Annotated in this window: 40 protein-coding genes (1 of these 40 only partly in view); 21 read left to right on the top strand and 19 right to left on the bottom strand. The window is 51.1% G+C overall.

Annotated features, from left to right (window positions below; all coding sequences use genetic code 11):
- Nucleotides 1–279: 279 nt before the first annotated feature.
- Entirely contained in the window at nt 280–1623 is a 1344-nt protein-coding gene (locus GU926_RS07880; RefSeq protein ID WP_198001474.1) for an MFS transporter, read from the bottom strand.
- A gap of 265 nt (nt 1624–1888) precedes the next feature.
- Between GU926_RS07880 and GU926_RS07885 the strand changes: the two genes are divergently transcribed.
- Nucleotides 1889–2785 (top strand): cyanophycinase, encoded by an 897-nt coding sequence (locus tag GU926_RS07885; protein WP_160690678.1) that lies wholly within the window; start codon nt 1889–1891, stop codon nt 2783–2785.
- Nucleotides 2786–2857: 72 nt separating this feature from the next.
- Here GU926_RS07885 and GU926_RS07890 read toward each other — a convergent pair whose 3' ends face one another.
- On the bottom strand, nt 2858–3163 hold the full coding sequence (locus GU926_RS07890; protein ID WP_160690680.1) for a DUF3817 domain-containing protein: 306 nt from the start codon (nt 3161–3163) through the stop codon (nt 2858–2860).
- A 291-nt stretch (nt 3164–3454) separates the two neighbouring features.
- On the opposite strand from GU926_RS07890, the gene dnaE reads away from it, so the two are divergent.
- From dnaE to trxA, 4 genes are all read left to right on the top strand, one after another.
- The gene (gene dnaE, locus GU926_RS07895) at nt 3455–7090 is read left to right on the top strand and encodes a DNA polymerase III subunit alpha (protein ID WP_160690682.1); all 3636 of its coding nucleotides are present in this window, start codon (nt 3455–3457) and stop codon (nt 7088–7090) included.
- A 421-nt stretch (nt 7091–7511) separates the two neighbouring features.
- Nucleotides 7512–7904 carry a hypothetical protein gene (locus GU926_RS07900; RefSeq protein WP_160690684.1) on the top strand — a complete coding sequence of 131 codons (393 nt, stop codon included), beginning with the start codon at nt 7512–7514 and terminating at the stop codon, nt 7902–7904.
- A 261-nt stretch (nt 7905–8165) separates the two neighbouring features.
- On the top strand, nt 8166–8711 hold the full coding sequence (locus GU926_RS07905) for an REP-associated tyrosine transposase (protein WP_160690686.1): 546 nt from the start codon (nt 8166–8168) through the stop codon (nt 8709–8711).
- 429 nt (nt 8712–9140) lie between these two features.
- Complete coding sequence (gene trxA / locus GU926_RS07910) at nt 9141–9467, top strand: thioredoxin (RefSeq protein WP_062542637.1); 327 nt, start codon at nt 9141–9143, stop codon at nt 9465–9467.
- Nucleotides 9468–9635: 168 nt separating this feature from the next.
- Here trxA and GU926_RS07915 read toward each other — a convergent pair whose 3' ends face one another.
- Nucleotides 9636–11561 carry a hypothetical protein gene (locus GU926_RS07915; protein ID WP_232058468.1) on the bottom strand — a complete coding sequence of 642 codons (1926 nt, stop codon included), beginning with the start codon at nt 11559–11561 and terminating at the stop codon, nt 9636–9638.
- 154 nt (nt 11562–11715) lie between these two features.
- Between GU926_RS07915 and GU926_RS07920 the strand changes: the two genes are divergently transcribed.
- Complete coding sequence (locus GU926_RS07920; protein WP_160690688.1) at nt 11716–13347, top strand: ArnT family glycosyltransferase; 1632 nt, start codon at nt 11716–11718, stop codon at nt 13345–13347.
- A 449-nt stretch (nt 13348–13796) separates the two neighbouring features.
- On the opposite strand, the gene GU926_RS07925 is transcribed toward GU926_RS07920, so the two are convergent.
- Nucleotides 13797–14366 carry a hypothetical protein gene (locus tag GU926_RS07925; protein WP_160690690.1) on the bottom strand — a complete coding sequence of 190 codons (570 nt, stop codon included), beginning with the start codon at nt 14364–14366 and terminating at the stop codon, nt 13797–13799.
- Nucleotides 14367–14446: 80 nt separating this feature from the next.
- On the opposite strand from GU926_RS07925, the gene GU926_RS07930 reads away from it, so the two are divergent.
- Entirely contained in the window at nt 14447–14977 is a 531-nt protein-coding gene (locus tag GU926_RS07930; protein ID WP_160690692.1) for a DUF4385 domain-containing protein, read from the top strand.
- 367 nt (nt 14978–15344) lie between these two features.
- Here GU926_RS07930 and GU926_RS07935 read toward each other — a convergent pair whose 3' ends face one another.
- On the bottom strand, nt 15345–17573 hold the full coding sequence (locus tag GU926_RS07935; protein ID WP_160690694.1) for a protein-disulfide reductase DsbD family protein: 2229 nt from the start codon (nt 17571–17573) through the stop codon (nt 15345–15347).
- 223 nt (nt 17574–17796) lie between these two features.
- Between GU926_RS07935 and GU926_RS07940 the strand changes: the two genes are divergently transcribed.
- The 3 genes from GU926_RS07940 to GU926_RS07950 all read left to right on the top strand — a co-directional run bounded on the left by GU926_RS07940 (nt 17797) and on the right by GU926_RS07950 (nt 21102).
- A complete protein-coding gene (locus GU926_RS07940; RefSeq protein ID WP_160690696.1) occupies nt 17797–19107 on the top strand; it encodes a hemolysin family protein in 1311 nt (436 codons plus the stop codon).
- A 652-nt stretch (nt 19108–19759) separates the two neighbouring features.
- Nucleotides 19760–20323, top strand: a complete 564-nt coding sequence (locus GU926_RS07945) for an NUDIX hydrolase (protein ID WP_160690698.1) — start codon at nt 19760–19762, stop codon at nt 20321–20323.
- Nucleotides 20324–20514: 191 nt separating this feature from the next.
- On the top strand, nt 20515–21102 hold the full coding sequence (locus GU926_RS07950) for a Pycsar system effector family protein (RefSeq protein WP_160690700.1): 588 nt from the start codon (nt 20515–20517) through the stop codon (nt 21100–21102).
- Between the two features lie 315 nt (nt 21103–21417).
- Here the strand turns inward: GU926_RS07950 and GU926_RS07955 are convergent, their stop codons facing one another.
- The 7 genes from GU926_RS07955 to GU926_RS07985 form a co-directional block, all read right to left on the bottom strand.
- Entirely contained in the window at nt 21418–21945 is a 528-nt protein-coding gene (locus GU926_RS07955; RefSeq protein ID WP_160690702.1) for a gamma carbonic anhydrase family protein, read from the bottom strand.
- Nucleotides 21946–22007: 62 nt separating this feature from the next.
- Complete coding sequence (locus GU926_RS07960) at nt 22008–24296, bottom strand: hypothetical protein (RefSeq protein WP_160690704.1); 2289 nt, start codon at nt 24294–24296, stop codon at nt 22008–22010.
- A gap of 53 nt (nt 24297–24349) precedes the next feature.
- Nucleotides 24350–25450 carry a DUF4249 domain-containing protein gene (locus GU926_RS07965; RefSeq protein ID WP_160690706.1) on the bottom strand — a complete coding sequence of 367 codons (1101 nt, stop codon included), beginning with the start codon at nt 25448–25450 and terminating at the stop codon, nt 24350–24352.
- Nucleotides 25434–28139 (bottom strand): TonB-dependent receptor, encoded by a 2706-nt coding sequence (locus GU926_RS07970; RefSeq protein ID WP_160690708.1) that lies wholly within the window; start codon nt 28137–28139, stop codon nt 25434–25436. Before GU926_RS07970 ends, GU926_RS07965 begins: the two co-directional genes overlap by 17 nt.
- Before the next feature lie 441 nt (nt 28140–28580).
- Nucleotides 28581–29561: a radical SAM protein gene (locus GU926_RS07975; protein ID WP_160690710.1), complete on the bottom strand. Its 981-nt coding sequence runs from the start codon at nt 29559–29561 to the stop codon at nt 28581–28583.
- A gap of 822 nt (nt 29562–30383) precedes the next feature.
- The gene (locus GU926_RS07980) at nt 30384–32831 is read right to left on the bottom strand and encodes a TonB-dependent receptor (RefSeq protein ID WP_160690712.1); all 2448 of its coding nucleotides are present in this window, start codon (nt 32829–32831) and stop codon (nt 30384–30386) included.
- A 187-nt stretch (nt 32832–33018) separates the two neighbouring features.
- Nucleotides 33019–33726, bottom strand: coding sequence for an endonuclease III domain-containing protein (locus GU926_RS07985; RefSeq protein WP_160690714.1), 708 nt, complete (start codon nt 33724–33726; stop codon nt 33019–33021).
- 85 nt (nt 33727–33811) lie between these two features.
- Here GU926_RS07985 and GU926_RS07990 point away from each other — a divergent pair, with 85 nt between their 5' ends.
- Nucleotides 33812–34537 (top strand): MBL fold metallo-hydrolase, encoded by a 726-nt coding sequence (locus GU926_RS07990; protein WP_160690716.1) that lies wholly within the window; start codon nt 33812–33814, stop codon nt 34535–34537.
- A gap of 159 nt (nt 34538–34696) precedes the next feature.
- Complete coding sequence (locus tag GU926_RS07995) at nt 34697–35335, top strand: DUF2238 domain-containing protein (RefSeq protein ID WP_160690718.1); 639 nt, start codon at nt 34697–34699, stop codon at nt 35333–35335.
- Between the two features lie 74 nt (nt 35336–35409).
- On the opposite strand, the gene GU926_RS08000 is transcribed toward GU926_RS07995, so the two are convergent.
- From GU926_RS08000 to GU926_RS08015, 4 genes are all read right to left on the bottom strand, one after another.
- A complete protein-coding gene (locus tag GU926_RS08000) occupies nt 35410–36069 on the bottom strand; it encodes a hypothetical protein (RefSeq protein ID WP_160690720.1) in 660 nt (219 codons plus the stop codon).
- Between the two features lie 128 nt (nt 36070–36197).
- Nucleotides 36198–36917 carry an OmpA family protein gene (locus GU926_RS08005; protein WP_232058469.1) on the bottom strand — a complete coding sequence of 240 codons (720 nt, stop codon included), beginning with the start codon at nt 36915–36917 and terminating at the stop codon, nt 36198–36200.
- A gap of 209 nt (nt 36918–37126) precedes the next feature.
- Nucleotides 37127–38020: an acetyl-CoA carboxylase, carboxyltransferase subunit beta gene (accD, locus tag GU926_RS08010; RefSeq protein ID WP_160690722.1), complete on the bottom strand. Its 894-nt coding sequence runs from the start codon at nt 38018–38020 to the stop codon at nt 37127–37129.
- 152 nt (nt 38021–38172) lie between these two features.
- Nucleotides 38173–39231 (bottom strand): class I fructose-bisphosphate aldolase, encoded by a 1059-nt coding sequence (locus tag GU926_RS08015; RefSeq protein WP_160690724.1) that lies wholly within the window; start codon nt 39229–39231, stop codon nt 38173–38175.
- A gap of 304 nt (nt 39232–39535) precedes the next feature.
- Here GU926_RS08015 and GU926_RS08020 point away from each other — a divergent pair, with 304 nt between their 5' ends.
- The 3 genes from GU926_RS08020 to GU926_RS08030 all read left to right on the top strand — a co-directional run bounded on the left by GU926_RS08020 (nt 39536) and on the right by GU926_RS08030 (nt 42085).
- Nucleotides 39536–40246, top strand: coding sequence for an OmpA/MotB family protein (locus GU926_RS08020; protein ID WP_160690726.1), 711 nt, complete (start codon nt 39536–39538; stop codon nt 40244–40246).
- Nucleotides 40247–40443: 197 nt separating this feature from the next.
- Entirely contained in the window at nt 40444–41439 is a 996-nt protein-coding gene (locus GU926_RS08025; protein ID WP_160690728.1) for an OmpA family protein, read from the top strand.
- Between the two features lie 181 nt (nt 41440–41620).
- Entirely contained in the window at nt 41621–42085 is a 465-nt protein-coding gene (locus GU926_RS08030) for a MaoC family dehydratase (protein WP_160690730.1), read from the top strand.
- Here GU926_RS08030 and GU926_RS08035 read toward each other — a convergent pair.
- Nucleotides 42078–42239: a hypothetical protein gene (locus tag GU926_RS08035; protein WP_160690732.1), complete on the bottom strand. Its 162-nt coding sequence runs from the start codon at nt 42237–42239 to the stop codon at nt 42078–42080. The genes GU926_RS08030 and GU926_RS08035 overlap by 8 nt on opposite strands.
- 51 nt (nt 42240–42290) lie before the next feature.
- Here GU926_RS08035 and namA point away from each other — a divergent pair, with 51 nt between their 5' ends.
- Complete coding sequence (namA, locus tag GU926_RS08040; RefSeq protein WP_160690734.1) at nt 42291–43361, top strand: NADPH dehydrogenase NamA; 1071 nt, start codon at nt 42291–42293, stop codon at nt 43359–43361.
- Between the two features lie 378 nt (nt 43362–43739).
- Here namA and GU926_RS08045 read toward each other — a convergent pair whose 3' ends face one another.
- Nucleotides 43740–46604, bottom strand: a complete 2865-nt coding sequence (locus tag GU926_RS08045) for a ligand-binding sensor domain-containing protein (protein WP_160690736.1) — start codon at nt 46602–46604, stop codon at nt 43740–43742.
- Nucleotides 46605–46888: 284 nt separating this feature from the next.
- Here GU926_RS08045 and GU926_RS08050 point away from each other — a divergent pair, with 284 nt between their 5' ends.
- The 5 genes from GU926_RS08050 (at nt 46889) to bglX (ending at nt 57516) form a co-directional block, all read left to right on the top strand.
- A complete protein-coding gene (locus tag GU926_RS08050) occupies nt 46889–49969 on the top strand; it encodes a SusC/RagA family TonB-linked outer membrane protein (protein WP_160690738.1) in 3081 nt (1026 codons plus the stop codon).
- 10 nt (nt 49970–49979) lie between these two features.
- A complete protein-coding gene (locus GU926_RS08055) occupies nt 49980–51551 on the top strand; it encodes a RagB/SusD family nutrient uptake outer membrane protein (protein ID WP_160690740.1) in 1572 nt (523 codons plus the stop codon).
- 24 nt (nt 51552–51575) lie between these two features.
- Nucleotides 51576–52994, top strand: a complete 1419-nt coding sequence (locus GU926_RS08060) for a PKD domain-containing protein (RefSeq protein ID WP_160690742.1) — start codon at nt 51576–51578, stop codon at nt 52992–52994.
- 67 nt (nt 52995–53061) lie between these two features.
- Nucleotides 53062–55167, top strand: a complete 2106-nt coding sequence (locus tag GU926_RS08065) for a family 16 glycosylhydrolase (RefSeq protein WP_160690744.1) — start codon at nt 53062–53064, stop codon at nt 55165–55167.
- A gap of 81 nt (nt 55168–55248) precedes the next feature.
- On the top strand, nt 55249–57516 hold the full coding sequence (bglX, locus tag GU926_RS08070; RefSeq protein ID WP_160690746.1) for a beta-glucosidase BglX: 2268 nt from the start codon (nt 55249–55251) through the stop codon (nt 57514–57516).
- A gap of 99 nt (nt 57517–57615) precedes the next feature.
- On the opposite strand, the gene GU926_RS08075 is transcribed toward bglX, so the two are convergent.
- Nucleotides 57616–57671, bottom strand: partial view of a nuclear transport factor 2 family protein gene (locus tag GU926_RS08075; RefSeq protein WP_160690748.1) — the 3' end only. It continues 376 nt past the right edge of the window; the window shows 56 of its 432 coding nt (coding positions 377–432); its start codon lies beyond the right edge, outside the window; it ends in the stop codon at nt 57616–57618.

The raw sequence follows: 57671 nt of genomic DNA on the forward strand, positions 1-57671 counted from the left end.
GCGGGCACCGCGAAACCAGTGCGGGTTACCGAGGTGTGCCTGCCAACAAATCACCGTAGGGAGGAGATGCGTGTCGGTCTGTCAGGAGACAGACCAAGGACTGAAATGAAATTTATGTAGAGACAACGGCATCGCCTTGTCTCCTGCGCATTGTCTTCTTTGGCAATAATATCTGCAGGTGCAAACATCCCCCATCGTCCCCCTTCAAAGGGGAATCTGCATGTAGCAAACGCTATTACCGTTTTTAGCCTATTTCCCAGAAAACAAGCCAAAAACGACTTACACCTTATCCTGCTGCGGAGGGGTAGCCAGCTGGGACGCAGACCGTAACCCGATGGCAATTTCGGGCAAAATGCCTAGCCGTTGATAAATGGGATGTACCAACAAGCGCAGTTTAGGCAGCATCAGGGCGAAGGGCAGAATGGTTAGCAGGCAGATGATCCCGCAGGCCATGAGCGTGTAATGGACTCCGTACTTTTCGGCGGCCCAGCCGGCCAACAAACTGCCAATGGGCGCCATGCCCATGAACGCCATGGAGTAAAAACTCATGACCCGGCCGCGCTTGTCATCGTCTACAATGGTTTGTAACAACGTGTTGCTGGACGCCATCTGTAGAATCATGCCCAGGCCCGTGAAGAAAATACAGACCAGGGAAAGCAGAAGCGTTTGTGAGAAGGAAAAGAAAATGAGGCCCACGCCAAACAAGACAGACGCACCCACAATGACTTTGCCCAGGCCCAGCACCGTCTTTCGGGAGGCCAGGTACAAGGCGGCACACAACGCCCCCACCCCAGACGCGCCCATGAGCAGGCCCAGGGTGCTGGCATCGCCGTGCAAGACATCCCGCGCAAAAACGGGCATCAAGACACTAAACGGCATCCCAAACAAGCTCAAAGAGGCTATCAACAGCAGGATGGTCCTGATGGGTGCAAACCCGAAGGCGTATGAAAAGCCTTCGCCCAAAGACTTGAACACGTTTTCCTTGTCCAGAGACCTGGTCATGGGCGGCAGCCGCAGCAGAAACAAGGAACTTAGCACAGCCAGGTAACTGAGTGCGTTGATGAGAAAGCAGATACCCTCGCCCACGGTGGCAATGAGCGCCCCCGCCACCGACGGTCCCACCAGCCGCGCCATGTTAAACATGGAAGAGTTGAGCGCAATGGCGTTGCTCACGTCTTCGCGGCGGTCTACCAGGTGCACCACTAAAGATTGGCGCGCGCTCATGTCAAAGGCGTTCACAATGCCGGCAAACGCGCCCAGCACCAGAATGTGCGTGATGGTGATGGCATCTGTAAGCACCAGATAGGCCAGAAGGCTGGCTTGCAGTAACAACAGGAACTGGGTGACCAACAACACGCGGTGCCGGTTAAACTTGTCAGAAATGACGCCCGCAAACGGACCCAGCAAGAAAGAAGGAATCTGGTTGGCAAAACTGACCATGCCCAGCAGAAAAACAGAATCTGTGAGGCGGTACACCAGCCAGCTCATGGCCACCTGCTGCATCCAGGTACCAATAAGAGAAACGCCCTGCCCGGCAAAAAACAAGCGGTAATTGCGGTATTGCAAGGCCCTGAACATTTCCTTGATCTTAGAATGCGGGACGTTGGAGATACTTTCTGCCATAATGTAAAAGCGGGATAAGCCAGAAAGGTGTACGTACCGCCAGCCGTTTTTAGTTGAGTTGGGCGGTAGAATTTGCCAGGAATGCATTAGATAGAGCCAAGCGTTCTGGTCCTACCCCAACCCAATGGTAAGTGGCTCGTATTCAAGTCAACTAGCTTCTGTATAACTGCATAAGTCATTCCCCGTTCTGCCAAAGGCGTATGTACGTTCTTCAGAAAATAGCCTAACCTGACGTGTTTCAACCCTTAACCCTAACGTGGCAGACATGACTACTTCGCCCAAAAATTCAAAAGCAAACTTCATCCCAGCCAAAGGCCAGACGCCCAAAGGAAAAATCCTGGCCATTGGCGGCAAGGAGAACAAAGGTGCCGACCAGGCCGAGGGCAAGGACAAGAACATCAACTTCATTAGTGAGCAGATTCTTAAGCGCTTCGTGCAAGAGCTCAGAGGCGATGACCCTACGGTGGTGATCATTCCCACGGCGTCCAATGAGCCTGCAGCATCGGCGCAGGATTATATAAAACTGTTCAAAGAACTGGGGGTGAACAAGGTGCTGGTCATGGACATTAGAACCCGTGAAGATGCCTTTAAACCTGAGTTTCTGAAGATGGTAGAGAAAGGCGATGGCTTCATGTTCACCGGCGGTGACCAACTCCGGCTCACGGCCATTTACGGCGGCACCCAGATTCTCAACAAGCTAAAGGAGCGCTACGTGTTGGAGAACATCATCATTGCCGGCACCAGCGCGGGCGCAGCGGCCATGTCTACGCCTATGATTTATGAAGGAGAATCGGATGGCGGGTACATAAAAGGCGATGTGCGCATGACCACCGGGCTGGAGTTCATCAAGAACGTAGCCATTGACACGCACTTTTTAACCCGCGGACGCATTGTGCGCATGACCCAGGCTATTGCCACCAACCCAGAGTGCATCGGCATTGGCTTAGAGGAAGACACCGCTATTTTAGTGGTGGACGGAGGTCACATTGAGGTAGTGGGCAGTGGCCTTATCACCATCGTGGACGGCATGGACATGACCGAAACCAACATCTTTGAAATAGAAAACGGCCAACCTTTCACAGCCAAGGGCCTGCGGGTGCATTTGCTGGGAGACAAGGACGAGTACGAGATACCCACCTACCAAAGAGTACAGATTGTATAAACAGAAAAGCCGTTTTTGGCCTGATTTCTGGAAATCAGGCCAAAAACGGCTATCGTATAAAATAGCATCTTCCTAGCGAACTTCCTCGTGGGCAATCTTCTTGTCCAGCCAGAACGTGCCAAACGGAATAAGAGACGCGATAAATGCCAAGGCTACCTTCCAGAAAGACCATTTGTATTGAATCCATACCTGGAGCAGCAAGGCCATGAACAGCACAAATAGAACACCGTGCGCCCAGCCCATGTACTTCACCGGCTCAGGAATACCCATCATGTACTTCATGGGCATGGCAATAATTAACAGTAACAGGAAAGAGATCCCTTCTATGATAGCAATAGACCTAAAGCGGTCAAGAGTAGTGGAAAACGATAAAGCCATAACAAAGTAAGATTGAATCACAAAGGTACATCACGCGCCGGTAATCACCCCTTCCTCCAACGATTTCCCCTCTCAAATCTTATTCTCTCCCGCTTATTTCCTACTAATTTTCAGCCTAGTCGTTTTTGGCCTCTTTTCCAGAAAACAAGCCAAAAACGACCTTCCGTTACGGCAACTTTTACCCCAGCATCCGGTGTTTTCTTTGTAACTTCGTAGTCCGCTCCGGCGGGTTTTAGAGGTGGCTGTGCAGTCATTTCTAATTCATAATTTCTAATTTCTAATTACCCTGTCGTGCCAGATTTTTCCCACCTCCATACCCATACCCAATACTCGTTGCTAGACGGGGCCGCCAGCATTAGCGGGCTCATGAAAAAGGCCCAGGCCGATGGCATGAAAGCCGTCGCCATGACCGACCACGGCAACATGTTTGGGGCGTTCAACTTCGTGGCTGAGGCCAACAAGTACAACGTGAAACCCATTGTAGGCTGTGAATTTTATCTGGTGCAGGACCGTCACCAAAAGACGTTTACCAAGGAGACGAAAGACGTGCGTCACCACCAGCTGCTGCTGGCCAAAGACCAGGAAGGCTACCAGAACTTAGCCAAGCTCTGCTCCTACTCTTACATTGACGGCCTCTACAGCAAATGGCCCCGCATTGACAAGGAACTACTAGTCAAATACCACAAAGGCCTCATCGCCACGTCCTGCTGTATTGGTGCCGAACTGCCCCAGGCTATTCTCTGGAAAGGCGAAGAAGAAGCCGAGAAACTCCTGAAATGGTGGCTGGATTTGTTTGGCGATGACTACTACATTGAGATTCAGCGCCATGGCCTCATGAACATTGACAATACCGGCTTGTCTCAGGAGGACGTAAACCAGGTGTTGCTCAGATTCGCCATCAAATACAACGTCAAGGTTATCTGCACCAATGACAGCCATTACGTAGAGCAAACCGACTGGAACGCACACGACATTCTCTTGTGCGTGAACACCGGCGAGCAGGAAAGCGTGCCCGTAGGCGATTTCCAGACGCAGTATTTCAGGATGATGTCGGGTAGCGGTGAGGTGATTTATGACACATTAACCAACATCAGGAACACTTACGGCCACGACGAGAACGTGCGCCGCATGCTCTACCGCATTGAGGAGGAACAGCAGAAACCGCGTCCGCAGGATCGCTTCGGGTTCCCGAATGACCAGTTCTTCTTTAAGTCTCAGGCTGAGATGAACCAGCTGTTCGCGGACGTGCCGTTTGCCGTGGACAATACCAACGAGATTGTAGACAAGATTACGCCACCCAAACTCCAGCGCGATATCTTGTTGCCTAACTTCCCGCTTCCTCCGGAGCACCCTACGGCAGATTTGTTCTTGCGCCACTTGACCTTTGAGGGCGCCAAGAAGCGCTATCATGAAATTACGCCAGAGGTAGAAGAACGCCTGAACTACGAGCTGGGCATCATTGAGACCATGGGCTTTGCGGGTTACTTCCTCATCACCCAGGACTTCATCAACAAAGGCCGAAGCATGGGCGTGGCCGTGGGTCCGGGCCGCGGTTCGGCGGCGGGTTCTGCCGTGGCGTATTGCGTGGGGATCACTAACATTGACCCTATCAAGTACGCCCTGCTGTTTGAGCGTTTCCTAAACCCGGAACGGGTATCCATGCCCGATATTGATATTGACTTTGATGACGTGAACCGCCAGCGCGTGATTGACTACGTGGTAGACAAGTACGGCAAAACGCAGGTGGCCCAAATCATTACCTTCGGTACCATGGCCGCCAAATCGTCTATCAAAGACGTGGCCCGCGCTATGGACTTGCCTTTGTCTGAGGCCAACGAACTGGCCAAGATGGTCCCTGAGGTACCCGGCACTACGCTGGCCAAAGCCTTTATTGAATCACCTGAGCTTGCCTCCATTAGAGACGGCAATGACCTTCGGGCGAAGGTTTTGAAACTAGCCGAGAAGCTGGAAGGCTCAGTACGCAACACGGGTATTCACGCGGCGGGGGTGATTATCGCGCCAGATGACATTACCAATTACATTCCCGTTTCTACCTCCAAGGACTCTGACCTCTTGGTGACGCAGTTTGACGGCAAGGTGATTGAGAGCGCGGGCATGCTAAAGATGGACTTTTTGGGCCTCAAAACCCTGTCCATCTTGAAGGACGCCATGGCGCTCATCAAACGCAACCACGGGGTAGAGATTGACATTGACAACATTCCGCTGGACGATGAGAAAACCTACGTCCTTTACCAGCGCGGTGACACCATTGGTACGTTCCAGTTTGAGTCTGAGGGCATGCGCATGTACCTCAAGGACCTCAAGCCTACCAACATTGAAGATTTGATTGCCATGAACGCCTTGTACCGTCCGGGCCCGATGCAGTTCATCCCGAACTTCATTAACCGGAAGCAGGGCCGTGAGGAGGTGGAATACCCGCACATCTTGCTGGAACCGCTCTTGAAGAACACCTACGGCATCATGGTGTACCAGGAGCAGATTATGCAGACGGCGCAGGTTTTGGCGGGTTACTCACTGGGCGGTGCAGATTTGCTCCGTCGCGCGATGGGTAAGAAGGACATGAAGAAAATGGCCCAGGAGCGCGAGAAATTCGTGGCCGGGGCTAAAGAGATTCATGGCATTCCTGCCAAGCAGGCCTCTGAGGTGTTTGACGTGATGGAGAAATTTGCGCAGTACGGTTTTAACCGCTCGCACTCCGCCGCTTACTCCGTGGTGGCTTACCAGACCGGTTACCTCAAGGCGCATTACCCCGCTGAGTACATGGCCGCGGTGCTCACCCACAACATGAACGACATCAAGAAGGTGACGTTTTTTATTGAGGAGGCGCGCAAACAACAGATCCAAGTACTGGGCCCCGATGTCAATGAATCTATCCACCAGTTCAACGTGAACCAGCAGGGGCAAATCCGTTTCGGGATGGGCGCTGTGAAAGGCACCGGCGAAGCCGCCGTGGAAGCCATCATTGAAGAACGCGAGAAAACCGGCCCGTACACCGATGTCTTTGACTTTGCGAAGCGCGTGAACCTGCGCGCTGTGAACAAAAAGACCTTTGAAAGCTTGGCCCAGGCCGGTGCGTTTGATTCGTTTGAGCGCTACCACCGCGCCCAGTACATAGAAACCCCTCCCGGCGAAACTATCAATTTGCTGGAAAAAGCCGTCCGTTTCGGAAACCAGTATCAAGCCGAGAAAAGCGCCGCCCAGCAGTCCTTGTTCGGGGGTGGTGGGGCCGTAGACATGCCGTTACCTAAAGTGCCAGACGTACAGCCTTGGTCTTTGACCGAGATGTTGCGCCGTGAGAAAGAAGTGATTGGTTTCTACCTGTCGGGTCACCCGCTGGACCAGTTCAAGCTAGAGATTGACTCATACTGCACCTGTAGCCTGGACCGCATTGAAGAGTTCAAAGGCCGTGACGTGAACGTGGCCGGCATCATTAGCAACGTGGTCATGCGGACCGGCAAAAACGGCAACCCATTTCTGCTCTTCTCTCTGGAGGACTATGACAACACCATGGGGCTGGCCTTGTTCGGCGAAGACTTCGTAAAGTTCTCACCCTATGTAAAAGAAGGCATGTACCTGTTCATCAGGGCCAAAGTAACCCTGCGCTACAAATCTGAGGACCAGTGGGAATTGAAACCGCTCTCTATGCAACTACTCAGCGACGTGGCCGAGAAAATGAGCAAAGGCGTGCGCATGGACATTGACATCCGCAACATCAACGCCATGCTAATTGACCGCCTGGAAGAAGCCGCCGTCAACAGCCCTGGGCAGAAGAAACTTGAACTTGTGTTGACAGAACCGGGAGAACGCTTAGCCGTGGAATTGTTCAGCCGCAAGTACCGCATTGACCCGAAGGTCTTCTTGCAGAACGTGAAGGACTTGGGGGTAGCGACGTGTCAATTGATATAAGGAATTATCTAAATAATTCTACAAATGAATTCAAACTTGAGTTACTCCACCCTATTATCTTTAAAAATATTCGTGCCTTCATTTTACATAATAACCTAATAAAATATGAGGTGCTGCACTCCATTAATGAATACTTTTTCAATTTAATAGTGTAATATCGCTCCTTGTATAATTCTGGTATTACTACATCATATGATATTCTAGGAGTAGAGATTGAGGAGAATTTGAAAATTCTTAATAATAAAGTAGAAATGGTTAAGGCGTACAGGTAGAACAACTTCCAAAATGAATTTAATCAAGTTCAAGTCGTCTGATAAAAATAGGCTGGAATAATATTGAAAATTACCAGTTCGGTCTGTCAGAGTATAGAAAGAGGTGGAGGGAATAGCTAATATAAATGTGCCAAACAAATATAAATAATATGGGTTTATTTTCTAATCTAATGGATTCTTTCTTTAACAAGCAAAACCTTAAAGCAAAAGAAGGTTTTAAACAAGACCTAATAAAAAATATTCAAGCATTGATTGCTTATAAAGGTGAAAGTAATTTAAGTGTTCAAGACTTTGAAAAAGAGGTAATTTATTATGCTTGCGATATTCTATTACATCAAAAATCACAAGCAGGCAGATTCCCTTCAGATGAAGTTATGACGAGCATAATCAAGAACGTCACAGATGCTATGAAAGACCTGCTTCCAGAATATACAGAAAAGCATGCATTGTTTGCTCAAGAAGGAGTAAGAATTAATCTAACTCAAGCACCGAATATGCAAGAAATAATTAGAGTGTATTATAATACAATATTTCAAAGATAGTAGGCGATTTCCAAGTAAGTGTAAAGTTAGCCCAGCGCTTTGAGCACTATTCGAAAGCCAATCATCCGCCTCCGCTCTTCCGGATTTATCAATCCGGAAGTTATCTGTCGGGGATTTATCAATCCCCGTGCTCAAGCTTTCCCTATTAGCCTGCAACGGGGATTTGGAAATCCCCGACATAGTGGTTCGGGATTGGTAAATCCCGAACAGCGTCTAGATGGCAACTAGAAACTGAGTTTTTTATTTGCCGTAGCTCTTTATATGGGCATCAAAAACAAAATCCATGAAGGCCATCTACATTATTTGACATTAACAGTAGTGGATTGGATTGATGTTTTCACTAGGCCTATTTATAGACACATCATTCTAGATTCACTCAAGTTCTGCCAAGAAAGGAAAGGGCTGGAATTATATGCTTGGGTTTTAATGAGCAATCACCTACACATGATCGCAGCAGCTAAAGATGGATTTCACCTTTCTGACATTCTCAGGGACTTCAAAAAATTTACAAGCAGAAGCATCGTGACAGCAATCCAAATGGAAAATGAAAGCAGAAGAGAATGGATGCTGCACCGTTTCCAGTTTCCGGCCAATGTGCATTCCAAAGTAATCAACCACAAATTTTGGCAAGATGGGAACGAGGCGAAGGAAATCCATTCCAACGAGTTCCTTCAACAGAAGCTTGACTACATTCATCAAAATCCAGTACGGGCCGAGATTGTGCAGGAACCAGAGCACTATTTATACAGTTCCGCAATTGATTATGCGGGCGGCAAAGGACTCTTACCAATTATCCTGATTGATTAACTCCAACTTGTCCTTCCCAAAAATTTCCCTACCTTTGTCTCAACCTTCGGGTTCTTGGCTTTTCCGGTTTAAAGTTGGCTTCCACCTCTTTCTACTAGAAAAGCCTTGCCTTTTTTAAGGAAGCCTCGTTCTGAGGTGAGCCCTTTCACGTTTCTCTGCCGCTGAAGGCAATTCTCAGAGAAGCCTTGCCGCCGATTCTGCCACCATTTTCTGGAATTAGCCAATCTGTCAGGGAGGCGCGTTCCTAACCTTTTCCCCGGATATCAGTAGATATAGGCACGTTTTAGGCTTCATTTTCAGAAATGAGCCCCAAAACGGTTTCCTGCAGGATATTGACACACCTGACAGAAAAGCATAGCTTTACCAACTAAATAGAATTGGTTCTATATTTGACCAACAACTTCCATTAGCACATAAAAACGAAAAATCATGGCACATAAAGCAATTGAGATCACCGATGCGAACTTTGAGGAGATCATCAACTCAGATAAACCTGTATTAGTAGACTTCTGGGCCGAGTGGTGCGGACCTTGCCGCATGGTGGGCCCCGTGGTAGAAGAACTGGCCGGCGACTATGAAGGCCGCGTGGTGGTAGGCAAAGTAGACGTGGACGCCAACCCGCAGACCTCTGCCAAATTCGGGATCAGGAGCATTCCTACGCTGTTGGTTTTCAAGAACGGACAAGTAGTAGACAAGCAAGTGGGCGCCGTTCCGAAGAACGTTTTGGCTCAGAAACTAGACGGCCAATTAGCCTAAGTAGCCCCAGCCCAACCCCTCCCCCGTGGAGAGGGACTATTACTAAAAATACAAAAGCCGCCCCTTCATTAGGAGCGGCTTTTTCGTTTTTAGGCCAATTCCCATAAAAGAGTCCGAAAACGCATCACTTACTAAGCCTCTCTCCACGGGGGAGGGGTTGGGCTGGGGCTATTCGCAGCCACACAAACTCTTCTCGGCGGAGCAAATATCGGCGTAGCCTTGTTCTAACAACTTCAAACGTCCAGCCAAGCGTTGGTTGTGCTCTTTGAGCAAATCAGATTTGGGGTCAGCGGGCGGCGTTTTTTGAATACCCTCCAACTCGTAAATCTCCCGTTTCAACTCTTCCTTCTTTTCTCTCAGCCGTTGAATGTGCGCGGGTAAAGTGTCAGTGGGGAATTGTGTTTTAAAGGCGTTGTCCATGCAGGCATCCTGCTTGAGCCAGACAATTACATTGCGTTCAATCTGCTGGCCTAAGTCCAGGCGCCGAGCGCGTTCCTTCTCTAGTTGCTGTTCCTCTAAACGCTGGTTAAACACGCGCACGGACTGTTTCACCTCTTCGCGGCAGGTGCGACATTTGGTGGTAGAGGATTTATCCAGCAGGGCGTTGCGTTGGGCAATGGTCTCCTCGCTGGGGACGGCTTCGCGGAGACGGCTCACTTCTTTGGCGAACAAATCATTGTACTGGGCACTTTCCAAACGGTTTACCTGACGCGTGAAAGCTTCTCCTTCTAAGGTAGTGGCTAAGAACTCTGGGCCGGGAAGCTCAACAGAATACAGCTTGTTCAGGTAGAATTCGCGCTGGGCCACGGTAAAAGGTTTACTCTGTTCCTGGTCCAGTTCCAGCAGTGTATTGACTAGTTCTTTGCCGTTTTTCAGGTTATGATCGGTTTCCAGATAGCCGTCTGCGCTGGCCAGAATGGATTGGTACTCGCCCTTGAAAATGCGTTGGTAGGTGCTGTTGCGGGCAAATTCGTTATCGCGCTGGCGGGCCAAGGTTTTGAGGCGCTTGTAGTCTTGTATCACCGCGAACAGCGTTTTGGCGTTGGCCTCGGGGCTGTTGTTCTTGTAGTTGAGGCGGTAGCTGTTCAGGTTCTGCTTTAAATCGGCGAAGTTGCGCAGATACTCCACAAAGAACTTTTCCTGCTTGTAGGCATCATCGTTGACCAGGCCGGCGCTGTACGCCTGCTCAATGCGTACGCGGCGGCGCTCAATGGTCTCTGAAGAGATTTCGCTCCCGGTCAAGGCGTCCATCTTGTAGAGTGATTTGTAATTGGCCACCACTAGCACCGGGTATTCCTTGAAATTGAGGGCCGCTTCCAACTTCTGCTTCTCAAACCCCTGCGGACTGTTGCTCAGCAGTTCGGTCAGGCGGGCGGTGCGCAAAGCAGGTACTTTGGCAAACGAAGGCACAAACACATATACCCTTACGGAATGCAGGCGCGTGTCAAAGTTTTGGCCTTCATACAGCCTGATGGTAGAGCTAAACTTATACTCCTGGCGCTTGGCCACATTCCGGATCAAATTCCCGAACTCGCCCACCAAAGACAGCATAGCGGTCTGCGGCGTGGCCAGTTTACCGATGTTGGTGAGCTGGTTGGCGATGATGTTGAAGAAGACTTCGCGGCTGTCTGAGGTGAACAGCTTGGCCTCTATGACGGCGTCAATATTACGCTCATCTGCCGCCAAGGGCAATTTGTCTATGATCCTGATGGCATCCAGATGATCAGAGATGCGGGTGGTGTATTCTTTCTTGGAGTTATCAATCGCGAAGTTGAACAGCGGGTACACAATGGGTTGCTGCCCGAACAATTTAGCATTCTTCAACTGCGCCGAAATAAAGAGAGACTCCAGGTTGATGTAGTCGCGGCGTCTGGCTTTGGTAGTGCCCTGCTCCAGCTCATTGATGACCTGGGTGAACTGCCCCGCATTGAGCAGGTACATGTCTGTAGTGAGGTACTGCCACTCATCTGAGAACTCAAACTTGTCCACGTAGTTGTAGCCCAGCCGGGTTTCAATCATGTCCTGCGCCTGCGCCGTGGTGGCAAAGCAAAGCAATATCAGTAGGCAGATTTTTGAAAGTAATGGTGCTCTCATGTGTTAACTTCGGTGCGTCTTCTCCCTCTAACGCAGAGGGCTCCCCTTCTTGTATCTTTTGCAAAGGTCGGGCTTTCAATGGCTTTTGCCAAGTGAAGGCGTTATAGAACCCGGTTTATATTTGCGAACTTTACCGGGCAACCCACTCCCTTGTATGACGCTGTTTCTGCAACCGCTCTGGCAACTCTTCTCCAGGCCCGTCTTCTGGCTGGTGCTGGTCGTGAGTTTTACGCTGGCCTATTTCTTTCTGGAGCATGAAGGATTCTACTTCGGCGATGACCATGACTACAGCCTGTTTGCCATGCAACTGCTGCAGGGAAAATTTCAGTTTGACAATTACTCCTTCTCGCATAGGTTCATGGTGTTTGTGCCCACGGCGTTCTTCTACTGGCTCTGGGGCCACAACGTCTACACCACCACCCTTTGGCCGCTTCTCTGCACCCTAGGCACACTGTACCTGCTGTACGCCACCTTCAAGAAAGACCATCCGGTGGCCACGTGCTGGGCTTTGGTCTTGCTGGGGATGTACTATTTTCAATTGAACACGGTCAACTACCTGTACCCAGACAACATCCTGCTCTTCTTCACCACGGCTTGTCTGTTGATTTTATACAAGCTAAGAAACCCCCAGTCATTTTCTGCCAGGCAAGAAATTTACTGGGGCGTCTTGTTTGCGCTATTGAACTTACTGGCGTTTCTGACCAAGGAAACCATTGTCTACACGGTCCCTTTTTACCTGGCGCTGTTCTTTTTGCAGGTAAGAAGAAAGCAGAACATCAGGTTCTGGATAGCGGCAGCGGTGACGGGAGCGGTGTTATTAACTATTTATTTTGTTTCCTATAAAGTCTTCACCGGAGATGCCCTGCTACGTCTGCAAGACATTGCCGCTACCAACACTGACCAGACCCGAAACGATTACCTCAACAGCCGATCGGCTACCTTGTTTCCGAGGCTTACTTACGGACCGCTTCTATTTTTTATAGGTTCTGCGCTGGCCATTCCGGTGGGGTTTGCCTTGCTTTCGTTTCTAAGATTCTCCAAGCCGGTCTCCTGGCGCGAACCCCACGGGTTCTGGTTGTTGGCCATGGCCTGCATGCTGCTGCCCATCTGGTTTGGCACGGCCACGGTAGACTTTTACAAACCCATGCCCCTTCTGCCACGCATGTTCCATCCCTTGCTTCCGGCGTTCTGCCTTACGGCTGGTCTGGCATTAGAGAAAGCTTGGAACCATAGAACCGCCTACCTCCTCTTGGCTGTGCTATTTGGCCTTAGCACCTGGATGGCCGGCGGCGATTTGTGGGTGATGTACGCGCCTCTGGCAGTAGTCTTCTTGGCGCTGTTCCTCTACAACAAACCTGTTCCCTTCTGGCTGGGCTTGGGAGCGGTGGCCGCCGTGACCAGCATTAGACCAGTATATTTTATCCTGAAGCCCACAGTCTCCTATTATTTTGAGCAGAAGAAAATCATAGACCAGCACCTACTTCATACTTCCGGGAAGCATGTGGTGCTCATGGACTCCACTATGCTCTGGGGTTATGAGTACTTTTATGGCTTTGACGTACCCAAGAATTACACATTCAAACGCTATGAGAGGTTCACTGCCCAAGACCTGCGCGCCGACACGGTTTTCCTGCTCATTAACAACGGGGTACTGGAGCATCCAGAATTGATGATGACCCTCCGGGAAGAGGACATTCTCCACCAATTCCCGACGGCCAGATTGCTAGATCAGGAAAAGAAGGTGAAGCTGTTTTACCTTCCCAAAGATTCAACTGCTACCAAATAAGAAAGCCCGAAATTCGATTTTGCCCTCTTTTTTGGGAATCAGGGTAAAAACAGAGGATAGTGATTGGGTGAACAGCCTTTTTGATTGATGCATTAATTCATACTGCCCAACCACTTTTACTTCTGTTCCCAACAAAATAGTTTAGCGCTAAACTTCTGCCGGTTTAGTTTGCCCACAAGGTCCTTTCAGGATGATAAATTAGTAAGGCATAAAGCACGCAAAGGCAGCCAAACTAGAAGAACAGACAGTCGTTTTTAGCCTATTTTCCAGAAAATAGGCTAAAAACGGGAGAGGCGCTGGCTTATGCCAGCGCCTCTCCCGTTTTCAAGAATCAGTGCCGCTCTAAAAGCAGATCTGAAGCCTCTCAGCCAAAGCTATAGTTCCCTTCTGCCAATCCAACATCCCCAAATTTCCAAATCCCAAATCTTCCCATCAAGAAAATTAGCACCTTAATTCCCGGCTTGTTCCTTCTTAATGCGCTGGTAGTCTTTCAGGTCTGCGCTGTTCTCCAGGGCCAGATACTCGGCTTGGAGGGCTTTGATTTTGGTGGCGTGCCGTAGCACAATATCGTCGTGGAGTTGTTTTTCGCGGTCGTTGAGTTGTTTGTAGATAGCATTGGCGTAATCCCAGTCTTCTAAGGTCCAGACTTTGCGCCGGGCGCGCACCTGCTCCATAAAATGGACGTACGCGTCTTTCAGGTTCTCTGGGGTGGCCTGAGAAAGGAGGTAATAGTCGCCCAGCAGTTCTTTTTCCATCTGGGCTTTCTTGCCGGCGGTAGTGCCGCGGGCTTCGCGCAGTTTACGTTCTTCGCGCTGTCTGGCCAGGGCTTCTCTTGATTTTTTCAGTTCTTCCTTGGTTTTAGAAGCGGCGGCGCTGGCTTTTTCGTCTAGCTGGTCAATCTCACGGGCGGCTATCTCTTTGCGCTCCCGCGGGGTGGTGTCACAGGCAGAAAACAAGAAGCTCCCCGACAGGAATGCCAGGCAGAAGAAGGTATTTGAAAACAGAGAAGCGCGTTTCATAGTAGTAGTTAAAAGTAAACACCTCGCATACGCAGACCAGTCAATTTAGGTGCTTAGGTCCTGCGTTTACCTTGGCAAACATGGCTAAAAACGGCTTCAAATACGAACTAGATTTCAAGAAAGTAGATTTCAGGCAGCAGCCGGAGTTGTACCGCGTGGGCGTGGGCGAACAGGGCGTGTTGCTGGTGGAGCCGTACAAGAGCGAAATCCTGCCCCATTGGCGTTTCAAGAACCCCGAGGTAGCTTTAGAATCGGCTAAGAAAATCTACCAGCTTTTTGAGGAATACCTTTCCCAGCAAGACTTTGTAGGCGCCGACATGGCCCGCAAGTTTCTGCAAATGGGCTTCACCCGTGCCCGCCGCTACGCCAACCATAAAGGTGGCCGCAAGTACCAAGCCATCGGCCAAGACCATTCTGAAGGCCTGCCCTATCCCTACTCTTCGGGCAGCGCTCACAAAGGCAATGAGATTCTACCCCAGGAAACAGACGCCCTCACCAATGAGAAAGCGCAAGCCGCCGCCATTTTCAAAGAATACTGGTTCCAGGCCAAAGACCACCCAGAATATTTGAGACAGAAACAGGAGTTCAGGGATGCCTATTATGAGAAGTAGCGTTTTTGGCCTGTTTTCTATAAAACAGTGCAAAAACGCATAGATGTTAATTCAACGCAGATTCTCCCCTTGAGGGGAGCGTAGAGGGGTGTTTACACGCATAGATTAAATTAAACTCAACTACTAAATGGAAGACTTCACTATTCTAAAATGATGAAAGTAAAAATCTTGGTTTGAATAAATGAGATTTACAATTTGACTGAAGACAATGTAATAAAGCAATTCTGATACTGTAGACACCCCTCTGCGCTCCCCTCAAGGGGAGAATCTGGGTTGAGTAACCGTTTTTAGCCCGTTTTGATAAAAACTGCCCAAAAATGAAAAAGCCCCGGCATATTGCCGAGGCTCTTTTAATCAAAGTAAATGCTTACTGCACCTGCTGTTTGGCTTTGTAGGCGGCTACGCCGGCGTCTAAGAATTGGATGAATTTCTGGACGTCTTTCTCATACGCTACCGGTTTTACCAGCATGTTTTCGTTTTCATCCATGAGCACATAATACGGCTGGGCGTTCACGTTGAATTTAGTGACCTGGTAATCGGCGTATTTTTTACCGAGGGTGGTTTTTTCCTTCTGGTCGTAAGTGCTGGTGTACCATTCGTTTTTAGGGAGTTCGGTTTTGTCGTCTACGTAAAGGGCGGCAATGACGAAGTTCTCACGAAGGCGTTTTAAGACCTCGGGGTGCGACCAGACGTTGGCTTCCATCTCACGGCAGTTCACGCAGCCGTGGCCGGTGAAGTCAATAAAGATGGGTTTGCCCTGCTCTTTGGCGCAGCGCTTGGCCTGTTCTAAATCAAAGTAGCCTTGCAGGTTGTGGGGCAGTTCCAGAAACTCGGCGTATTTGGGCGTCTCGCATAAGGTAGAGGCCGTCGTGCCGCCAGAAGAAGTTTCTCTGTTAGAATACAAGTCAAAGTCAATGGTAGACTGCGGCGGAAGGTAACCGGCCAGGGCTTTTAAAGGTGCGCCAAACATGCCGGGGATCAAGTACACCACAAACGCGAAGGTGGCAATGGCCAAAAGTAATCTAGGCACGCCCAGATACGGCAGGTCTGAGTCATGGGAGAACTTGAGTTTCCCCAGCAGGTAAATTCCCATCAGCGCGAAAATCACTATCCAAAGCGCCAGATACACCTCGCGGTCCAGCAGGCGCCAGTGGTAGACCTGGTCGGCCACGCTCAGGAACTTCAATGCCAAAGCCAGTTCTATAAAGCCCAGACACACTTTCACGGAGTTTAACCAGCCACCCGACTTGGGAAGACTGCTCAACCAGTTAGGAAAAATGGCAAACAAGGTAAATGGCAAGGCGAAGGCCAAAGAATAGGCAAACATACCCGCAATAGGCTTCAACGTCTCGCCGCCCGCCGACATTACCAAAATAGAACCTACAATAGGACCCGTGCAGGAAAAGGACACCAATACCAGCGTAATGGCCATGAAAAACACGCCGTAATAGCCGCCTTTGTCTGCCTGCGCATCTGCCTTGTTCACCAGCCAATGCGGCAGAGTAATCTCAAACATGCCCAGAAACGACATGGCAAAAAACAGAAAGATGGCGAAGAACAGCAGGTTAGGAAACCAGTGGGTACTCAGGAAGTTAGCCGCCTCGGGGCCGGCCAGTTTTGCCACCAGCGTCCCAATCAAGGTATAGATGGCAATGATGGACAGGCCGTAGATCAGGGCTTTCAAGATGGCTTGTGAGCGGCTGGCACTTCCTCCGGTAAAGAAAGTCACGGTCATAGGTACCATCGGGAAGACGCAGGGCGTGAGCAGGGCAATCATTCCAGACAGAAACGCGCCCAGCATGAACTCCCAAAGGGTTTCAGTGGGCAGACCACCCGCTGTAGCGCCGCCCATAGAGGCTGAAGAAACGGTAGACTTGGTACGTACGCCAGCGTCTGTGCTGTCTTGCAGCAAATCAGTGCCTGACGTGGCAGCATCATTCCTCACAGTTGCGTTGGCCAGAGAATCTACGCCTGCCGCGGCCAGGCCAGAGGTGGCAGGCACATGAACACCGGTCACAGGATTTACCTTGCCAGTAGGAGTGGCTGCGGGAGCATTGGTATTGCCTGTTGTAGTGGTAGTGGCAGGAGTTGCCGGCGTGGTAGCCGGCGCGGCGCCCGGCAGAACTTTTATCTGAGTGAAGTTGAAGTCACCTTCGCCGGGAATACACTGGCCCGTTACGTCTGAGCAGACCTGGTACTCATAGCTGCCTTTTAAGACCAGCGCCGGCTGCAACACTTTTATGCGCTGCCTGAACTGGGCCGTCTTGGTAAAATAGGTGTACTCGCCGCCCCAGGTATCGTCGTATTTTTTTTTGGGGCCCATGGCTTTCAGCTTGCCCACCAGTGCAAAAGACGGGTGCTTTTGGAACGTGAACGTGGTCACCATAGGACCCAGGTCCGGGTCAAAGTCAGAGGAATAGAGGTACCAGTCGGGGATAATCTTCGCGTTGAAAATCAAATCCACTTCTTCGCCTACCTTCACCTCTGTGCTGGATACGTCATAGCTCCAGCTGGACGGTTTTAATACTTGCGCCTGCACCGTTGTCACCAGAAGGAACAAAGGAAGCAGAAACACCCACAGGCGTTTGAATGCCATATCGTTTAAAAATTTACAGTCTTCCATAAAGAGGCAAATTACTACAAATACCCCATAAACCAGTACAACACAACAGAAAGCGCTTTGTTCCACTTAGCGCCAAATCCTTACTTTACCAGTGAATTCTCGTAGACCAAACGATTATTAGCCCTTTGATAGTGCCGATAAACCATTAAATTTGACCTAATCTGGTTTCTTGACTCTGTAAGGACCGGTATACTCTATGATCCTAAATATCTTCTTGACCCTCTTGCTGGTGGCACTCAACGGCTTTTTTGTGGCCGCCGAATTCGCGCTGGTAAAAGTGCGCGCCTCCCAGATAGAATTACGCGCCCAGGCCGGCAACCAACTGGCCAAGATTGCCCACCACATGATCGGCCACCTGGACGCCTACCTTTCTGCCACGCAGCTGGGCATCACGCTGGCCTCCCTGGGTCTGGGTTGGATTGGCGAAGGCGTGGTGTCTGAGATTGTCATTGCCATCATGAACGCGGCAGGCTTTACGCCAGACCCAGAACTGGCCCACCAGATTGCGCTCCCTATTTCCTTTGCCGTCATCACCGTTCTGCACATTGTGTTTGGTGAGCTGGCGCCTAAGTCCCTGGCCATTCAGCGCCCAGAGTCCACCACCTTGGCCGTGGCCATTCCGTTACGCATTGTCTACTATGTGTTGTTACCGTTTATCTGGGTCTTGAACGGCTTCTCCAACTTCATCTTGAAGCGCGTGGGCATTACGCCCATGCACGGCTCTGAGGTGCACACCGCCGAGGAACTGCGTCTTCTGTTTGAACAGTCTGCCGAGAGCGGCGAAATTGCCGACAGCCAGCAGCAGCTCATGGAAAACGTCTTTGAGTTCAATGAGCGCATGGTCAAGCAGATCATGGTGCCCCGCACCAAACTGGTGGCCCTGGAACTAGAGTCTTCTGAGGATCAGATTTTTGCGGTGGTGTTCAACGAAGGCTACACCCGTATACCCGTCTACCGTGACACCATTGACAACATTGTGGGCATTCTCTATGTGAAAGACCTGCTGGTAGTTCTGCGCGCCGGCCAACAGGTAAGCCTGGAAAAACTCATGCGTCCTGCCTACTACGTGCCTGAGACCAAGAAAATCAGCCGCTTGCTCAAAGACTTCCAGCGCAACCGCATGCACATTGCCGTGGTGTCAGATGAGTTTGGCGGCACTTCGGGCATTGTCACCATTGAGGACATCATTGAAGAACTGGTAGGCGAAATCCAGGATGAGTACGATGAGGAAGTACCGCTCATTGAGAAGACCGGCGACTTTGAGTACAAAGTAAGCACCTCGGTCTCCATCCAGGACGCCAACGATGACCTGCCCTACCCTCTCCCCGAAGGCGAGGACTACGAAACCGTGGGCGGCTACCTGAACATGATCTACGGCCGCATCCCAGAAATCGGGGACACGGTCATACATGGCGTCTATGAGTTCAAAATTCTGGAGAAGACCGAGCGCAACGTAGAATCTGTGCTGCTCACCATCACAGAAGACAAGCGCGACGACCTTTTGTAAGTAAGGAATCAGCTTTTATCATTTAAATCCGTTTTTGGTCTGTTTTCCAGAAAACAGACCAAAAACGGATTTAAATTTTTAATGACAAGGTAACGTAGGGGCAACCACAAGGGATTGCCCCTACTCTCGCTAACATAATCAGCGCCTTCAAATCTCTGACCACCGTGGCATTTTGCGTGGCGTGAACGTCTGAGGATGGACAGCCTTCCATTCTAAACTTTGGCAGCGCAACTATTGGGAACATATCATTAGGGATGAGAAAGACTACGACAGAATTTCTGAATACATTCTAGACAATCCAAGGCTTTGGGAAGCAGATGAATTGAGATAGCTTACATTCATATAATTTACCACCCATCTCAACTACTGGCACAAACTCTACCAAATTAGCCAAAAGATTATTCTACAGCTGTCCAGAGGCTGACATCCAATCAGGAACTAGCCAGAATTGAAGAGTCCTTACCACTGATTGCCAGCTTAAAACTATCCCACCCTAAAATATTTTAAAGTTTTTCGCCTTAAAAGAAAACGTTTTCCCTTCTACTCCCAGCCGGTTTTCTGGTTTTTGCGTACGCTCAACGCTGGCCCGTTTTTGGCCTGTTTCTGTGAAAACAGGCCAAAAACGGATAACTTCGGTTTTACATACGCTCACATGACCAAGCCCCAACCCTGGAAAATCCTTGCTTCAGAGACTGCTTTTCAGCACCGCTGGTACCACCTTCGCCGTGACACGGTTCAACTACCAAACGGCCAGGTCATTGATGATTACTTCGTGAGCGTTCGGCCGGCGGGGGCCTTGGTGTTTCCGGTGACGGCCCAGGGCGAGGTGATCTTTGTGCGCCAGTACAAGCACGCTGCTGGTAAGATTCTGCTGGAGTTGCCCGGCGGCATGTTTGACGCAGACACAGAAGACCCCGGTGAGGCCGCCGCGCGCGAGTTGTATGAAGAGACCGGCTACAGCGTCACTTCCATCTCTCCGTTGGGCACGCTCTATGACAATCCCACCAAAGACACCAGCGTGGTGCACCTGTTTCTGGCCGAAGGTGCGGCACTTACCGGCCAACCCAGCTGGGACGAGACCGAGTGCGTGGAAGTGATTCCCATTCCGCTGGCTGAGGTGCTGCCCAAACTGATGTCCGGCGAAATCAAAGTCTCCTGCTCCGTTTCTCTGTGTTTTATGGCCTTGCAGGTGTTGCAACAGCGAGTGAGTCTGTAAAGGCTGCACTGTATTGCCTGTCTTTGCAGGTCTTCTCTGCGGTTTTGTAAAGAAAAGTAAGCAAGAGGCCAACTACCGCCGCGAAAAGAAGTATAGGAGTAGATTGAGGCATCCGCCCTGCGCCCGGGGCATTTTTCTACCCGTGAGAAAGCCCCGCCGCCAATGCACATACCCTACTTCCTGAGCACACCATGGCAGAGAAAACAGAGAACAAGTTTTCTGAACTAGATTCCCCTAAAGTAAAGCGGCCCAAAAAAGGTACCGAGACCATGTTTAGGGTCACGGCCACCAACCAGATGCGCCTAAGCGACATGGCCGACAACAAGGCGCACATTCTGCTCACCATCAATTCCATCATCGTCTCCATTGTAGTTTCCCTGCTGCTGCGCAAACTGGGCACAGAACCCAACCTGCTCATTCCTACCATCTGTTTTTTGATTACCTGCCTGGTGACCATCGTGTCTGCCATTCTGGTGACCATGCCTCGTATTACCGAAGGCTCTTACTCAAGGGAGGACATCATGAACCGAAAGGTGAATCTGCTGTTCTTCGGGAACTACCACAGCATGCGCTATGAGGATTATGAGGAAGGGATCAAAACCATGATGAAAGACCCAGATTTTCTCTACACCAGCATGATCAAAGACAACTACAGCCTAGGGCTTGTCTTGGAGAGCAAATACCGCCGGCTGCGTTTCTCCTATATGTTTTTCATGATTGGCTTCATCATCTCTGTGCTCACCTTCGTGGTGGCAGAGATCATCAGTACGCCGCTGTAAGTACCACTAGCTTGGGCGTTTTTAGGCTATTTTCTGGTAATTAGCCAAAAAACGATTACCATGGAAGTGTCTGTTTGCCTGAATGAATTGCCTTTTCTTTTTTAAATCGGTCTCATTCTTCTCTGGCTTGACAAGCCCAGCATACTTACGATTTCAGCTAATCCTTTTTTACCTATCGCATTTTATTGCCTTCCAGAAAGCTACTGTTCTTGTCTGAACCTGCAATTGCACAAGTACCGGCGTGCAGTCAGATACATTGGTCTGATATTAGCCAACTATCATAAGCACCAACCCTTTTAGACTGAACAAAACAGATTAAACGGCGTCTTCTCCTTCCTGGAACCAGCTGGCGTACAGCACATAGTTGTCGGCGGTTTTGGCCATGGCGGCAATTTGTTCCGGGGCCAGGGCTTTCACTTTTTTGGCAGGCACACCAGCGTAAATATGGCCACTTTCGCAGATGGTGTTTTCCAGAACCACGGCCCCGGCGGCAATGATGCAGTGCTTTTGTACCACGGCGTTGTCCATAACAATAGAACCCATGCCAATGAGCACATTGTCTTCTACGGTGCAGCCGTGCACCAGCGCGTTGTGGCCAATGCTCACGTTGTTGCCAATGGTGGTGGGCGCTTTCTGGTAGGTGCAATGAATGACGGCCCCGTCCTGGATGTTGGTCTTGTTCCCGATGCGGATCTGATGCACGTCTCCCCTGATCACGGCGTTGAACCAGACGGTGCACTGGTCGCCCATCTGCACATCGCCTACTATGGTGGCGTTGGGGGCAATGAAACAGGCCTCGCCCCAGGCGGGCGAAACTCCTTTTACAGGTAAGATTACAGGCATAGCGTTGTAGGTTTTGACAAAGCTAAAATAAAAAAGCCTCCCTAAGAAGGAAGGCTTTTTTATTACAGGGCGGCGGCCACTTGCAAAGGATGTGTCTGCCTAATCACCTGACCCGAACTGGTGAGTCCGTTTACCTCAATCACAAAGTTGCCCGTGTCGTCTGAGGTGTAGAACGTAAGCACTGCCTGGCCTTTGGCATCTGTGGTAAGCGAAGGCGCCCAGTACAGCAGTGGCCTGAAATCGGGTATCCGTTCCTGCGCCGTCATTTCATACACCGGGGCCTTGAACGGAAACGCCGGAGCCAGACCATCCCAGAAGAAGGTGCGGTCATCTTTGAAGGCATCTGGGTGCAGGTCTTTGTTGAGCGTGGTAATGGAAATTACGCCGTTACGAGCCATCTGCCCAATACGGCGCAGGCGCGCAGTAGAATAGTACAGGCTCACTTTCTCCAGTTGGTTACCCGGCAACTGCAGCACCCATTGCGTATTAAACGTAGGGTAGCCATTGACCAGGTACAGCGGGTGTTCTTTGAACGTTGTGTTTAGGTCTAATGAGAAGATTCTGGGCTCTTTGCCTTTGGGCGTATTGATCAGGTTGGTGATGGGCAGCACTTCTTTGATGACCTCTTCCACATTCTTGAAGGCCACGTATTTGGTAAGGTCAAAGGTTCTGTCGGCGGCACCGATGCTTTCTTGTTCTAAAGGCGTAGGCAGGCTGTTGGCGTTGGTCTGACCCGCGCGCAATCCAGGGAAGGCCCGGCTGAAGAGCTTGCGCTGGGCGGCTTGTTGCAAGTACAGTTTCTCCTGGTGGGTGAGTACCAGCGGGCCCTTGAAACCAGACACTTTCTGCAGACTTCCCGCATGTTGCCATTGCACTCTTGCCCCCTCTACCCGCTTGCCTAATTGCAACACGTCATAGATAAGCCTGCTGTTAGAAGTGAAGGCCGGGTCTTGCAAGACAAAGCTTCCGTCTGGCTGGGCGTTGAGGATGATGGTACCAGCCTCTTCTTCGCCCATGAACATGACAGTAGCCCCCGCCATGGGTTTACCAGCAATATCTACCACTATGCCTTTCTTTCCTTGGCCAGCTCCTGCCGAAGGTTCTACAGCCGTTCTTCCTGTTGGTTCAGTGTTTGGGTTTTGCAAGGAATAAGAAACTGGCATTTTGCGCAATTCCCAGTCTAGGACCTCTGGTGAAGCGGCCATTGGAGCGTTCTGCACCGCCACCGACAAATGCGTGGCCATCGGGGCACCCGCGGTATTAGTAGCCGTTAGGGTAAGCGTCACTTTCTCGCGTCTGCCGTAGCGTTGGCGGTCGGTTCTCACGTGTACCAGGGCTGGGCTTATGCCTCTTGCATAAAAGGTTCTGGCGGCTTCTACCTGGCCGGCGCTGTTCATGACCACCACTTGTGCACTGCCCGTGGATGCCTCTCCTCTAATGAAAGTAATTTCGCGCGGGCCACCGCCGGCCAGGTTTACCTTCTGGGACTGCACAGGACCGTTGGCGGTGATGAATGCTACCAGAACTTCCTGGTTTCCGGCGGCTTTGCTCCACTCCAGGTTCGGCTGTAAGTTAACCCGTACCTCAGAAGGATTGGATGTATTCACCTGCAAGCCAATGCCAGCGGCAAGCACTGGAATGGTAGCCACAGCAAGTTGACCCTGCGCGTTTTGTACCTGAACCTTAAGAGACTGAGCAACGGTTGGGCTGAGTTTTAAAAGGGCTTTGCCTGCCGCATCTGTTTTAAACGTAGCCAGGGTTTTGTTGGCTGGGTCCAGCACCTTACCTGTTAAGCCAGCAGCATCTCCCAAGGCTTCTACTGCCAGCGTTCCTTCTACGCCTGCTACCAGATGACCACCTTCTGGGAAGGCAGAGACCTGTAGCGTAGAAAGGCCCAATGTTTTTGCATCGGCCATTTCTGGCTGTACCGGGCCAAGTATCCGCACCTTTTGTCCAACGCCCCCCTGGGGCATTCCGGCGGTATAGGCCACCAATTCATACTCCCCGGCGGGCAAAGAATCTGCCAACGGAATGGCTCCCTGGGCTACGCCCTCTTTAAGGGTGAACTGGTAGTTACGGCTATCCTGCAGCCGAACCGCCCTGAACTCTACCTGCAACAGGCCGCTGATCTGCTCTGGGGTAGACGATGCAGTTTGCAAGTTATGAGCGGCAAACCTAAGGGTGTCGCCGCTGGCGTAAAAGGGCTGTGAAAGGTGCAACAGCACCCGTGGAGCAGCTATTTCTTGCGCCGTCCAGTTCTGCAGTTGCTGTAACCAATGGTCCCAAGTGGCATTTTGGCGGGGCATGAACGCCAGCAAAGGCAGCAACAATAAGGCCCAAAGGGCTTTCAATGGTTTTGGTAAAGAGGGGAAACGGTTCATGGAGAACTTGAAAAAATGAATCATTACCAGAAAGAAGGCCTAATGGTAGTGCTGTTGAGAATGACACGGCAATCGTCATCATAATCCAGCAGGGGCGGCGGGTTGGGCACGTCTGAGCGGTTCAGGTTCACCACCTGCCGCGAAACAGCCGATGCCCCAAAATACCCGATCACCATCTCTTCTGGGTCGTTGACGTTGTAGAGATTGCTTTTGGCGTTAGCCGGAGGCGGATCTAGCACAGAACCTGTCTTGGCCGTTTGCATTTCCATAACACGCCAGTAATCATAAGCGGTTTCTGAAAGAGAGTATTGGCGTATTTCTACCCGATACCTGATGTTCAACGTCTGGGGTGTAACTGGGATGGTGGCCACCTGCTGTGACTGCACAAAATTTCCGTTGAACAACCTGTCATCAGAAACTCTAATGGCACTCACTGTATCTTTTACCCAACAAGTGGTACAGCAAGACTTCGGCTTGGATACCAGACGGCCGGTTCTTATATCTGTTTCTGTGTATTCCCAGGGTTGAGTGGCTACCTCATACACGCCAGTCCAATCCCAGCGGTAGAAGTTACGCTCGCCGGCCGCATCTTGAAACTGGGCGGTAAGCTCAAAGCGATCGTCTGGCAATTCATTATCATTTTCTATAACTGTTTTCTCCACATAGGCGCTTTTCACCGATGCAAGAGCAGGCACGGCCGGCATTACTTCTGCCTTTGAGGCGTAGGTACGGCCGTCTTGCAGGTTCACGGTAAGTGTGTAAGTGCCGCCCACGCGGCCACGTATGCCAGAGGCCCCGGCTCTGGTTCTGTAAATCCCAAACTGGTATTGGCTAAGCACTTCAATGTTACCAAGTTCATCTTGAATGGTCACCGTGGCATTCTTCACCGAGTTGTCAATGATGGAAAGATTGCCTCCGTAGGGAGAACTCATGTTGATGTAGATGTAATATGGGCCCGGGTCTGTGGTGATGAGTCCAGAGATGGTCATCAGTTTCTCATTGTCCGGCATTTTCAACTCCACGGGTTCTACGCAGCCGGCCAGCCACAGGGGCAGCGCCAACAAGAACCATGTATACAAAGATTTCATTTTCTGGCTCATGCGGTACTTAAAACTTAAATTCATATGAAATAGACGGTAACGGAATGCCTACCACAGACAGCTTGTAGGGCTTAGGCACGGAGAATTTCTCATGGCGGTAGAACACAGAATAGGCGTTCTTACGGCCGTACACGTTGCTCACGGAGAAGTTCCAGCGGCCCTCCCACTTCTTGTCTTTCTTGTGGTTGGTCTCAATGGTCAGGGACAGATCAAGGCGGTGATAGTCTGGAATGCGGGCCTGGTTGCGCGGACCGTAGATGGGAATGATACGACCATCGTTGAGGTACTGCCCAATTGGTGCCGTGGTTGGCCGGCCGGTGCTGTAGGTGAAATTAGAAGTAAGGGCCACCCGTCGGTTCATCTGCCAGGCCGTCACCAGGTTAAAGGTATGGGGCTTGTCATGGTTGCTGGAGTACCACTCTCCTTTGTTAATCTCTTCTTCCGGACGTTCAGAGGCTACTTTAATTTGGGAGCGAGCATAGGTGTAGCTGGTCCAGCCGGTGAATCTGCCGCTTTTCTTAGAGAGCAGTACCTCTGCCCCATACGTGCGTCCCTTGCCCGCCAACAAGTCTGCCTCCACCGCTGGGTTCAGCCAAAGGTCTGCGCCTTCTTTGTAGTCTAACTGGTTTTGAATGTCTTTGTAATACCCTTCAATGGAGAATTCCAGGGCGTTGTCTAAGAAATTATGGAAGTAGCCCAAGGAGTACTGGTCTCCTACCTGCGGCTGAATGAAGGAATTGCTGGTCTGCCAGAAATCTATCGGCGAGATGCCCACTGTACTAGACACCAGGTGAATGTACTGGCGCATGCGCTGGTAACCGGCCTTCAGGGAGTTGTTCTCTGTAATGCTGAACTTCAGGGATACCCGCGGCTCCAGGCCTGAATACCTGGCAATGGTCTGGCCCGCGTCAAAATGCAATGTGTCTTGGATGGTTCTGATTCTCTTGGTCTCACCGGGAGCATACACGTACACATCGCCGGGGCCAATGTTCCAGAAAGAAGAGAACCTGAGTCCTACCATGGCGCTCCACCGCGGACTGATGGTATATTCATCGCTCAAGTACAAGGCGCCTTCCATGGATTGCTGGTAGGGCAAGGCAGAACCGTTCACCGACGATTCCTCTGAAGTAGCCGCCAGAATGCCCGGCTGAAACTCATACCGCGTGCCCTGAAAACCTGCCGTAATCTGGTGCTTGCCGGCGTAATACGTCAGTTCTGGTTTCACTTCTACAGACCACAAACCGTTCTTGAACGAAGAAGCCCGTGACGCCAGCTCATCTGTAGCCTCAAAGCTGTACTTGCTGATCACGCCACTCAGAGAGCCCACCCATTTCTCACTGAACGTATGCGTGTGCTTGACAGAAGCGCCAATGTTCTGCCAGTTATACAAGCTGTCTTTGGTAAACCCGAAGGCATCGCTGCTATAATAGCCGCCAATGGATATTTTATCTTTGGCGCCCAATTGGTGGTTGACCTGGGCGGTTATGTCATAGAAAGAGGCACTGCTTCTGCGCAACTGCTCGTCCTTTAATCGTTTCAGGAACCAGTCCAGGTAAGAAACCCGGCCGGCTACCAGAAACGTGGTATTCTTAGAAGCACCCAGCGGGCCTTCCAGCACCAACCGGCTGGTTACGGGGCCAAGGGCACCTTTGCCGGTCAGTTTGTTCTTGTTGCCTTCCTTTTGCTTTACATCCAGCACGCTAGACAATCTACCGCCAAACTGAGCAGGAATACCGCCTCTGTACAAGGTCACGTCCTGCACCGCGTCTGGGTTGAACACAGAGAAAAACCCGAACAAGTGGCTGGGATTGTACACTGGCACGCCGCCCATCAAAACCAGGTTTTGGTCAGTGCTGCCGCCGCGTACGTTAAAGCCGCCAGAGCCTTCCCCCACCGAGCTTACGCCTGGCAGGAGCATGACGGCTTTCACCACATCTGCCTCGCCCATGAAGGTAGGCATCTTGCGCACCACACCCATGTCCAGCTTGTTCACCCCCATTTCTATGCTGTTCACATTCTGGTCGGTGAGGCGTTCTGAGTTGATCTGGACCTCATTTAAGGCCACGGCGTTTTCATACAGGGTCACGTCTACCTTGCCGCTGTTGTAGAGAGCTACAATGCGCTCTTCAGGCATGAGGCCCACTACGCGGTAAGACACCAGGTGCTCCCCCACCGGCAAACTAAGTTCATAGTCTCCGTTGGCGTCTGACATGGCACCTGCTTTCATGGCTGTTACTGCCACGGTGGCACCGGCCACGCCTTCTCCTGTTTTGGAATGGACCAGACGCCCGCGCAAGGTCACTTTAGCAGCTTTGGAAGCATTCTGCGGACTGCCCACCTGCACTCGGTTCAAAGGCCGGCCCTGGCTGTCTTTGGTGGCCAGCACCGGCTGTACGAAACCCGCCGGCTTTATCACGATGGCGAAAGGATGATACTGAATAAACTCCAGGGTGGTACCTTCCAGAGATTTGCGCAACACCTCTGGTAAGGGTGTACGGTCAAACACGGCGGTTACCTTAATGTCTTGCAACCATTGGCTCTGGTAGTAGAACCGTAGCGGCGTCTTCTTCTCCAGGTCTGATAAAATAGTCTGCAACGGTGCCTGCTCATACCGCGCGGTAATCAAAGAATCTGAAGAGGTTTGGGCGGTTCCCAGAAACGGGATAAGTACTAGAAAGCAAGCGACAAGGGAAGCTAAAAAGGGGAAGCGCATGAATTGCCTGGTTATATAAGCGTACCAAAGTAAAGGATAATATCTCTGAGGGCAATTATATTCATCCAACTGAAACTCCAAAAACCACCATGCCTGCCACCAAACGAATTGCCCCGTCATTAGTAGCGCATAGGTCGGTTTACTTACAATTCTCTGATTAAAAATTTAGGCACAGCGCGGCCAGGCATCCTTTCTCAGAAAGGCTTTAGCGAGTAGACAGCCCGTTTTTGGCTTCTTTTCCAGAAAACAGGGCAAAAACGAAAGATGGATTGCTTGAAAGAAAAGCAAGTAGCACAGCCAAGGTAAACTACTAGCTGCACCACTGATAAGACAAAGAAAGGAAACTTATCCCCTACGGCAAAGCGCCAAGACGTAATTACCTATAAAGTAGTAGGAATGCGCCGCAAGTGGAGTCCTGTTTAAGACTTAAGCGGGCAGGCACTAAGACAACATCCGTTTCCAGGTGCCTTTGCGCAGGTTGTACTTGAGGGTGCTGGGCAGCGCCTTCCACCAGTAGCGGTTGAGTTCCACGGCAAAGCTGGGTTGCATGTAGCAGTTGATGGTACAGCCCTCACAGGCGGGCAGCCGACCTTCCAAGGCAATCTGTTCTTTTACTTCTTGAGAGGTATATTTCTCATACAACTGGCCATTAATGGGAAACGTCTTCGCGCCTAGGTGGTAGCACGGCAGTACCAATTCATTCTCCGGAGAGATGACCAACGTAGTGCTGGCTGCTTTGCAGACGGGTTTGTCAATGTGGTTGCCGCCGTCCTTGCGCAACTGCACGAAGGCTTCGTTCAAATACACGTACTTCTGCTTGCTGAATCTGACCAGGTATTCCAACTCTTCTTCAGACAGCTGTTCCCCCGTCTCCACCTGGTTGTACTCAAAGGCCGGGTTCAAGAGCAGCATGAGTTTGTTGGGCAGGCAGATTTCCTGGTACACCCGCTCTATCTGGTTCAGGTTGTGCTTAAACACCGTGAACAGAATGTCAGGCCGTTCCCCCAGGCTTTTGGCTATTTGAATAGACTCCAGCACGAAGTCAAAACAAGCCACGCCCCGGCCGGTGTCATGCTCGGTTTTGTCTGCGGAGTCCAGGGAGAAGTGCAGCATGTCTACCTTGCCTTTGAGGCGTTCGGCCCACTTGGGGTAGAGCATGCCGTTGGTGGTGAGCGTAGTGATGAAACCCATCTCCTGCGCCGCACCCAGAAACAAGTCAATCTGACGGTGCAGCAGTGGCTCGCCGCCGGTAAAGTCCACCACGTTCACACCCAATCTGCGCAGGTCTTTCAGGTTCTGGATCACGTCCTCCAACTTAATGTACGGCGAAGGCTTTTCCCAAATGTCACAGAAAGAGCACTTGGCGTTGCACCGGTACGTCACGTAGTAATTGGCCAGAACAGGATGATGGATGATGCGCATTTAATGTTGGTTGTACGGTTGCCTTGGCTCCTGCAAGGTACGCAATGCATACGGATTTCAGGATGAAGCGGTGAGTGCTGTTCCTATTCTGATTCGTTTTTGGCTTGTTTTCTGGGAAAGAGGCTAAAAACGTGGTTCTGTCCCAATTTGATTAAGCTGGCAATCACAGCAGAATCTCCCCTTGAGGATTTCGCAAACGAGCGTTTGGAGCAGCGAGGATTCTCCCCTTGAGGGGAGCGCAGAGGGGTGTTTACATCAGCTGCAAATACTCCCGCCGTGGTTGGCGTTCTCACCAACCACCCAGACTGCCGTTCTTAAGCGGTTACTTCCCATCCCCTTTCTTACTAGATTCCATCTGCCTTCCTCCCGGCTGGGGTTGGTTACTTTTCTCCTTGATGAGAAAAGTAACCAAAAGAATCAAGAAGAAAAGAAACTCGCTGCCGCTCAGACAGTCTTTTCTTCACAGAGGCGCACCTGGCCAGCGTGATTTGTTTCATCGCCAGCTTACGCTGTTGGTGATGGACAGGCCATTGCTTTCTCCTTCGTGAAAAGAGACTTAAGCTGACCAGTTTCTTTTCCCTCTGTCAAGGGCAGGCGGGTTGCTGCTGGAGAGGCTGCAATGACGGTGTGCGCTGGCGCGGGAAGGAGATGATCGTTCTAGCCGTAGAGACCAGGCACCGCCTTGTCTCTGACGCACTTCCAGACTCGCGACTCAAGACTCAGAACTCAGGACTCGTTCAGACCTCGTAGTGTGCGAAGCTGCTACGAGTGTCTTCCCTCGTTTTTTGCCTATTTCCCAGAAAATAGGCAAAAAACGGTTTCTTAAAACTCCAGCACAAACCCAATAGAAGGCAGGAACGTCACGTCATCTTCATCCAGAATCAAGGGAATGGCGTTGGAGCCGTTGGGCTGCAGGGGCTGGCCGTCGGTGGTGGCGAAGCCGGTGTTGTCTGCGTTGCGTTGGAAGGTATATTGCGGAAGGGACGGGCCTTTGAACCGGAAGATGTTCTGGATGTCTACATACACGTCTAGGGTGGTGCGTTTGTAGTTCCATTTCTTGTCCAGGCGCACGTCCAGTTGTTGGAAAGACCGCAGGCGAAGGGAGTTCAGGCGGTCATAGTCCAGCAGGCCGGTACCCAGAGAGGCGTAGTTCTGTTGCGAGGCTTCCAAGTCAAACGGCGTGTACGGCGAACCACCGGCAAAACGATACTTGCCGCCCAACTCCCAGTTCTTGCCAAACTGCCAGCCCAGCAACGCAGATACCAAGTGACGGTTGTCCCACGCCGAGGCGACGTAGTTTTCGTCGTTCAAGCCGGTGAACTCGCTTCGTACCAAAGTATAAGAGAACAGGCCGTACAGACCGCGAGTGAGCTTCTGTTGAAAGAAAAACTCGGCGCCGTAGGCCCTTCCCTTGCCCACGCTGGCCACGGCCTCGTTCCCAATCGCCCCGAACTCAATGCCTTGGTTGGCCAGTGACACGCCATCACGCAAGGAGACTGGGTAATGGGCGTAGCGCTTGTAAAAACCCTCCACGGTGATGCGGTTGGCAATGCCCGGCAGAAACTCCACCCCCGCCACGTAATGCGTGGCCCTTATGTAATCACTGTCTTTGTTGGCATAATCCCCCCCAGCATTCTGGAAACCCAGCACCGTGTAAATGGGCAGGCGGTAATACGTCCCCACAGAGCCGTTCAGTTTCCAGCGCTCCGTCAAGGCATACGACCCAGAAAGACGCGGCGAAAGGGTTTCCAGCGGATTTCTGCCCTCCTTGGTAAACGAGTTCATGTCGCTGCGCACGCCCAGGGAAAGACTCAGCTTGTCTTGTAAAAAGCTGCGCGAAGCCTGACCGTACACACCATATCGCCAGAAATTGAGGTTAGTGTTGAAATCCAGAACCTCGCGGGGTTGCAGGACGGTGCCGTTCTGGTCCCGTACCTCGGGGCGTAGTTGGCTGAAGAACAGGTTGTCATAGCCTACGTATTGGGCCATGGCGCCGTAAGAGAACTTCCAGCCGCCGTTGAACTGGTTTACGTCTACTCTAAGCTTGTTTTCTTTCTCCTGCGAGCGGCTTTTGAAGATTCGGCGGGTCTCGTCTCCGTACTGTGCATCCTCAAAACGGTCCAGACGGTTCTCAAACACATTTCGGCTAATAGACACCTGCACAAAGCCATTGTCCAGAGAGCGTTTCAGGCTGGCACCCACGGTGTAGTTCCATTGATTAATGAGCGGGTTGGAGCGCAGGGCGTATTCCTTCTCCGGGGAGCTCTCCTTGGGCACGGCAAAACTGAACTCGTCAATGGCGCCAATGCCCAGCGCGGTAAGCGTGGTTTTGTCATTCAGCTGATGCGTGACCTTGTACTGAAAATCCCAGTAGTTGGGCCGAATGGGCAGATCAATGGCTTTGAACAGCAATTGCAGATACGACCGCCGCGCCGAGGCCAGAAACGTGGTCTTGGGTGCCAGCGGACCTTCCAAGGTACCAGCCAGTTCCGTGGCGCTCAGGCGTACGTTGCCCTGTAGCCTGTCTGGATTACCTTCTTTCTGCTTGAACTGGAACACGCTGGAAAGGGCGTTGTCATACTTTGCGTCAAAGGCGCTGGTGCTCAGGGTCACGTCTTCAATAAAAGACACGTTCAAGATGCCCTGCGGACCGCCGCTGCTACCCTGGGTAGAAAAATGGTTGATGACCGGTATCTCAATGCCGTCCAGAAAGAAGACGTTCTCGCCCGGGCCACCACCCCGTATCACAATGTCGTTTCTAAAACCGGCGCCCGTGCTACCCGCCCCGGCCACGCCTGGCAGCGTTTGGATGACGCGCGAAATGTCAAAGTTGCCACCGGGGTTGCTCTTGATTTCCTCACTACTCAGGCTCTGCACAGACAAGGGCGTTTCTACCGTGGCCACGCGAATGGACCGGTCCACGGTCACGTCTACCGCCTGCAGCTGGGTTTGGCTGGGTGCCAGGTCCAGGTTCAGGGTGAGGGCATTGCCCGAGGTAACCGGTATGTTGTAGCGGGTGATGGGCTCATAGCCCAGGTAGGTGGCTTTTAGATTGTAGTTCCCTGTGGGCACGTTCTCCAGACGGTAGCGGCCCTGCGCATCTGTGGCCACGCCCAAGGTAGTCTGCTCCAATGAAACCGTGGCGCCAATGATGGGCTCCTGGGTGTTCTTGTCCCGCACCACGCCGGTAATTCTGCCGGTATTCTGGGCCGAGGCGGCAAAAGCTATAAACAAGAAAAACAGAGAAAATAAACGGTGGGCAAGCTTCATAGTAGGCGTTGAAAAGGCAGTGATGTGGCAATGAAACCGGCAAGCATGTATATTGTTTAAACGGAAGATCTCCCGGCCAGGGCGTAAAGATGGCAAAGCAAACTGTAAGTATGCCGCAATTCCGTTTTTGGGCTACTTCCCAGGAAACAGCCCAAAAACGCCACTCACTCACTCACTCACTCACTCATTACTTGTCAATGCCTTTGCTACGCACTTCTGCATAATAATTACACAGGTTCTGGAGGGCGCAGGCTTCGCATTTGGGATGGTGGAAAGTGCAGACCTTCTGGCCGTGTTTGAGCATGTGGCGGTGGAAGTTGTAGAGCACGTCTGCGTCTGCCGGAAACATCTCCAGCAGAATAGCGTGGGCCTTGTCATGCGTGACCTTGGCACCAATCAACCCCACCCGCTGACTGATGCGGTGCACATGCGTGTCTACGGGCAATACCGGTTTATGAAAGTTGAACAACAGCACCAGCGTGGCCGTCTTGAGCCCCACGCCCGGCAAGGCCATGAGCCAGTCCATGGCGGGGGCCACCTCCATCTGCTCCAGAAACGCCAGGTTGAAGTCTGGGTGCGTCTGCTGAATGATGCGCAGGGTCTTCTGGATGTTCACCGCCTTGGCTCCCGGGAATTCAGCCGGGGAAAGGGCGTCTGCCAGCTCCTCTACCGGGGCGTCCATGACCTGCTGCCAGGTGGGGAACTTCTCCAGCATTTGAAAATACGCCTTCTCTTCATTGGCATGCGTGGTCCTGTGGCTCAGCATGGTAGAGATGAGTTCGCGCATGGGATCCCGCCGGGGGTAGGTGGGCAGACGTCCAAACACATCGTTTAATCGTAGGTGTACCTGCCAGGCTTTGTCTTTGGGCGAAAGGGAGTGGGCCAGTTCAGACATATGAATAAAGGTTTGTCTAAGAAACGCGCCACCCTTTGTAAAGTTTACGTACAAACTTGAAGCACTACTTCTATTAGGTAACACTATGAATTTCACCTTCTTAGGCACCGGCGGCGCATTTGACACAGACTACGGAAACTCTGCCGCCCTTGTCTCCTTTAAAGAAAGCACCATTCTATTGGATTGCGGTTTTACGGTATACCCCACCCTGCGCCAGCACCAATTGACGCGTACCCTGGACTATATCATGATCACGCACCTGCACAATGACCATACTGGCAGCCTGGCCAATGTCTTGCTGCACTGCCACTACTATAACAAAGGCTGTAGGCCTACCATTCTGTACCCAGATGATGATTTCAGGAGCGAGCTGTATGAGTTTTTACGGCTGCAGCTGCAGAAGCCAGAGAAGTTTGCCGAGTTTCTTCCTATTTCTGAGATGCCGGGCATTACGGCGGTAGACACCTTTGGCCAGCACGCCGAAAACTACCAGACCTACGCCTACATCTTTGAGGACAGTACCAACCGCATTGTCTACTCAGGAGACCTGGGCCAGCCCGAGGCCCTCTTCTCCCACATCAGAAGCCTGCCACCGCGCCCCACCTGCATCTACCATGACATCACGTTTAATGAGCAGAACACGGCGCACACGTATTACAAAAAATTGATTCCGCTGGTGGGCGACTACAAGCTGTACGGCTACCACTGTGATCCTACCAAAAATCCCCAGGACAATCCCTTTCCTTTGGTCTATCACCAGTCCAGCCTGATGCTGGCGCCCTACCAGCCCCAGTACAGCAACCCCGTTTAACCATTCGTTTTTGGCTTGTTTTCAGCAAAACAGGCCAAAAACGAAATCCAACCTGCTTCCTGCTTCTATTCAGGGAGAGCCGGCGCGACCGTTCTGGCTTTTTCTGCCATAGGTATGTTCCCCGGAAGCCTTATCTTGCGTCTGTTACTAGTGACCTCTATGCCCTATTCCTTTGCCCTTGACCCTGAACGCACCCATTTCAGGAAGAACCTTTTGTTGATTGTGTATGTGCTGGTTTTCCTGGGTTACTGGGCCTACACCGGCTTTAACACCCCAGACCTCAAGAACTGGTGGCTGGAGAACACGCTCACTTTTTCAGCCATTATTCTGTTGGCGGCGTTTTACCGGCACTTTCAGTTCTCAGACTTCAGCTATACCTGCATGTTCCTGTTCTTAATGCTGCACGTGTACGGGAGCCAGTACACCTACTCAGAAAATCCGTTTGGATATTGGGTGAAGGATGAATTGGGCCTGGCGCGCAACCATTATGACCGGCTGGTCCACTTCGGGTTTGGGTTTCTGCTGGCCTACCCCATGTATGAGGTCTTCAGGCATTTGACCAAGATGCGTCCTTTGTTTGCCTTCCTGCTGCCCATTGAGCTGACCATTAGCATGGGAGCCTTCTATGAACTGATTGAGTGGGCCGTGGCCGATGTCTTTTTCCCGGCGCAAGGCATGGCCTACCTGGGCACCCAGGGCGATGTTTGGGACGCGCAGAAAGACATTGCCATAGCCATGCTGGGGGCGGCCATCACCATGGGATCCGTTTTCCTGGGCAGTAGATTCTCTACTAAATAAAAGCCTCCGTTTTTGGCCTGTTTTCTGTAAAATAGGCCAAAAACGGAGGCTTCCCAATCTTTGCCAGATACGTGCTAATCTGGCTTCACTTTCACATCGCCGGGTTCCATCTTCACCTTCCCTTTGGGCGTCTCAATCTTGGTTTCTTCCTGGTTGATGTTGATTTTCACCTTGCCGGCCACGTATTTCACTTCTTTGGCGGCGCGCTTGTAGTAGTACTGGCGGGTGGTCCAATACCGGCGCACTTCTTCCAAACTCATCTGGCTTGACCTTCTGGCATCTCTGGCCAAAGAACGTTGCAACGAAGCCCTACTTGGTTTGCGGTAAACGGCAGCCACGGTGCGCTTAGAAGGCGTGGTCTTCGTCTCCGTTTTCACGGTAGCGCTGGTGGTGGTTGTTTTCCGGTCGGTTTCTGTAACGGTCCCCGGCGCACTGGTAGCGCCAGACGTGGCGGTTCCGCGGGCATTAGACTCGTCCTCTCCTCTTTCTGCTCTGGGAATGTAGGCCATGTCTTCCTCTGGCCACTCAGAGGCGTAGGTATTGTAGGTGCTGTCATCGCCGGTGTAGGCTGTGCCGGTGGTGTCCACATCTGCTGAGTCTGGAGAGAACACCAGGGTGTCTTCCACGGTGGTCTGAGGCAGATCGGCGCGGGCTTCTTCAGTCTTCACTTTCTCACAAGCGCCCAGGGTAAGGCCAAGTAGCAGGATGCCCAAAGGCTGTATGTTCATTTTCATAGTTTTGTGCAATTGGTGAATACCCCTCAAACGGGCAAACGGCGCAGGGGTTGGGTTGGGCCTGGCGCAAAAAAAAGAAGGCTGGCCTTTGCAGGCCAGCCTTCTCAAGCATTTAAAGCACTAGGTGCTTAGTATTTCACTTCGCCACGCTCAGCGGCTTTCTTCAATTCTTCGCTTGCAAAGATGGCCACCTCTACACGACGGTTCTGCTGACGGCCAGCAGCGGTAGAGTTGTCAGCGATTGGCTGAGTTGAACCATAACCACGGGTCTGGATGCGGCTAGACTCTACGCCCAATGAAGTAGCATAGTTGGCCACGGCCTGTGCTCTACGCTCAGAAAGCGGTTGGTTGATGGCATCTGTACCGGTGTTATCCGCGTGTCCTTCTACCAATACGTTGGTGCCTGGGTATTTCTTAAGCGTCTCGGCTAATTTAGCGATGTCTGCTCTAGAAGAAGCTTGCAGTTCTGCAGAGTTGGTAGCGAATAAAAGACCAGCGTCAAAGGTTACTTTGATACCTTCGCCTACGCGCTCTACCTGGGCGTTTTTCATTTCACGCTCCAATTCTTCGGCCTGCTTGTCCATTCTACGACCAATGATAGCACCAGTGGCACCACCTGCCGCCGCACCAATGATAGCGCCACGAGCCGTGTTACCAGTGGCCTTACCAATGATACCACCAATGATGGCACCAGAACCGGCCCCAATGATACCGCCTTTGGCAGTCTTGCTCATTCCTTTATTTTGAGTAGTACCAGTTGAGGTACCAGCGGTTTCGCTTGATTTACAAGAAGCGAATAGTAAGCTTCCGGCTAACATGGCGGTGAATGTTCCTTTTAAGATTTTCATAGTGTTTTTCTTTTTAATGAATGATGTAAAGAATGATTAAGGTCTTCAGCATCGGACATACATACTCATTTCCGGCTAAAATGTTCAGTATAGTTCCAAAACTATATTACCTAATGTAATAATCGTGCCAATTTAGAAAAATATGAAAGCACCGGGGCCCGTTTAATCATCTTAAACGGGCCCCGGTGCTTTCATATTTGAATACTAGTCTATTTTGAGGCTGATTTTTTAGCAGTTTTTTCTTTGAGAGGCGCTGTTTCAGGTGCCAACATGGCAATAAGCTGCGCCACGCGGTCTTTCAGGGCCTTGCGGTGCACAATGAAATCCAGGAAACCATGCTCTAGCACAAACTCTGCGCTCTGGAAACCCTTAGGCAGGTCTTTGCCAATGGTTTCTTTGATTACGCGCGGGCCGGCAAAGCCAATCAAAGCGCCCGGCTCAGAGATGTTGAAATCACCCAGCATGGCATAAGAAGCCGTCACGCCACCCGTGGTGGGGTCTGTTAACAAAGAGATGTAGGGTATCTTAGCTTCAGACAGCAACGCCAGTTTGGCAGAGGTCTTGGCCATTTGCATGAGGGAGAAACCCGCCTCCATCATACGCGCGCCCCCAGACTTGGAAATCATCATGAACGGGATGTTGTGCTGGCGGCTGTAGTCAATGGCACGGGAAATCTTCTCTCCTACCACAGAACCCATGGAACCGCCAATGAAGTTGAAGTCCATACAGGCCACAACCAAGTCCAGGCCGTTGGCTTTCCCATGGGCAGTGCGTACGGCGTCTTTCAGATTGGTTTTGCGCTGGGTGGCCTTGATGCGGTCTGGGTAAGCTTTGGTGTCTACAAAGTGCAAGGGATCGCCTGAGCTCAGGTTCTCATCCAGTTCTGTGAACGCGTTGCCATCAAACAAAATCTCAAAGTACTCTTGTGAGTTGATGCGGTCATGGTGGTCACACTTGGGGCAGGTGTACAGGTTTTGTCTATGCTCTGCCTTGCTGGTCACGGCCTTGCACTCGGGGCATTTGTGCCATAACCCGTCTGGGGTCTCTTTTTTGAGCTCCGTTGGGGTAACGATGCCTTTTTCTACTCTTCTAAACCAAGACATAGTGTATTTGTAAGGTTCTTTTCAACAATGAAGCTTTGGGCCAGAAACCCACTTGTGATTTCTAAAGCTTGCAAAGATAAAAAAGAAAAGGTAGCGCCCTACTCTGTTGCAGCAGAATACACGCCACCTCTTCCTATTTGTAGTTGGGTCTGTCAGGCAACAGTAATCTCCTGTGCCAGGTACACGTCCTGAATGGCATTCAACAGCCGTACGCCCTCTTTCATGTCTTTCTGGAAGGACTTTCTGCCCGAAATGAGTCCCATGCCGCCGGCCCGCTTGTTAATGATGGCCGTGCGCACGGCGTCTGATAAATCAGATTCTCCCTTAGACTCCCCTCCTGAGTTGATGAGGCCCGCGCGGCCCATGTAGCAGTTGGCCACCTGGTAGCGCGTTAAGTCAATGGGGTGGTCTGTGGTGAGTTCTGAGTACATTTTGGGATGGCTCTTGGCAAAGTTGATGGCCGTAAACCCGCCGTTGTTCTCTGGTAGTTTCTGCTTGATGATGTCTGCCTGGATTGTCACGCCCAAGTGGTTGGCTTGGCCGGTCAAGTCAGCGGAAACGTGATAGTCTATGCCGTCTTTCTTGAAGGCGTTGTTGCGGGTGTAGCACCAGAGAATGGTAGCCATGCCCAGTTGGTGGGCCTGCTCAAAGGCTTCGGCCACTTCTATGATCTGCCGGCTAGACTCCTCAGACCCAAAATAAATGGTAGCACCCACGGCGGCCGCTCCCAGGTTCCATGCCTCCTCCACAGACCCGAACATGATTTGATCATACTTATTGGGGTAGGTGAGCAGCTCGTTGTGGTTGATCTTAACTATAAACGGAATCCGGTGGGCATATTTTCTGCTCAGCATGGCCAAATTGCCAAACGTAGTAGCCACCGCATTACACCCTCCCTCCAAGGCTAATCTAAGAATGTTCTCCGGGTCAAAATACATAGGATTGGGCGCGAACGAGGCCCCGGCGGTATGCTCAATGCCCTGGTCTACTGGCAGAATAGACACATAACCCGTACCGGCTAGACGGCCGTTGTTGAACAACTGCCCCAGATTGCGCAATACCTGCGGCGAACGGTTAGAGTTCACGAAGATGCGTTCTATGAAATCTGGGCCGGGCAGATGGAGCATCTCCTTCGGGATGGCGGTGGCCTGGTACTGGAGAAGAGCGTCGGCGTCGGTGCCCAACAAGGAGGTAATGGTTTCTATGCTCATGGCTGAAGAAGAATATACAAAATTTAGCTCCAGATAAAATACAAACTGGTATTGTTTAAGGATAGTCCAAAGTACATACGGCAGTTGGTCGGCTCCCGTTGAAAGACAAAATCTTAAATTTTAATCAGACGTTATTTACCTGATAGAAAGAGACTTGCCCTTCTACTTCACATAATTTTACCCGTACAAGGCAATGTAGAAATTACCAGAGGCGTTACCTTTGGAGACGGTCTCAGACTAGAGAGACCCTCTTGCGTATAGGTACCTATTCGTTTGCCACCATCATTCACCTAACCCAATCCCTATGAAAAGAACACGTTTCGCCGCCTCTTCGATAGCTGTTTTATTAGCTCTCACCTCTCTTGGTTCTTGCGTTTCTTCAAAGAAATACAAAGAGCTGGAAGCCAGTAAAAACGCCTTGGAGCAAGAGAAAGCCGCTGCGCAGCGTAGTCTGGAAGAAGCCAACGCCTCTGTGCGCGACCGTGACGCCAAGCTGGCCCAATACCAACAGCAGATTGCCCAAAAAGAAAGAATCCTCAATGAGCTGCGCGCCTCTGTCAATGAAGCCTTAAAGGGTTTCCAGGAGCAGGGCCTCACCGTGAACGTGCGCGACGGCAAGGTGTACGTGACCATGCCTGAGAAACTGTTGTTTGCCACCGGAAGCACCAAGGTCAACGCCAACGGTCAGAACGCCCTGGGCAAACTGGCCAGCGCCATCAAAGGCCAGCGCGACACTGAAATTGTAGTAGAAGGCCACACCGATGACGTGGCAGTGGACCCGGCCAACGTGACCTTCAAAGACAACTGGGACCTGAGCGTACTGCGTGCCACCGAGGTAACGCGTCTCTTGATCAACAATGGCGTGGCTCCGCAGATGATTGTACCAGCCGGCCGTGGCCAGTACACGCCGTTGGCCATGACCCGCACCCCAGAGGCTCGTCAAAGCAACCGCCGTACAGAGATTATCCTGGCCCCCAACTTTGAGAAAATCCTGAACCTCTTGCAAAACGACTAAGGCCCAGGATCCTCTACACTGCTTGCAGGCCTCTGGCCCCTAAGCGAAAGAACAGCCGCGGCCCTTGGTCGGGGCTGTTCTTTTTTTAGGCTGTTTCCCAGAAAACAAGCCAAAAACGAAAATAGCCTTGGCCGCGCGGCTCAGGTTTTTATCTTTGTAGTTCTGCCCTAACCCTTTATTACCTTTAGTACTTTGCCATGATTAAAAAACCTCTACTACGCTACGCCGGCGTAGCCCTGCTAGGCACGTGCCTGTTGGGCTCCTGCACCACCACCAAGAAATACAACGCCCTGTTGGCTCAGAAAGTAAACCTTGAGCGCGAGAAGGCAGACTGTGAAACCTCCCTGGCCAAAGCCACCACAGAGCGCACAGACTTAAGCAAGCAAGTGGCAGAACTTACAGAATACCGGCAGCAATTGGCTTCAGATACCACTCAGTTGGGCAACGTGCTGCGCAAGACCCAGTCTCTGTACGCAGACCTGAGCAGCAGCTATGACAAGCTCATGAAAAACCATGACAAGCTCATGGCCAACAGCGCCCTGGAGTCTTCCAAACTCTCCAAAGACCTGAGCCGCCGCGAAGAAGAACTCAAAAAACTGAACGAGGCCCTGGCCAAAAACCGCTCCCAGGTAGACCAGCTCTCTACGGATCTTAAATCCAGAGAAGAACGCCTGAATGAACTGGAGCGCATTCTTTCTGAGAAGGACAAAGCCGTGAACGCGCTTAAAACCAAAGTAAGCAACGCCCTTTTAGGCTTCAACAGCAAAGACCTGACGGTGAATGTGCAGAACGGCAAGGTGTACGTGTCTTTGTCTGAGCAACTGTTGTTCAAGTCTGGTTCAACCAAGGTAGACGCCAAAGGCCAGGACGCGCTGCGCAAGCTAGCCAACGCCCTCAAAGACCAGAACGACGTGAACGTAGTGGTGGAAGGCCACACCGATGACGTACCGGTTTCAAAAGGCACCGTGGGCATGCAGGACAACTGGGACCTGAGCGTACTACGCGCCACCGAAATCACGCGCATCTTGACCAGCGCTGGCTTGGCCGGCACCAAAATCACGCCGTCTGGCCGCGCCGAGAACGTACCCCTGGACCCAGCCAAAACCGCCGAAGCCCGCCAGAAGAACCGCCGCACCGAGATTATTCTCACGCCAAAACTAGACGAGCTCTTCAAAATTCTGGAAGTGAATTAATCTCCTTACTTTCGGGCCGAGAGCAGGAATAAAGAGAAGACCTCGTTTTTGGGCTATTTTCCAGGAAACAGCCCAAAAACGAGGTTTCACCTTCCTAATTTATGAAAGCCTGCAAGAGGTTCAGGCACACGCAAAACATACCAAACCACCCTCCTTTGACCAAAGGAGTAATCTTACCAACATGAGCAAACTTACCATTGACAGCTTTGAGAAACTGCAGCAGTACGAGGGCCAGGAAATAGGCGTCTCTGCCTACCACACCATCACGCAGGAGCAGATTCAGAATTTTGCCGAGGCTACTTTAGACTACCAGTGGATTCACCTGGACGCCGAACGCGCCCAAACCGAGTCTCCCTTTAAAAGCACCATTGCACACGGGTATCTAACGGTCTCTCTCCTGCCCTACCTGTGGGGCCAGATCATTGAGATCCAGAACCTCAAGATGCAGGTGAACTATGAGATAGAAAGCCTGCGCTTTAACCAAGCCGTATTGGTAGACAGTGCCGTGCGCCTGCGCGTGAAACTACTTTCTGCCGTCAACCTTCGTGGCGTCATCAAAGCCCGCCTGGAAGTGACCATGGAAATTGAAGACAGCAAAAAACCAGCCTTCACGGGCGTCATCACGTTTTTGTATCACTTTAATTAAGACCCAAAAGCAAGGCGAAAGACACAAAACAAGGAACCCGTTTTTGGGCTGTTTTCTGGAAAACAGCCCAAAAACGGAACACAGAAGCATAGTCCCACTTATCTGGGATAAACAAAACGCCAGCCCCACCGGTTGGCGTTTTGTTTTCTAGCATAACTTTAGGCTTTTTGCAAGGGTACAAGCTTAGGGTATAAACCAACCAACTATGTCTTCACTTTTCACACCGCTCACCCTACGAGGCGTTCAGCTCAAAAACCGCATTGCCATCTCTCCCATGTGCCAGTATTCTTCTGAGGACGGCTTCGCCAATGACTGGCACTTGGTGCACCTGGGGAGCAGAGCCGTGGGAGGCACTGGCTTAATCATACTGGAAGCCACCGCTGTCTCGCCGGAAGGAAGGATTACCCCAGACGACCTGGGCCTCTGGAAAGACGAGCACATCCCGTTCCTGCAGCGTATTGCCAGTTTTCTGCATAGCCAGGGTGCTGTAGCCGGCATTCAGTTGGCCCACGCCGGCCGCAAGGCCAGCCACCAGTCTCCCTGGAAAGGCGCTTCCGCCATTCCAGCTCACGCCGAAAACGGTTGGCAAACGGTGGCCCCTAGCGCGGTGCCGTTTTTAGAGAGTGAACCAGCGCCCCAACAACTTGACCAAGCCGGCATTGACAAGGTGATTGCAGATTTTAAAGCCGCCGCCCAACGGGCCCTTGCCGCTGGGTTCAAGGTGATTGAATTGCATGGCGCCCACGGCTACCTCCTCCACGAGTTCCTGTCACCAATCAGCAACCAGCGCACTGACCAGTACGGCGGTTCTTTTGAGAACAGAACCAGGCTGTTGTTAGAAGTGACCCAGGCAGTGCGCACCGTTTGGCCAGAAGACTACCCCTTGCTGGTGCGTCTCTCGGCCACAGACTGGACCGAAGGCGGCTGGACGCTAGAGGATTCCATTGCGCTGGCTAAAATCCTGAAAGACCATGGCGTAGACTTGATTGACTGTTCCACGGGTGGCAACGTGCCCAAAGCCCCTATCCCGGTGGGACCGCTGTACCAATTGCCGTTTGCCGAGCAAATCAAAAAAGAAGCCGGCATCATGACCGGAGCCGTAGGCATCATCACCACAAGCCAGGAAGCCGAAGACATTGTTTCCAGCGGTCAGGCAGATCTGGTTTTAATTGCGCGGCAGTCTTTGCGTGACCCTCATTTCCCGTTAAGAGCCGCCCATGAACTTGGCCAGGAAATAGATTGGCCACTGCAGTATGAACGGGCTAAGTTTAGGTAAGCTGCACCTACTTTTATTAGGAGTTCGCGTGTCGTTTTTAGCCTAATTTCTGGGAAATAGACTAAAAACGGAGCCCCATTCCAACCCTCCCCCCGTGGACAGGGACTTTTCTATTGATGCGTTTTTGGTCTGTTTTGGGGAAAATAAGCAAAAAACGGGCCTTGGCGCAGGCGCTTGCAGGTCTTGCCGCAGGCTAAGAGGTCTTTTGGAGGGATGTCTTTCAGTTGTGAGTCTTTGAAAGCCGTGCATGTTTCTTGGTTTTTAGCCTAATTTCTGGAAAATAGGCCAAAAACCAAGAAAGCGGCCTTTGGGCCGCTTTCTCATTATATTTAATTCCAAACGCAAGTCTTAGATTCTGTCTCATTTCTTGAATCTACCTTAAAACTTGAGCATGAAGTCGGTGAGGTTCTCGCTGCGGTCTAGTTCCAGCCTTTTGCGCAGGCGGTAACGGCTAATTTCTACGCCGCGCACAGAGATGTTGAGGAGCTGGGCTATGTCTTTGGTGGTGAGGTTCAGGCGAAGGTAGGTGCTCAGCTTGATTTCCTGGGGCGTGAGACAAGGGAAACGTTCCTGCAGACGGTGTATAAAATCCCCGTGCACGTGGTTGAAGTGGAGCTCAAACTGCTTCCAGTCTACCTCGCTGGTGATGTTGTGGTCAATGTTCTTGATGATGCGGTTGAGCTCATCGGCCTGGGCCGCCCTTCCTCCGTTCTTGATGATGTTCTGCAGTTCTGCCTTCACGGCGGTGAGCAGCTCGTTCTTGTTGATGAGGTGAATGGTGGAATAGGTAAGCTCGCGGTTTTTGTGATCAATCTCGGCCTGGAGCTTTTCATCCCGCAGGCGGTCTATCTCCTGTTCGCTTTGGTTGGTGATCTCGCGTATCTCAATTTCCTTCTGCCCCAGCTTTCGTTCTTTGTCCAGGATGAGGCGGCGCTTCTCTTTCTTAAACCTGCGGTCTACCTGCATGGCCACGGCCCCCACCAGCAGGCCACCCAGCAAGGCATAGAACAGAAAAGCCCAGCTACTCCTATAAAACGGCGGATGAATGACAAACTCAAACGGTTTCGCCTCGCTCAGCGTCCCGAAGATGTTTCTGGCCCGCACCCTGAAAATGTAAGTTCCCTCTGGCAGGTTGGTATACTCCTTCTCCGTTTTGTTGGTCCAGGTAGACCATCCGCCGTCAAACCCCTCCAGGTAATATTGGTACTGGGTCTTTTCTGGCTGCTCATAAAAGGAAGATGCGTACACAAACCGCAGAGAGTTAAACGCATATTTCCAGTCAGTGTCCTGGGCGCGGTCCAGTAGCCGTCCTGTGTACAAGAGAGAGTCTTTCTCACTAGCTATGCTAAACACCTGGGCCAGGCGCGTCTGAAAAGGCGCCATGCGTTTAGGTTTTGCCGCATTGTAATGGATAAAGCCGTCCTTGGCCCCAAACAACACATTGTTCAAATCCAGTATTTGAATGTAGCTGAGGTCATCATTGAGCTGGTCCTGAATGTTTTTGAAAAGCTTGTCTTCCATGGTGGGCTTACCAAACTTATCCAGGGAAATCTTGCCCACCCGCTGGTTGGAGATGAAGTAAATGTTGCCCTGTATGTCTTCTTCCATCTCCACTACGTGCTCATCTGGCGCAAACAAAGAAGAATAGAACTTGTCCAGCACAAAGCGATTGGTAGCCTTGTTGAATTTGTAGACGCCGCTCAGGGCCGGGAAGATCAATTCATTGTTGATCTTCTCCATGTTGATGAGCTGGTCAGAAGGAAACCCATTTTTGGAATTGTAGAACTGTACTTTAATGATTCGCTCATAGGCGGCATCAAACGTGACCCTGAAGATGCCCTTATAGCCGTGGGCCATCCAGAGGTCGCCGTCCCGGTCAAACTCCAACACCCTGGAAGACTCATCCAGGCCTTTGAATTTCTGCAGAAATTTTAGCCCTTCAGGTGTTGAAGAAAGTAGACTAATGCCATAGTAAGAGCCAGACACCAACCTGTTAGGCTGGTTGGGCACCTGCACAAACTCCCAGGCACCGCCTAAAGGATAAATAAGTTGGGCTTTGTTGTCTTTGATTAAGAAGGGTCCGTTGTGGTGCGCCATGAGCAACTGCCCACCAATATGGTCCAGGTGATACACCTGCCCCGTGCTCTGGGGCACCAGCGTAAATCGTTTCTTGCCAGAGGTGAGGTTGGTCACATACAAGCCGCTGTTGGTACCCACATACAGAGAGTTGTCCTTTTGCATGGCTGCATAGCCCGTGCCGGCCAACCCCAGCGTACCGTCCAGCTTACTAAAAGGAGAGCTTAGTTCTACCATAGCCAGACCGTTGTTCAAGCCTAACCAGAGGTTGTCCTGGGTGTCTTGGTAGAGGGTGTGAATGGTATTGTCTAAAAGGCCGTCCTGCACGGCGGTGTGCAAGACCAACTTCCCTTGGTTGTCAATGACCACCAGTCCCTTGTTCTGGGTACCCAAGGCAAAATTACCATCTTTTAAAAGGACAGCCTGGTTGATGACCAGTTCTTGGCAGGCAGTTGTTTCTTGTAACAGAAACGGGGCCACTTGTTGCCCGTCATAAAGGTATAATCCCTCTTTGATGGTGACAATCAAGAGTCGGTTTTTGTCATAGGGCAATACAGAGGCTATCTGCTTTTGCGCGAAGAACTCCCCACCAGGCAACAACTGGAGCTGGTTGTTCTCCAGCAGGGAAAGACCTTGGTTCCAGGCCAGGATGTACAGGTTCTTGTTTGCCTGGAAGCTGAATTCCAAAGGCCCCTTGGTTCTGATCACCTGTACCTTCTGGCCAGGGGTGTATTGGTAGATGTTCTTGAACGTAAAGAAATAGATGCGGCCAGACTGCTCATAGATGCGCCACACCTCATCCAAGTTCCGGTCTTTGGTGGGTAGGCTGTCTGCTAAAGATTTGTAGGTAAGGATGCCGGCCTGGTCAGGTTCAAAGTATCCAAAATCGCCTTGGCTGCCCACGTACACCCGCCCCTGTTTGCCCACAAATACGGAGCGAACCTTGGTGCCGGACTTGACGGAGTAGATGTTCCAGGTGGCTCCGTCAAACTCCAGTAGCCCGAAGTTATTGGCCACGTACAGCAGCTCTCTGTCATCTTGCACAATGCCCCAGCTCTGGATACCGCCTTTGAATTCTTCTGGCTTGAAGTTACGGATGACCGGATTGCCAAAGAAGTAATCCTGCGCCTGGACTGTTGTAGTCAGGCACAAGAAACAAAGCAGCAAAAAAGCCCTACAAAGTGGTTGGAAGCCCATGTTCAAATATACAAATCTGATAGCAGGCTATCAATACTGCGTGATGTAATTAACAAAAACACATTTTACTAATTCTTTTTTACCAAAAACGCATTTACACCACTCTAATGAGGTTTTACCTAAGGTTGTAGTAGTACTGATGTAGTGCTTGAGAGCCTTTGATGTAGTATTGATGTAGTCAAAATTTAGGTAAGAGGGTCCTACTCAGCTACTTTTAGGCATGCTTAACGCTACCACCTAACCTAATCTAACACATGAAGAAAAATCTACTTTTTTTCCTCTTATTCCATTTGTGTGGGATTGCCTTTGCGCAGACCACTATCACTGGACGCGTCACCTCTGCGGCGGGCGGTGAGCCATTGCCTGGAGTAAGTGTGGTGATCAAAGGCACTACCAACGGCACCTCTACCGATGCAGAGGGACGCTATCAGATTCAAGCACCTGGCACAGGCGGCACCTTAGTCTTCTCTTACATAGGATTTGTCTCCAAAGAAGAAGCCATCAATGGAAGAACTACTATCAACATGGGCTTACAGGAAGACGCCAGAGCCTTGCAAGAAGTAGTGGTGGTAGGGTATGGCACTCAGTTACGAAGAGAAGTGTCAACGGCTATCTCCTCTGTTTCTACGGAAGAAATCACTCAAACCCCTGTAACCAGAATAGAGCAGGCCCTACAAGGTCGCGTAGCCGGTGTGCAGGCCACCAACATTTCTGGTCAGCCCGGCGATGCACCAACCATCAGAATAAGGGGGATTGGTTCAACGGGTAATTCTAACCCCATCTATATAGTAGATGGATTCCCGGTGGGTGGCATTGACTATTTGAACCCCGGTGATATTGAGAAAATAGACATTTTAAAGGATGCGGCTTCGGCAGCCATCTATGGAGCCAGAGGCGGAAACGGGGTGGTGATCATCACCACCAAGCAAGGCAAGAGAGACGGCAAGATGACGGTTTCTTATGACGGCTATTACGGCGTTCAGAACCCTTGGAGGAGATTAGAGCTGTTGAACGGGCGTGAATACGCTACTTTGATGAATGAAGGTGCCGCTAACGCAGGCCTTACGCCTCCTTTCACAGACCCAAGCCAGTACGGTGAAGGCACAGACTGGCAGGACGCCATCTTCGAAAAAAACGCTCCCATCCAAAACCACCAATTAACCATCAATGGCGGTAGCGAGAAGTCTGGCTACTCAGCGGCTTTCTCTTATTTTGACCAAGACGGCATTGTGGGCGGTGACAAGTCCAACTTCCAGCGCTACACTGCTAGAATTAACGCAGACAACCAGGTAAAGAGCTTCCTGAAAATTGGTACTAATCTGGCATACACCCACATTAAGAGACGGTCTTTTGATGCCAACCAGGAGTTTGGCGGTATTCTGAGCAATGCCATCAATATGGACCCGCTCACGCCTGTGTTTGAAACCGATCCGGCCAAGTTGGCACAGAGTCAGTACACCTTAAACCCGGTGGTAAGAGACGGAAACGGAAACGTGTTTGCCATTTCTCCTTATGCCTCACAAGAAATTGTGAACCCATTGGCCCGCCTGCAGGTCATGAACGGACTTACCAACGTAGACAAATTTGTAGGTAACGCCATGGCTGAATTAAAACTGCTGGACGGTCTTACCTTCCATTCTACGTTGGGCATTGACCTGGCCTTTGTGGTAGGCAGCAACTACAATCCCATCTTCTATTTGAATGCAGCTCAGTACAACCCTAATTCACTAGTATCCAGAAGCACGGACAGGTACTACACATGGCAGGCTGAAAACTATGCTACCTACAAAAAAGGCTTTGGAGAGCATAACCTAGAAGTAACAGTTGGTACATCTGCCTTGAAGGACCGTGGAGAAGGTTTGTTTGGCTCAAACACTGGGTTAGTTACCAGTGATCCTACCATGGCTTATCTCAACCTGGCGGTAAATGCGGGTACGGCCGTAGCACAAGGTGGTGCCTATGAGCATGCTATCCTCTCTTTCTTTGGAAGAGCCAATTACAACTACAAGGGGAAATACCTTTTATCTGCCACGGTTAGAAGAGATGGCTCTTCCAGATTTGGTAGAGACAATAGATTTGCCACTTTCCCTTCGTTCTCAGCGGGCTGGGTACTGTCAGATGAATCTTTCTTTCCAGAGACCAACACCATTTCTCTTGCTAAACTTCGTGCTTCTTGGGGACAAAATGGGAATGAACAAATTGGAGGCCCTTACCCTTGGGCGGCGCAGATTGGTGTAGGCAGAGGTTACACTTTCTATAATCCAGGTGCCAAAGGCTATACCAGCGGTGCTGGGGCTGTGGCCATAGCCAACACAGAGCTAGGTTGGGAAGCCTCTGAGCAAACCAATATTGGTTTAGACCTAAACTTCTTCAACAACGCATTAACCTTTACCACAGACTATTATATCAAAACTACTAAAGGGCTTTTAGTCATTGCTCCCATTCCAGCTACCCCAGGAGAGAATCCGGGTCCAATCAATGGTGGGAATGTAAAAAACCAAGGAGTAGAGATGGCGCTTGGCTACCAAGGTAATGTGGGTGGGCTTGGCTATAACTTCTCCCTAAACGGTACCTACAACAAGAATGAGGTTACCGAAATCAGCAATCCAGAAGGGTTGTTAGGGCAAGTAAACATCTCAACCTATGGTCCTGCTAACAGGACAGCAGTTGGCTTACCGGTAGGTGCCTTCTATGGGTACAAGACCGCCGGCATCTTCCAGAACCAAACGCAGGTAGACGCACAAGAATTGCAACCAGACGCAGTACCTGGCGATGTGATCTTTGTGGATGTGAACAAGGACGGCAAGTTTGACACTAATGACCGTACATATTTGGGCAATCCTACCCCTAAGTTCACCACTGGCTTTAACATGGGTTTTGATTTCAAGAATTTTGACATCAGTGCCTTCTTCTACGGAGCCTTTGGTCATAAAATCTTTAACGGCACCCGCCGCTATGACTTGGTGTACTCCAATACTCAGTCAAGAGCGCTTAACCGCTGGACCGGTGAAAACAGCACCAATGAGTTCCCAAGATTCACCTTTAATGACACGAACGGCAACTATAAGAACATCTCTGACTTGTATATAGAGGACGGGGACTTCGTGCGCTTGAAGACTTTACAATTAGGCTACAACCTGCCAGGGACGCTTTTAACCAAGATACACATGCAGAAACTGCGCGTGTATGTGTCAGCAGACAATTTGATCACGCTCACAGACTATTCTGGTTTTGACCCTGAAATTGGTGCCCGTGGCGCCATTGACATAGGAATTGACAGAGGCGTGTATCCGCAGGCCAAAACATTCAGATTAGGTTTTAATGCCACTTTCTAAGACTGAACCCATGAAGACTATTCGTAAAAACACTTCAAAATATTTAGTTCTGGGTCTGCTAGCGTTTGGCTCGGCCAGCTGTGACAGCTTCCTGGACCTGACGCCCATTGACCAACGCACCACTGACAACTTCTATAAGACAGAAGCAGATGCCACTGAAGCCCTTGTTGGAATTTATGACGTCCTTCAGTGGAACACGGTGAAGGGCTTTCACCCTACCCCCATGCTCCTGGATGTGGCTTCAGATGATGCCTACGCAGGTGGAGGAAACCGCACAGACATTGTGAATATTCAGGAAATGGACTTTCACAAAATTCTACCTAACAATCCAGAGGTACAGGGCCTTTATAAGAAGCACTACTTTGGTATTTCCAGAGCCAATACCCTACTAGAAAAGATTGAAGGGGTAGATGCCTCTGAGAACTTTAAGAAAGTAACCATTGCTGAGGCCAAGTTCCTACGCGCTCATTTTTACCTGGACCTTGTGCGCTTCTTTGAGAACGTTCCGCTGGTGCTCAAGTCTTTGTCACCTAGTGAGTACAACCAACCTCAGGCCACACCTAAAGCGGTGTATGACCAGATTGCCAAGGACCTGGAAGAAGCCATTGTAGACCTGCCTGCCACTACCTTGACAAGCAGCAAAGGCAGGGCCACCAAATGGGCCGCAAAAGCGTTGCTAGCCAGAACGTACTTGTTCTACAAAGGCGTGTACGGTCAGGAACTGCAAGCCGGTTCCACCACTGTCAATGGAGCAAGAGCGTTAACGCATTTACAGGATATCATCAATAACAGCGGCCATGACTTGATGGCCAACTATGGTGACATCTTTAAAAGAGCCAGCGAGTTTGGGATAGAGTCCGTCTGGGAGATTTCCTACTCAGATGAAAACCCTTGGTGGGACTGGGGCTACATTCACGGTGGTGAGGGCAACATGCAACCTCAGATGCAGGGACCGCGCATCAAGAACCCCGCCTCTGAGAATTATGTAGCCGGCTGGAGCGCTGCCACTCCCACCCAGGAGCTGTTTGATGCCTTTGGCGCCAATGACCCGAGACGCGATGCCACCATTTTGGTAGAAACCGAATTGGCTGGCGGCAAAGCCAACTTGAACATTGGCTACCAGCACACCGGGTATTTCAGTCAGAAGTATTCTACCTCTAAAGAATATGCTCCGGCCGCCGGACAACCAGAATTGAATTGGGGCAACAACTACCGCGCCATCAGATACGCAGATGTGCTCTTGATGGCCGCAGAACTGGCTTTGACCAACGGAGGCAACGCAGAGACCTATTTAACAGAGGTAAGAGCCCGCGTAGGTCTGACACCGGTTCCTGCCACTCTGGACAACATCAAGAAAGAGAGACGACTGGAATTAGCGCTGGAAGGCCATCGCTATTGGGACTTGCTGCGCTGGAACACAGCCGCTCAGGAAATTCCTACCACGCAGATAGGCCCTATGTACGTGGGAGACAACAGTGATTTTGTCATCACCTACAACGCGGCTAGAAAAGGCTTCTTCCCAATTCCACAGAGTGAGATTGACCTTTCTGGCGGTACACTTAAGCCAAACGCAGGATATTAATACATCTATTTAAAGACAGAAAAAATGAAAAGATATACAGCCTATTTGGCCACCCTGTTGCTCATGACCTTTGTCTGGAGCGGCTGCGAGGTAGATGACCCAGAACTAGCGGAGGCCCCCTCTGCTGAAATGGTTTCCTTTACCACCACACCTACCACCACCAACGCCAACATCATCAACTTTGAGTCTACCTCACCGGGCTTTAAGTCTGTGTGGGACTTTGGAGATGGGGCTACCGCTGAAGGTACCAAAGTGTCACATGGCTACCCAGTAAAAGGCAACTACACGGTAAAACTGACCATCTACACATCGGGCGGTTCTGCCACTGGCTCTAAAACCGTGACCATTGCCAATACCAACCCCAGCATGCTAAACCGTGAGGATTATAACTTCTTAACGGGCGGCGCCAACCAGTTAGAAGGCAAGACGTGGGTGATTGATAAAAACTCCCCAGGCCACCTGGGCATTGGGCCAATTGGAGGCACTACGCCAGAATGGTACACGGCTGCGCCCAATGAAAAAGCCAGCGAAGGGTATTATGATGATGAAATGACCTTCGTGTTGGGCAACACCTTGTCTTATACCTACAAAAACAATGGCAACACCTTCGCGAATGGTGACAACGCCCCTGGCATAGGAGGTACCAAAGGCGCTGACCAAACGGTCAACTACACCCCTCCTACCAACCTTACCTGGAGCATCTCTGAAGAAGGCGACAAGAAGTTCCTGATCATCTCCAATGGCGGCTTCATTGGCTATTATACCGGGGTTTCTAAGTATGAGATCCTTTCTTTAACCGAGAACGAGATGTACCTGCGCAGCGGCAGCGCCGCGGTGGCAGAACATGCCTGGTACCAAAAGCTGGTGCGCAAAGGATATGCTCCACCCAAACCGGTGAAGGAATATAAAGCCGTAGACATCGCCGATAATTTTGACACGCCGGGCACCTTTACCTGGAAGTTTGAGAACATTGGCTTCAATGAGAACTTTGACAACCCCGCGCAGCTCCCTTCCAACACGTCAGACAAGGTGGGCCGCTACGTGAGACAAGCTGGCCAGGCCAATGAGTTTGGAAACGCCAACATCCAGTTCACCCACAACCTGGACCTGACCAAGCGCCACGTGTTCAAGGTGAAGGTGTTTGTGCCTAGCTACAATGACTATACCACCATGGGCGGTGCCGAGGATTGGTCTCCAGTGAAAACGCTGCAGAAGCAACTTTCTGTGAAATTGCAAAACTCTGAACTAGGCGGCAATGCTTACACTACCCAGGCAGAAGTGATCCAGCAGGTAACCCAGTTGGACCAGTGGGTGGAGTTGACGTTTGATTTTAGCGCCCATGCGTCTAGAAAAGACTTTGACAAGATTGTGGTTCAGTTTGGCGGCGAGGCTCACTTTAACCCTGGCATCTTCTACCTGGATGATTTCCGGTTGATGCCTTAACTACCTTTTGACTCTGTAGGCCAGAGACAAACCGTTTCTGGCCTATTTTTTCTAAATCAGCCCTAAAATGCAAAAATTCAAATACTTGACCCTGTGCCTAATGATCTTCCTGGCTTTGGGTGCAAGGGCGCAGAATGCCACCTTCAATGAGCTTGTCTGGCAAGATGAGTTTGAAGGCGAAGGCGCTCCCAACCCTGCCTGGTGGAGCTATGACCTGGGCACTGGAGACGGTGGCTGGGGCAACCGCGAGTTACAGTCCTACACCAACCAATTAGCCAACGTACGGCAGTCGGGAGGCAAGCTGGTCATTGAGGCCATCAAGCAGAACGGCAACTGGACCTCGGGCCGCATAAAAACCCAAGGCAAATTCAAGTTCACGTATGGCCGCGTAGAATGGAAAGCCAAACTAGCACCCGGCGTGGGCACCTGGCCTGCCCTCTGGATGCTGGGCGAAGCGGTCACGACCAAAGGCTGGCCTGCCTGTGGTGAGATTGACGTCATGGAGTACATTGATCGTCTACCTGGCAAGATACAGGCGGCCTTGCATACCCCGTCTAGCTTTGGCAACACCCAGAACATTGGCTCCACGCAAATTCCAGATCCTACCACCGCCTTCCATATTTATGCGGCAGAATGGTCACCCACAGAGATTAAGTTTTTTGTGGACAACACCCTGTACTATACCTATGCCCCAGCAGTGAGAGACGCCAGAACCTGGCCATTTACTGAAGACCAGTTCCTGATTATGAATATTGCCGTGGGAGGGAACATGGGCAGCGAACCCAGCCTGGAAACCAACGGTCAGAAAAACGGCGTAGATCCCAACCTTTCCAGCACCCGCATGGAGGTGGAGTATGTACGCGTATACCAGACCTTCAAAGAGCTCACCCTCACAGGGCCTACCTTGGTAAAGCCATCGGCGCAAAACGTCACGTTTAAAGCCAGCCAGTTGGCCAATGCCACCTACACCTGGACCTTGCCAGACGGCGCAACTATTTTAAGTGGGCAAGGCACGGCAGAAGTGACAGTAAACTGGGGCAGAAAGTCTGGCACGGTACAAGTGCAGATGCAGCACAATGGCCAGACCTACACCAAATCCATAGAAGTAAAAACCAAGATGATACCCACGGGGAGCTCTTTCCTGATTGAAGGCTTCTCTCCGGTTCCGGCAACGCAACTAAAATCCTCTGGCGGCACCTTTGAACTAAGCCAGGCCATTGACGCCCTTAGAATCAATTACAATATTACCACGCCCAACAACCTGCCGGCGGTGGTGTATGAACTGGAATCGCCGCTGGACATGACCGACTTTCCGGTTTTGGCAGCCTCCATCAAGACGCTCAATAAAAGCAAAACCGTTTCCTTACGAATAGACCTGTTAGATGCCACCGGTAAAGTAACCGGTGGCAATCAGGTTTTTACGCTTTCACCGTTAATTGATGACGGTGACTATTACACGTACCACTTCAATTACGCCAGCGCGTTTGGCACCGGTTCTGGCCAGGTAGACCCAGCCTCCATCAGCAAGATTAGGCTGCTTGTCAATTATGGCTTGTTCGGGTCACCGGGGCAAGATTCTTTATGGGTGGATAGTTTCAGTGTTTTACCTACCATGCCCGCCACGCCAAACAGAGCCTCGCACGCCGTCGCAACTACGACGGCTTCTGGCATTACCGTGACCTGGCAAGACAATGCCGCCAATGAGCAGAACTTCAAGGTTTTCAAGAGCGCCAAGAGTAATGGAGAATACTTGGAAATAGGGTCAGTGGCTGCCAATACCAGAACGTTCACAGACCCATCCGGCACACGGGAAAGCTTTTACAAAATTCAGGCAGCCAACGCCGCCGGAGCAGCCAGTTTTTCTAACATAGCCACTGTTGCCGGCGTGATTAGCGGCCTGCCTCATGATGAAGTTCTGGCCAGACAAGTCCGTCTGTTTCCCAACCCGGCCAAGACCAGGTTCTTTCTTTCTCACCCAATCGGTCTTAAGATATCAGCCATCAGGCTTTTTTCATTAAACGGCCAAGAAGTACAGTTACCAACGTTTTCTCTCCAATCAAGAGAATCTACGGTAGAGGTAAACCTTACATCGCAATTGCCAGACGGGCTCTACCTGTGTCAAATTCAAACAGAGAAGGCCTTGCTGTACAAACGCCTTCTTATCCAGAAATAACTTTAACCCCGTTTGCGCTTCCTTTCGCTCTAAAACCAGAGAAAAGGAAAACATCACCTTCAAAGACCAAACTGCAACCTCATGAAAAGATTTACCGCTACGTGCCTGGTCCTCTTCCTTATTCTATTTTCCTTCACCTCCTTCACGCCAGCCCCCCAGAAAGCGCCCATTGAAAAGCGCATTGAAGACCTGCTGGCCAAAATGACCCTGGAAGAGAAAGTAGGCCAGCTCAATTTTGTGGTAGGCGACCTCTTCAACACCGGTCCCACCGTACGTACCTCTCAGTCAGACAAGTTTAATGACGCCATCAAGAAAGGCGAAATCACGGGCATTTTCAACATCCATGGCGCCGAGTATGTGGGCAAACTGCAAAAGTTAGCTGTGAAAGAATCTCGTCTGGGCATTCCCTTGATCATTGGCGCAGACATTATTCATGGTTTTAAAACCGTGTTTCCCATCCCTTTGGGCGAGTCTGCCAGTTGGGATTTGGCCGCTATTGAAAATGGCTCCCGTGTGGCCGCCATTGAATCTACGGCCGGGGGCATTAACCTGACCTTCGCGCCCATGGTAGACATTAGCCGCGACTCTAGATGGGGCCGCACTGCCGAGGGCGCCGGCGAGGACCCATATCTGGGCTCTTTGATTGCCGCTGCCCGCGTGAAAGGATTTCAAGGGAAAGACTTGGCAGACCCAAGAACCATGGCTGCCTGCGTGAAACACTTTGTGGCCTACGGTGCCGCCGAAGCTGGCCGTGACTACAACACTACTGACATGTCTGAGTACTTATTGAGAGATGTGTATTTGCCTCCTTTCAAAGCTGCCTTAGATGCAGGTTCTGCCACTTTGATGTCAGCGTTTAATGAGTTGAACGGCGTACCGGCCACCGGCAACATGTTCACCATGGACCAGATCCTCAGAAAAGAGTGGGGCTTTAAAGGCGCGGTCATCTCAGACTGGCAGAACATCACGGAGATGGTCAACCACGGCTATTCCAAAGACCACGCCCAAGCCGCAGAGCAAGCTTTGAGAGCTGGCACTGATGTAGACATGATGGGCGAAGCATATTTGAAATTTGTTCCAGAACTGGTAAAAAGCGGCAAACTGGACCAGAAGATATTGGATGAGTCGGTGCGCCGCGTGCTCTGGCTGAAGTTTAGGTTAGGCTTGTTTGACAACCCGTATCTGTACTCAGATGTCAAGCGCGAAAAGAAGGAAATCAGGTCTAAAGAAAACCTGGCCGCAGCCTTTGACATGGCTCGCAAATCAATGGTATTGTTAAAGAACCAAGGTAATATTCTGCCATTGACTACCGCTACTAAAAAGATTGCCGTGATTGGGCCATTGGGCAACAACAAAGCAGACATGAACGGTACCTGGTCGTTTTTTGGGGAGGAGCAGCACGCGGTAAGCTTCCTGGAGGGCATCAAGAAATACGCGAAAGGCGCTGAGGTGACCTTTGCCGAGGGCTGTGACCTGTACACCAATTCCACAGACAAATTCGCCGCCGCCGTTGCCGCCGCTCGTAATGCAGATGTGGTCATTATGGCCATTGGCGAGAGCGCCGTCATGAACGGTGAAGGCGCCTCAAGGGCAGACATCGGGTTGCCCGGCGTGCAGTTGGACCTAGTAAAGGAAATCCACAAGACCGGCAAGCCCATCGTGGCGTTGGTGAGCAGTGGCCGGGCTTTGGAACTGTCTTGGCTGGGCCAGAACATCCCTACCATCATGGCTACCTGGTCACTGGGGTCTGAGGCTGGCAATGCCGTGGCCAGTGTCTTGTTTGGCGAATACAACCCTGCTGGCAAACTGCCTCTCTCGTTTCCGCGGCACGTGGGTCAGTTGCCGTTGTATTATAACATCAAGAACACCGGCCGCATGTATGAAGGTACTCACTCAGAGCCGGGCAGTGAACGCGTGTACCGCTCCCGCTACCGCGATGTACCCAACACCGCTTTGTATCCGTTCGGGTATGGCTTAAGCTACACCACCTTTGCCTACGGACAGCCAAAACTAAACAAGAGCAGCATAGGCGGTAATGAGAACCTGGTCCTGACCGTAGACGTCACCAACACTGGTAAGTACACCGGCGAAGAAGTAGTACAGCTATACATCCAGGACCTAGTGGGCAGCACCGCCAGACCAGTTAAACAGCTCAAGAAATTCCAGAAGCTGTCCTTCGCCCCCGGCGAGAAGAAAACCGTCACGTTCACCCTCAATGCCAGCGACCTTTCCTTCTGGCGCCAGAACATGACGTTTGGGGCAGAACCCGGCGATTTTAAAATCATGGTAGGAGGCAATTCCAGAGACGTGCAGACCCTGCCGTTCACCTTGACCTCTACCTCTATCTAATTTCTTTCATGTGGAAGTCGTTTTTGGCCTGTTTTCCCAAAAACAACTAAAAAACGCCAGCTACAATAGCTGGCGTTTTTTCATATAAAGTCAAGTAAATTATAGCTTATAGGCTTGCCTGGCCAGTAACTTCCATTGCCCGTGTTGCTTCTGCC

Source organism: Nibribacter ruber, from assembly GCF_009913235.1.
In the GTDB taxonomy this organism is placed as follows: Bacteria; Bacteroidota; Bacteroidia; order Cytophagales; family Hymenobacteraceae; genus Nibribacter; species Nibribacter ruber.

Excerpts from the sequence above, each read along its gene's own strand:
- GU926_RS07880 (WP_198001474.1), bottom strand. The coding sequence starts at position 1,623 with ATGGCAGAAAGTATCTCCAACGTCCCGCATTCTAAGATCAAGGAAATG.
- GU926_RS07885 (WP_160690678.1), top strand. The coding sequence starts at position 1,889 with ATGACTACTTCGCCCAAAAATTCAAAAGCAAACTTCATCCCAGCCAAA.
- GU926_RS07890 (WP_160690680.1), bottom strand. The coding sequence starts at position 3,163 with ATGGCTTTATCGTTTTCCACTACTCTTGACCGCTTTAGGTCTATTGCT.
- GU926_RS07900 (WP_160690684.1), top strand. The coding sequence starts at position 7,512 with ATGGGTTTATTTTCTAATCTAATGGATTCTTTCTTTAACAAGCAAAAC.
- GU926_RS07905 (WP_160690686.1), top strand. The coding sequence starts at position 8,166 with ATGGGCATCAAAAACAAAATCCATGAAGGCCATCTACATTATTTGACA.
- trxA (WP_062542637.1), top strand. The coding sequence starts at position 9,141 with ATGGCACATAAAGCAATTGAGATCACCGATGCGAACTTTGAGGAGATC.
- GU926_RS07915 (WP_232058468.1), bottom strand. The coding sequence starts at position 11,561 with ATGAGAGCACCATTACTTTCAAAAATCTGCCTACTGATATTGCTTTGC.
- GU926_RS07920 (WP_160690688.1), top strand. The coding sequence starts at position 11,716 with ATGACGCTGTTTCTGCAACCGCTCTGGCAACTCTTCTCCAGGCCCGTC.
- GU926_RS07925 (WP_160690690.1), bottom strand. The coding sequence starts at position 14,366 with ATGAAACGCGCTTCTCTGTTTTCAAATACCTTCTTCTGCCTGGCATTC.
- GU926_RS07930 (WP_160690692.1), top strand. The coding sequence starts at position 14,447 with ATGGCTAAAAACGGCTTCAAATACGAACTAGATTTCAAGAAAGTAGAT.
- GU926_RS07935 (WP_160690694.1), bottom strand. The coding sequence starts at position 17,573 with ATGGCATTCAAACGCCTGTGGGTGTTTCTGCTTCCTTTGTTCCTTCTG.
- GU926_RS07940 (WP_160690696.1), top strand. The coding sequence starts at position 17,797 with ATGATCCTAAATATCTTCTTGACCCTCTTGCTGGTGGCACTCAACGGC.
- GU926_RS07945 (WP_160690698.1), top strand. The coding sequence starts at position 19,760 with ATGACCAAGCCCCAACCCTGGAAAATCCTTGCTTCAGAGACTGCTTTT.
- GU926_RS07950 (WP_160690700.1), top strand. The coding sequence starts at position 20,515 with ATGGCAGAGAAAACAGAGAACAAGTTTTCTGAACTAGATTCCCCTAAA.
- GU926_RS07955 (WP_160690702.1), bottom strand. The coding sequence starts at position 21,945 with ATGCCTGTAATCTTACCTGTAAAAGGAGTTTCGCCCGCCTGGGGCGAG.
- GU926_RS07965 (WP_160690706.1), bottom strand. The coding sequence starts at position 25,450 with ATGAATTTAAGTTTTAAGTACCGCATGAGCCAGAAAATGAAATCTTTG.
- GU926_RS07970 (WP_160690708.1), bottom strand. The coding sequence starts at position 28,139 with ATGCGCTTCCCCTTTTTAGCTTCCCTTGTCGCTTGCTTTCTAGTACTT.
- GU926_RS07975 (WP_160690710.1), bottom strand. The coding sequence starts at position 29,561 with ATGCGCATCATCCATCATCCTGTTCTGGCCAATTACTACGTGACGTAC.
- GU926_RS07980 (WP_160690712.1), bottom strand. The coding sequence starts at position 32,831 with ATGAAGCTTGCCCACCGTTTATTTTCTCTGTTTTTCTTGTTTATAGCT.
- GU926_RS07985 (WP_160690714.1), bottom strand. The coding sequence starts at position 33,726 with ATGTCTGAACTGGCCCACTCCCTTTCGCCCAAAGACAAAGCCTGGCAG.
- GU926_RS07990 (WP_160690716.1), top strand. The coding sequence starts at position 33,812 with ATGAATTTCACCTTCTTAGGCACCGGCGGCGCATTTGACACAGACTAC.
- GU926_RS07995 (WP_160690718.1), top strand. The coding sequence starts at position 34,697 with ATGCCCTATTCCTTTGCCCTTGACCCTGAACGCACCCATTTCAGGAAG.
- GU926_RS08000 (WP_160690720.1), bottom strand. The coding sequence starts at position 36,069 with ATGAAAATGAACATACAGCCTTTGGGCATCCTGCTACTTGGCCTTACC.
- GU926_RS08005 (WP_232058469.1), bottom strand. The coding sequence starts at position 36,917 with ATGAAAATCTTAAAAGGAACATTCACCGCCATGTTAGCCGGAAGCTTA.
- accD (WP_160690722.1), bottom strand. The coding sequence starts at position 38,020 with ATGTCTTGGTTTAGAAGAGTAGAAAAAGGCATCGTTACCCCAACGGAG.
- GU926_RS08015 (WP_160690724.1), bottom strand. The coding sequence starts at position 39,231 with ATGAGCATAGAAACCATTACCTCCTTGTTGGGCACCGACGCCGACGCT.
- GU926_RS08020 (WP_160690726.1), top strand. The coding sequence starts at position 39,536 with ATGAAAAGAACACGTTTCGCCGCCTCTTCGATAGCTGTTTTATTAGCT.
- GU926_RS08025 (WP_160690728.1), top strand. The coding sequence starts at position 40,444 with ATGATTAAAAAACCTCTACTACGCTACGCCGGCGTAGCCCTGCTAGGC.
- GU926_RS08030 (WP_160690730.1), top strand. The coding sequence starts at position 41,621 with ATGAGCAAACTTACCATTGACAGCTTTGAGAAACTGCAGCAGTACGAG.
- GU926_RS08035 (WP_160690732.1), bottom strand. The coding sequence starts at position 42,239 with ATGCTAGAAAACAAAACGCCAACCGGTGGGGCTGGCGTTTTGTTTATC.
- namA (WP_160690734.1), top strand. The coding sequence starts at position 42,291 with ATGTCTTCACTTTTCACACCGCTCACCCTACGAGGCGTTCAGCTCAAA.
- GU926_RS08050 (WP_160690738.1), top strand. The coding sequence starts at position 46,889 with ATGAAGAAAAATCTACTTTTTTTCCTCTTATTCCATTTGTGTGGGATT.
- GU926_RS08055 (WP_160690740.1), top strand. The coding sequence starts at position 49,980 with ATGAAGACTATTCGTAAAAACACTTCAAAATATTTAGTTCTGGGTCTG.
- GU926_RS08060 (WP_160690742.1), top strand. The coding sequence starts at position 51,576 with ATGAAAAGATATACAGCCTATTTGGCCACCCTGTTGCTCATGACCTTT.
- GU926_RS08065 (WP_160690744.1), top strand. The coding sequence starts at position 53,062 with ATGCAAAAATTCAAATACTTGACCCTGTGCCTAATGATCTTCCTGGCT.
- bglX (WP_160690746.1), top strand. The coding sequence starts at position 55,249 with ATGAAAAGATTTACCGCTACGTGCCTGGTCCTCTTCCTTATTCTATTT.